Origin of the sequence: Psittacicella melopsittaci (assembly GCF_003585925.1) — a bacterium.
Classification (GTDB): Bacteria; Pseudomonadota; Gammaproteobacteria; order Enterobacterales; family Psittacicellaceae; genus Psittacicella; species Psittacicella melopsittaci.
In genome coordinates this window covers 1-57,671 of the sequence record NZ_NRJH01000018.1, presented here as the reverse complement: position 1 = coordinate 57,671, position 57,671 = coordinate 1, and the positions used below count along the sequence as shown (strand labels likewise).

The 57,671-nt window shown below is 34.8% G+C and carries 46 protein-coding genes and 1 pseudogene; 27 read left to right on the top strand and 20 right to left on the bottom strand.

Features of this window, described 5'->3' with window-relative positions; all coding sequences use genetic code 11:
• Nucleotides 1–27: 27 nt before the first annotated feature.
• From yajC to prmB, 5 genes and pseudogenes are all read right to left on the bottom strand, one after another.
• Nucleotides 28–411, bottom strand: a complete 384-nt coding sequence (gene yajC, locus CJP74_RS02365; protein ID WP_119496679.1) for a preprotein translocase subunit YajC — start codon at nt 409–411, stop codon at nt 28–30.
• A 33-nt stretch (nt 412–444) separates the two neighbouring features.
• On the bottom strand, nt 445–1,635 hold the full coding sequence (tgt, locus tag CJP74_RS02360) for a tRNA guanosine(34) transglycosylase Tgt (protein WP_119496678.1): 1,191 nt from the start codon (nt 1,633–1,635) through the stop codon (nt 445–447).
• A 130-nt stretch (nt 1,636–1,765) separates the two neighbouring features.
• On the bottom strand, nt 1,766–2,035 hold the full coding sequence (locus tag CJP74_RS08310; protein ID WP_345788749.1) for an S-adenosylmethionine:tRNA ribosyltransferase-isomerase: 270 nt from the start codon (nt 2,033–2,035) through the stop codon (nt 1,766–1,768).
• A 420-nt stretch (nt 2,036–2,455) separates the two neighbouring features.
• A pseudogene (locus CJP74_RS08305) lies at nt 2,456–3,397 on the bottom strand (S-adenosylmethionine:tRNA ribosyltransferase-isomerase); the annotation flags it as partial.
• A 108-nt stretch (nt 3,398–3,505) separates the two neighbouring features.
• Nucleotides 3,506–4,528 carry a 50S ribosomal protein L3 N(5)-glutamine methyltransferase gene (gene prmB, locus CJP74_RS02350; protein ID WP_119496676.1) on the bottom strand — a complete coding sequence of 341 codons (1,023 nt, stop codon included), beginning with the start codon at nt 4,526–4,528 and terminating at the stop codon, nt 3,506–3,508.
• A 152-nt stretch (nt 4,529–4,680) separates the two neighbouring features.
• Here prmB and CJP74_RS02345 point away from each other — a divergent pair, with 152 nt between their 5' ends.
• From CJP74_RS02345 to CJP74_RS02330, 4 genes are all read left to right on the top strand, one after another.
• Nucleotides 4,681–5,022: a histidine triad nucleotide-binding protein gene (locus CJP74_RS02345; protein ID WP_119496675.1), complete on the top strand. Its 342-nt coding sequence runs from the start codon at nt 4,681–4,683 to the stop codon at nt 5,020–5,022.
• A 109-nt stretch (nt 5,023–5,131) separates the two neighbouring features.
• Nucleotides 5,132–5,872: an energy transducer TonB gene (locus CJP74_RS02340; protein ID WP_119496674.1), complete on the top strand. Its 741-nt coding sequence runs from the start codon at nt 5,132–5,134 to the stop codon at nt 5,870–5,872.
• Between the two features lie 30 nt (nt 5,873–5,902).
• Nucleotides 5,903–6,670 carry a MotA/TolQ/ExbB proton channel family protein gene (locus CJP74_RS02335; RefSeq protein WP_119496673.1) on the top strand — a complete coding sequence of 256 codons (768 nt, stop codon included), beginning with the start codon at nt 5,903–5,905 and terminating at the stop codon, nt 6,668–6,670.
• Between the two features lie 17 nt (nt 6,671–6,687).
• The gene (locus tag CJP74_RS02330) at nt 6,688–7,104 is read left to right on the top strand and encodes an ExbD/TolR family protein (RefSeq protein ID WP_119496672.1); all 417 of its coding nucleotides are present in this window, start codon (nt 6,688–6,690) and stop codon (nt 7,102–7,104) included.
• Nucleotides 7,105–7,141: 37 nt separating this feature from the next.
• Here CJP74_RS02330 and topA read toward each other — a convergent pair whose 3' ends face one another.
• The gene (gene topA / locus CJP74_RS02325) at nt 7,142–9,832 is read right to left on the bottom strand and encodes a type I DNA topoisomerase (RefSeq protein WP_119496671.1); all 2,691 of its coding nucleotides are present in this window, start codon (nt 9,830–9,832) and stop codon (nt 7,142–7,144) included.
• 292 nt (nt 9,833–10,124) lie between these two features.
• Here topA and glnS point away from each other — a divergent pair, with 292 nt between their 5' ends.
• The 8 genes from glnS to tadA all read left to right on the top strand — a co-directional run bounded on the left by glnS (nt 10,125) and on the right by tadA (nt 22,844).
• Nucleotides 10,125–11,759 carry a glutamine--tRNA ligase gene (glnS, locus tag CJP74_RS02320; RefSeq protein ID WP_119496670.1) on the top strand — a complete coding sequence of 545 codons (1,635 nt, stop codon included), beginning with the start codon at nt 10,125–10,127 and terminating at the stop codon, nt 11,757–11,759.
• An 84-nt stretch (nt 11,760–11,843) separates the two neighbouring features.
• Entirely contained in the window at nt 11,844–15,845 is a 4,002-nt protein-coding gene (locus CJP74_RS02315; protein WP_119496669.1) for a hypothetical protein, read from the top strand.
• 195 nt (nt 15,846–16,040) lie between these two features.
• Complete coding sequence (locus CJP74_RS08075; protein WP_222986855.1) at nt 16,041–16,973, top strand: hypothetical protein; 933 nt, start codon at nt 16,041–16,043, stop codon at nt 16,971–16,973.
• 38 nt (nt 16,974–17,011) lie between these two features.
• On the top strand, nt 17,012–18,877 hold the full coding sequence (locus CJP74_RS02305) for a hypothetical protein (RefSeq protein WP_119496668.1): 1,866 nt from the start codon (nt 17,012–17,014) through the stop codon (nt 18,875–18,877).
• 74 nt (nt 18,878–18,951) lie between these two features.
• Nucleotides 18,952–19,782, top strand: coding sequence for an alpha/beta fold hydrolase (locus CJP74_RS02300; RefSeq protein ID WP_119496667.1), 831 nt, complete (start codon nt 18,952–18,954; stop codon nt 19,780–19,782).
• A gap of 16 nt (nt 19,783–19,798) precedes the next feature.
• Nucleotides 19,799–20,794 (top strand): glycosyltransferase family 8 protein, encoded by a 996-nt coding sequence (locus CJP74_RS02295; RefSeq protein WP_119496666.1) that lies wholly within the window; start codon nt 19,799–19,801, stop codon nt 20,792–20,794.
• Nucleotides 20,795–20,905: 111 nt separating this feature from the next.
• Nucleotides 20,906–22,240: a pseudouridine synthase gene (locus CJP74_RS02290; RefSeq protein WP_119496665.1), complete on the top strand. Its 1,335-nt coding sequence runs from the start codon at nt 20,906–20,908 to the stop codon at nt 22,238–22,240.
• Between the two features lie 76 nt (nt 22,241–22,316).
• Entirely contained in the window at nt 22,317–22,844 is a 528-nt protein-coding gene (tadA, locus tag CJP74_RS02285) for a tRNA adenosine(34) deaminase TadA (RefSeq protein WP_282432509.1), read from the top strand.
• A gap of 40 nt (nt 22,845–22,884) precedes the next feature.
• Here tadA and CJP74_RS02280 read toward each other — a convergent pair whose 3' ends face one another.
• Entirely contained in the window at nt 22,885–24,558 is a 1,674-nt protein-coding gene (locus tag CJP74_RS02280) for a cyclic peptide export ABC transporter (protein ID WP_119496664.1), read from the bottom strand.
• Between the two features lie 126 nt (nt 24,559–24,684).
• Nucleotides 24,685–24,900, bottom strand: a complete 216-nt coding sequence (locus CJP74_RS02275; protein WP_119496663.1) for a hypothetical protein — start codon at nt 24,898–24,900, stop codon at nt 24,685–24,687.
• Between the two features lie 736 nt (nt 24,901–25,636).
• Here CJP74_RS02275 and CJP74_RS02270 point away from each other — a divergent pair.
• The 3 genes from CJP74_RS02270 to grpE all read left to right on the top strand — a co-directional run bounded on the left by CJP74_RS02270 (nt 25,637) and on the right by grpE (nt 28,517).
• A complete protein-coding gene (locus CJP74_RS02270; protein WP_119496662.1) occupies nt 25,637–26,935 on the top strand; it encodes a GHMP family kinase ATP-binding protein in 1,299 nt (432 codons plus the stop codon).
• 176 nt (nt 26,936–27,111) lie between these two features.
• A complete protein-coding gene (locus tag CJP74_RS02265; RefSeq protein WP_119496661.1) occupies nt 27,112–27,576 on the top strand; it encodes a hypothetical protein in 465 nt (154 codons plus the stop codon).
• The gene (gene grpE / locus CJP74_RS02260) at nt 27,576–28,517 is read left to right on the top strand and encodes a nucleotide exchange factor GrpE (RefSeq protein WP_119496660.1); all 942 of its coding nucleotides are present in this window, start codon (nt 27,576–27,578) and stop codon (nt 28,515–28,517) included. Before CJP74_RS02265 ends, grpE begins: the two co-directional genes overlap by 1 nt.
• Before the next feature lie 161 nt (nt 28,518–28,678).
• Here the strand turns inward: grpE and CJP74_RS02255 are convergent, their stop codons facing one another.
• Together CJP74_RS02255 and CJP74_RS02250 are read right to left on the bottom strand one after the other, a co-directional pair.
• Entirely contained in the window at nt 28,679–29,746 is a 1,068-nt protein-coding gene (locus CJP74_RS02255; protein ID WP_119496659.1) for a rod shape-determining protein, read from the bottom strand.
• Between the two features lie 148 nt (nt 29,747–29,894).
• Entirely contained in the window at nt 29,895–33,089 is a 3,195-nt protein-coding gene (locus CJP74_RS02250; RefSeq protein WP_119496658.1) for an excinuclease ABC subunit UvrA, read from the bottom strand.
• Between the two features lie 364 nt (nt 33,090–33,453).
• Here CJP74_RS02250 and CJP74_RS02245 point away from each other — a divergent pair, with 364 nt between their 5' ends.
• The gene (locus CJP74_RS02245; RefSeq protein ID WP_119496657.1) at nt 33,454–34,161 is read left to right on the top strand and encodes a single-stranded DNA-binding protein; all 708 of its coding nucleotides are present in this window, start codon (nt 33,454–33,456) and stop codon (nt 34,159–34,161) included.
• 65 nt (nt 34,162–34,226) lie between these two features.
• Nucleotides 34,227–35,207, top strand: coding sequence for a single-stranded DNA-binding protein (locus CJP74_RS02240; protein WP_119496656.1), 981 nt, complete (start codon nt 34,227–34,229; stop codon nt 35,205–35,207).
• A 14-nt stretch (nt 35,208–35,221) separates the two neighbouring features.
• Here the strand turns inward: CJP74_RS02240 and CJP74_RS02235 are convergent, their stop codons facing one another.
• Nucleotides 35,222–35,563, bottom strand: coding sequence for a winged helix-turn-helix transcriptional regulator (locus tag CJP74_RS02235; protein WP_119496655.1), 342 nt, complete (start codon nt 35,561–35,563; stop codon nt 35,222–35,224).
• 108 nt (nt 35,564–35,671) lie between these two features.
• Between CJP74_RS02235 and CJP74_RS02230 the strand changes: the two genes are divergently transcribed.
• Nucleotides 35,672–36,535, top strand: coding sequence for an arginase family protein (locus tag CJP74_RS02230; protein WP_119496654.1), 864 nt, complete (start codon nt 35,672–35,674; stop codon nt 36,533–36,535).
• A gap of 28 nt (nt 36,536–36,563) precedes the next feature.
• On the opposite strand, the gene CJP74_RS02225 is transcribed toward CJP74_RS02230, so the two are convergent.
• Both CJP74_RS02225 and ubiA read right to left on the bottom strand, forming a co-directional pair.
• Complete coding sequence (locus tag CJP74_RS02225; RefSeq protein WP_119496653.1) at nt 36,564–36,914, bottom strand: DUF5389 family protein; 351 nt, start codon at nt 36,912–36,914, stop codon at nt 36,564–36,566.
• Nucleotides 36,915–36,917: 3 nt separating this feature from the next.
• The gene (ubiA, locus tag CJP74_RS02220; RefSeq protein WP_119496652.1) at nt 36,918–37,940 is read right to left on the bottom strand and encodes a 4-hydroxybenzoate octaprenyltransferase; all 1,023 of its coding nucleotides are present in this window, start codon (nt 37,938–37,940) and stop codon (nt 36,918–36,920) included.
• A gap of 303 nt (nt 37,941–38,243) precedes the next feature.
• Between ubiA and CJP74_RS02215 the strand changes: the two genes are divergently transcribed.
• The 6 genes from CJP74_RS02215 to gnd all read left to right on the top strand — a co-directional run bounded on the left by CJP74_RS02215 (nt 38,244) and on the right by gnd (nt 45,853).
• A complete protein-coding gene (locus CJP74_RS02215) occupies nt 38,244–39,176 on the top strand; it encodes a DeoR/GlpR family DNA-binding transcription regulator (protein WP_119496651.1) in 933 nt (310 codons plus the stop codon).
• Nucleotides 39,177–39,206: 30 nt separating this feature from the next.
• A complete protein-coding gene (gene glmS, locus CJP74_RS02210) occupies nt 39,207–41,123 on the top strand; it encodes a glutamine--fructose-6-phosphate transaminase (isomerizing) (protein WP_119496650.1) in 1,917 nt (638 codons plus the stop codon).
• Nucleotides 41,124–41,257: 134 nt separating this feature from the next.
• Entirely contained in the window at nt 41,258–41,800 is a 543-nt protein-coding gene (gene msrA, locus CJP74_RS02205; protein WP_119496649.1) for a peptide-methionine (S)-S-oxide reductase MsrA, read from the top strand.
• A gap of 140 nt (nt 41,801–41,940) precedes the next feature.
• The gene (gene zwf / locus CJP74_RS02200) at nt 41,941–43,479 is read left to right on the top strand and encodes a glucose-6-phosphate dehydrogenase (protein ID WP_427909963.1); all 1,539 of its coding nucleotides are present in this window, start codon (nt 41,941–41,943) and stop codon (nt 43,477–43,479) included.
• Nucleotide 43,480: 1 nt separating this feature from the next.
• The gene (gene pgl / locus CJP74_RS02195) at nt 43,481–44,353 is read left to right on the top strand and encodes a 6-phosphogluconolactonase (protein WP_119496647.1); all 873 of its coding nucleotides are present in this window, start codon (nt 43,481–43,483) and stop codon (nt 44,351–44,353) included.
• A gap of 30 nt (nt 44,354–44,383) precedes the next feature.
• Nucleotides 44,384–45,853, top strand: coding sequence for a decarboxylating NADP(+)-dependent phosphogluconate dehydrogenase (gene gnd / locus CJP74_RS02190; RefSeq protein WP_119496646.1), 1,470 nt, complete (start codon nt 44,384–44,386; stop codon nt 45,851–45,853).
• An 85-nt stretch (nt 45,854–45,938) separates the two neighbouring features.
• Here gnd and CJP74_RS02185 read toward each other — a convergent pair whose 3' ends face one another.
• The 7 genes from CJP74_RS02185 to mrdA form a co-directional block, all read right to left on the bottom strand.
• Entirely contained in the window at nt 45,939–47,423 is a 1,485-nt protein-coding gene (locus CJP74_RS02185) for a class I SAM-dependent methyltransferase (protein ID WP_222986851.1), read from the bottom strand.
• Between the two features lie 190 nt (nt 47,424–47,613).
• On the bottom strand, nt 47,614–48,960 hold the full coding sequence (locus tag CJP74_RS02180) for a replication-associated recombination protein A (RefSeq protein WP_119496644.1): 1,347 nt from the start codon (nt 48,958–48,960) through the stop codon (nt 47,614–47,616).
• Nucleotides 48,961–48,970: 10 nt separating this feature from the next.
• Complete coding sequence (locus tag CJP74_RS02175) at nt 48,971–49,447, bottom strand: methylated-DNA--[protein]-cysteine S-methyltransferase (protein ID WP_119496643.1); 477 nt, start codon at nt 49,445–49,447, stop codon at nt 48,971–48,973.
• A 59-nt stretch (nt 49,448–49,506) separates the two neighbouring features.
• Nucleotides 49,507–50,607 carry a tRNA (uridine(54)-C5)-methyltransferase TrmA gene (gene trmA, locus CJP74_RS02170; RefSeq protein ID WP_119496642.1) on the bottom strand — a complete coding sequence of 367 codons (1,101 nt, stop codon included), beginning with the start codon at nt 50,605–50,607 and terminating at the stop codon, nt 49,507–49,509.
• A gap of 39 nt (nt 50,608–50,646) precedes the next feature.
• On the bottom strand, nt 50,647–50,979 hold the full coding sequence (locus tag CJP74_RS02165) for a MaoP family protein (protein ID WP_119496641.1): 333 nt from the start codon (nt 50,977–50,979) through the stop codon (nt 50,647–50,649).
• 84 nt (nt 50,980–51,063) lie between these two features.
• Nucleotides 51,064–52,191, bottom strand: coding sequence for a rod shape-determining protein RodA (gene rodA, locus CJP74_RS02160; RefSeq protein WP_222986849.1), 1,128 nt, complete (start codon nt 52,189–52,191; stop codon nt 51,064–51,066).
• Between the two features lie 2 nt (nt 52,192–52,193).
• Complete coding sequence (gene mrdA, locus CJP74_RS02155) at nt 52,194–54,287, bottom strand: penicillin-binding protein 2 (RefSeq protein WP_119496639.1); 2,094 nt, start codon at nt 54,285–54,287, stop codon at nt 52,194–52,196.
• Between the two features lie 164 nt (nt 54,288–54,451).
• On the opposite strand from mrdA, the gene CJP74_RS02150 reads away from it, so the two are divergent.
• From CJP74_RS02150 to CJP74_RS02140, 3 genes are all read left to right on the top strand, one after another.
• Nucleotides 54,452–54,904, top strand: coding sequence for a hypothetical protein (locus CJP74_RS02150; protein WP_119496638.1), 453 nt, complete (start codon nt 54,452–54,454; stop codon nt 54,902–54,904).
• Nucleotides 54,905–55,118: 214 nt separating this feature from the next.
• Nucleotides 55,119–56,531 (top strand): glutamate--tRNA ligase, encoded by a 1,413-nt coding sequence (gltX, locus tag CJP74_RS02145; RefSeq protein WP_119496637.1) that lies wholly within the window; start codon nt 55,119–55,121, stop codon nt 56,529–56,531.
• 44 nt (nt 56,532–56,575) lie between these two features.
• Nucleotides 56,576–57,220 carry a CPBP family intramembrane glutamic endopeptidase gene (locus tag CJP74_RS02140; protein WP_222986847.1) on the top strand — a complete coding sequence of 215 codons (645 nt, stop codon included), beginning with the start codon at nt 56,576–56,578 and terminating at the stop codon, nt 57,218–57,220.
• Nucleotides 57,221–57,671 lie beyond the last annotated feature (451 nt).

Sequence of the window (57,671 nt, the reverse complement as noted above, 5' to 3'; positions counted from 1 at the left end):
TATAAAATTACCCCTACAACTGAATGATTATTTTTTCTCACCTTCTACAGCTTCGCTTTCGCCTTTAGAAGCTTTTTTAGAAGCTTTATTATCGTTAACGATAGATTCAATTGTACCGTTAGGTAATACTTGTACCACAAAACCACGTTTAGTTGTAATGATTACACCTTTAGCAATTTCAACTTGTACTAAGTCGTCTTCTACACGTAATTTAGTAATAGTACCTAATAAACCACCGTTTAATAATACTTCGCTACCAACTTCTAAAGATTCTAAAAGTTTTTTGTATTCTGCTTGACGTTTTTTGTTTGGTCTCCATTGGAAAAAGTAAATGAAAGCAAACATAATAACGATTAAAACAATTAAGAATACAGGGCTTTGTTGCTGTTGAGCATCTAAAAATAAGTTCATGAAAACTCCAATAGTTATAGTAGTAAAAAAAAATTATTCGATACGATCTGCTTTATCCACAAATGCGTAACGATTGTCAGAAAACTCTCCTAATGCTGGTACTTCTTGACCTAAGTCAGCATAGAATTTTTCTACAAATTCATCAAATTTTCCTGCATCGAGAGCATCACGCATACGTTGCATAAGTTTTTGATAGAAACGTAGATTGTGGAAAGTATTTAAACGCGCACCTAAGATTTCTCCACACTTATCTAAGTGATGTAAATAAGCTCGGGTGTAATTTTTACAAGTGTAACAGTCACAACCTTCTTCAATAGGAGAGAAATCTTCTTTGTATTTTGCATTACGAATACGTACGTTACCTGTAAAAGTAAATAAGTGACCATTACGGGCATTACGCGTTGGCATAACACAGTCAAACATATCTACGCCACGACGTACGCATTCAACTAAATCTTCTGGTTTACCTACACCCATCAGATAACGTGGTTTGTTATCTGGAATTAATGGGGTAATAAACTCTAGAGTTTTATGCATTTCTTCTTTAGGCTCACCTACAGCTAAACCACCTATAGCATAGCCATCAAAACCTATGTCAGTTAAGCCAGCCAGACTAGCTTTACGTAGGTCATTGTAAGTACCACCTTGGATAATACCAAATAACGCATTAGTATTACCTAACTCATCAAAACGATCACGACAACGTTTAGCCCAACGTAAAGATAAGTTCATTGAGTTTAAAGTATAGTCATAAGTAGAAGGATAAGGAGCACACTCATCAAAGATCATTACGATATCTGAATTAAGAGCATGTTGTACGTCCATTGAAATTTCAGGACTTAGGAAAACATTAGATCCATCTACAGGAGATCTAAAGTATACACCTTCTTCTTTGATTTTACGTATATCGCCTAAACTAAATACTTGGAAGCCACCTGAGTCAGTTAGAATAGGTTTGTTCCATTGCATAAAGTTGTGTAAGCCACCAGCTTTACGCATAATTTCCATTCCAGGTCTTAACCATAAGTGGAAAGTATTACCTAGAATAATTTCAGCGCCAATTTGCTCAACTTCTTCAGGAGTCATGGATTTAACTGTACCATAAGTACCTACAGGCATAAACGCAGGAGTTTGAATTGTAAACTCACTTCCGTCAGCTCTATGAATAGTTATTTCTCCACGTCGAGCATATCCTTGTTGCTTAAACTTTTTAAAAGATAACATAGGTTAATGTAGAAAATATTAGCTTCGAGCTTATTTAAAGTCTCGAATTTTATCTTAAGAGAAATTATTTACAGTGATGTTTTCACAAACTTAAATTATACCATTTTTTAGCCTTAATTTAGTAGAAATTTTATAAAAACTCTACATCATCATTGAGGCGTAAATTTGGCATAAAACAAGAGTCCCCATAACTATAAAAACGATATTTTTGGGCAATTGCATGGTGGTAGGCTTTAAGACAATAATCAAAACCTATAAAGCCAGCAACCAGCATAATTAAGGTTGATTTAGGTAAGTGGAAATTTGTCACTATATAATCAACTAAGTGAACTCTATGCCCAGGGTGAATAAAAATTTCAGTGTTACCTGTATAAGGCACAAGCGGAATTTGGCTTCCCATTTCTAACTTAGTGTTTAAGTAATGGTTAGTAAAGCTATAATCCTTTTGTTCTTGATCGCTAGCTAGAGTTTGGATAAACTCTAGAGTTTGTTGTTCTGCATTAGCAAACTTATCTGCTTGCTCGGCAAGTTTAAGCAGTAATTTCCAGCTTTGAGCTAAAAAGTGTTGCTTGTTTGCCTCGCCCAGTTTTAAGCTGGCAAAGAGTTGTTTGGTGCAAAGAAAATCGCTTAGATTAGCTAAAACAAGTTGCTCTTGATGACTCAGATTTAGTTTAAGCTGATTAGCGGCTAAAATCAGAGCATTAAGTTTTGCTTGCGGAACTTTATCGAGTAGATCACGATAAATTAATGCCTCACGTTTGGCAAGAAGGCTAGGGTCACCAAGTTGGTCGAGGTATTTATTAATGCTGTATTGCACCATGGTTTCTAGCGAACGTACTGAAGTAGTACCTACGGCAACAATTTTTCTCCCTTGAATTTTGGCAAGGTTAAGTTTTTCTGCTACTTCAGGAGAAATTTCAATCCACTCGGCATGCATTTGGTGTTCTTGTAAAGAGTCAACTTTTATTGGCATAAAAGTTCCTGCTCCTACATGCAGAGTTACTTCTAGAATTTCTACGCCTTTGGCTTTTAATTGCTCAATCAGAGCGTCAGTAAAGTGTAAGCCTGCAGTTGGAGCAGCTACCGCACCTGGAATTTTTGCATATACCGTTTGATAACGTTCATTATCTGACTCTTGATCTTGACGCTCCATATAAGGAGGCAGAGGCATATGCCCAATTTCTTGTAAAGAGTTAAGAATAGTTTCTTGATTTAGAGCTTGGAGGCAAAATAAACTATGCGAACGCCCAGTGCACATTACCACATGGGTATTAGTTTGAGCTAAAAGTTGTTGAATTTGGCTTTTAAATTGACTGATAGCCAATTCATTGCCTAACTCTTGAGCTTGATTAAGTTTTACTGCTAATTGCTCTACTTGAGCTAAAGCTTGAGGGCTAATTTGTGCTTGCCCCGCTTTATCTTCGCCGATAACAAGAATTTGTCCAGGTTTAGGGCTACGGTTTGCTCGTACATGAGCTAAAAATTCATGGCTTCCTGTAATACGTTCTACCAGAATTTCTATTTTTGCTCCCGAAGGCTTGCGTCCATAACAGCGAGCAGGAATAACTCGCGTATTATTACGTACTAGTACTGAGTTTGCAGGAATTAGTTCGACTATATCGGTAAACTTACGATCTTCAACTGATTTTAATAAATCACCTTTAAAATAAAGTAAACGCGAGTCTTCACGATTTGGCGTAGGAAAACGAGCAATTAACTCATCAGGTAAATTAAAGTCGTAATCTTTTACTTCATAATGCATAATTCTGTCCAAAAAAACACAGTTGAAAAAACTCAACTGTGTCCTTTAAATAATATATAGTTATTAGGAAATTTTTAAAGATAAAAATGATCTTACGGGATCAAATCTTTAGTTATCTTGGTTTTGTTTTAATTTAGCAAAGGCAGCAAATTCTTCGGCATACTCATCTAAATCTTTACGAGTTAGAGAGAATACACCGTGGCCACCATTTTTTAAATTAAGCCAATTAAATGGCACATTTGGTAAATGTTCTTCAAGGGCATAACGACTATTGCCTACTTCAACAACTAATACCCCATTGTCATTTAGATGTTTTGCTGATTCATTTAAAATGCGTGCGGTAATATCTAAACCGTCACTACCCGAACCTAAAGAAATACTAGGTTCATGTTTAAACTCTTCAGGCATGTTAGCTAAATCATCTGAGTCTACATATGGAGGATTAGAAACAATTAAATCGTATTTAATCCCTTCTGGTAAAGAAGTATATAAGTCAGACTCAATAAATGCCATACGATCAGAAAGCAAGTGATCGTTAGCTAACTCTAAGTTAATGTTAGCTACATCTATAGCGTCTGGAGAAATATCAATACCGTCAACTTGCGCATCTGGGAAGCGTTGCGCTAAAGCTAAAGCTAGAACTCCCGAACCTGTACATAAGTCAAGAATAGTTGCAGGAGAAGATTGCATGATATCCTTGAAGCCGTCTTCGATTAGCTCACCAATTGGAGAACGTGGAATAATTACACGCTCATCAACATAGTATTCGCGATTTAAGAAACGTGAAGTATTAATTAAGTAAGCTAAAGGAATACGCTCGTGTACACGAGCAAAAAGCAAGTCAAGAATACGATTTTTTTCTGACTCAGTTAAGCGTGCGCTTAATAAATAATCTTGATCGGTAGTGTATGGGAGAGACACAACATGGAAAACTAAAGTACGTGCTTCGTCCCATGCATTGTCATAACCATGACCAAAGAATACATCAGCCTGGTTTAAGTAGCTATAAGTCCAACGAATAAAATCGTTGATAGTTTCTAAGCTACAAATAGCATCTGTACGAAAATCATAATGCTCTAGAGATTGATGTTCTACAGCAGCCTGGTGATTTTCATAATGAGATTCTTTCATATTATATTAATCTTGAGTAATCTGTTAAAAAGGGAATTACAGTTAGTATAATTATAGCGGAAATTGAGAAAAAATAAAAACATTAATTATAACTCAATTACACTTGGTATATAATAGGGATAAGTTTAATAAACTTTTAAGGTATTTTATTTATGAGCGAATCAATTTTTACAAAAATTATTAATCGTCAAATCCCTGCTAATATTGTTTACGAGGATGACTTAGTAATTGCTTTTAGTGATATTAATCCCCAAGCAAAATACCACTTTTTAATTGTGCCTAAAAAAGAAATTGCTACCGTAAATGATGTAACTGAAGCCGATGAACCAGCTTTAGGTCGTTTATTTACCGTAGCTCGTCATCTAGCTCGTGAATATGGTATTGATACATCAGGTTACCGTTTAACGGTAAATACCAATAGCGACGCTGGACAAGAAGTATTTCACATTCACATGCACTTACTCGGGGGAAATAAATTAGGCTCGATGGTTTAATTTATTTTTCGCAAAAAGCTCTCAGATTTACTGGGAGTTTTTTTATTTTTTTGTGATATACTTATCTAAGTTTTTAATATTAATAATTCTCATTTAGATCAAATTCGATATGCTAAAACCTGAGTCAAATCGAGTTGGATTAAAAATTTTAGCTTTAATAGTGGTAATTCTTGCCCATGTGGGAATTGTTTTTGCTTTATTAGGTTCGAACACTAAATTAGTTACTCTCTCTTCGGACACCTACTTAGATCAAACAGCAGGTCAATTTACGCCAACAAGTCAAATTGAGTTTTTTGAGGTAGCAGATATCCCTGCACCTAAACCAGTTGAACAGCCTATAGCGGTTGAAAGTGAAGAAAAACCTGATGTAAATCCAGTAGAGCCTGAACCCAAGCCAGAGCCACCTAAACCCGAACCTAAACCTAAACCAACTCCGCAACCTAAGCCTACTCCTCAACGTCAAGCTCAACCTAAAACTGAGCAAAAACCTGCAACTCCTGCAAAAACAAACGAACAAGGAAGACAGGCGAGTGGTACCGAAGGTTCAGGAAAGGATGCCGTAACTAGTGCAAACCACTTAGGGGGATATTTAAATAATCCTAAACCTAATTACCCATTCCAATCACTCGAACGTGGTGAACAAGGAACTGTAGTTTTAAGTGTGGTAGTAGAAGCAAACGGAAAACCTTCGCGAGTAACAGTTAAAGTTTCTTCAGGTTATCCCCGTTTAGACCGTGCTGCCTTAAATACAGTAAGAGACTACTATACTTTTGTTCCTGCAACTAGAGGCGGAGTTCCTGTTCAATCTACATACGAGTTTGCCATAGAGTTTAATATCTCCAATAGATAAGCTAATTAATATTTAATCACTCTATAAATTATGTCTACACTATTTTCAAACATCTTATTTTTAACTGGGGGCGTTACAAACGAGGTAGTGTCTACTCCAGCAACTGAACAAGCAACCTCTTCACAAACAGATTTAGGAATTTTACATTTAATTCTTAATGAAGGGGATTTAGTTTTAAAATTAACCTTTTTAGTTTTAGTTCTTATGAGTATTTATAGTTGGACGGTTATTATTTATCGTGCCATTATGACTTACTTAGTAACTAAAAAAGGTAATAAGCATTTAAAACTATTAAATTCAAAAGAATATCCAACCTACGAATCAGCTTATGAGGCTATGGAAGGAAATTCACCAATTAAAGAATTAGTTGGTACAGCTTTAAAATCAAAAGAAGAATACAAACATGCCGAAGGTGCTATGGCAGCTTCAGTAAACTATTCAGAATACTTACAACGTAATATTCGTTATGGTTTAGAAAAAACTGCTAACTCTCAAGATGGTGGTTTATCTGTATTAGCAACCATAGGGGCTACAGCTCCATTTATTGGATTATTTGGTACAGTTTGGGGTATTTACCGTGCTTTAATTTCAATTACAGCAACAGGTAATGCTAATATTGCTACCATTGCAGGTCCAATTGGGGAAGTGTTAATAGCTACAGCCTTTGGTCTTTTTGTCGCTATTCCTGCCGTACTATGTTATAACGTATTTATTCGTCGTAATCGTTTATTTAGTCGCAAGTTAGATGGTTTTGCCCACGATTTATATAATTCTTTTGTGACTAAGTCTGATAAATAAAATTTGAGGGGATACAAATGGCTTTTGGTGGTTTTAATTCCCAAGATGAAGAAATGTCAGAAATTAATATAACCCCATTAGTGGATGTAATGCTAGTATTGCTCATAGTTTTTATGTTAGCTATGCCAGTATTTACTTCTTCGGTTAATATTAATTTACCTAAATCTTCACAACAACGCATGATTGAAGCTCCTGAAATAGTTTCTTTAGTAGTAGACCAACAAGGTACTTATTACTATAAAGATCAAGCTATGAGCAACGAAGAATTAAAAAATATTCTTAGTCAAGAGTTTCAGAAAAACCCTGATCTAGTGGTTACTATTCGTGCCGATCAAGATGCAAGCTATAAGTTTGTGATTAGCCTCTTAGATGTGGTTAGATCTGCAGGAATTAGCAAAATAGGTTTTGTTTCAGAACCTGAAAGAATTAACTAAGAAAAAAGTCCGTTCGCTAGGGAACGGACTTTTTTATTTAACTTTTTTTGCTAGAAGTTTTTGTTTTAGCTTTAGCTGTTGCTTTAGCTTTAGCTTTAGCTTTAGTTGTCTTTTTCGCTGTAGCTTTAGCTTTGCTTGCCGTAGCTTTTTCTTTGCTAGCTTCGGCAGCCAATGGCGTAGTTTCTACCCATTGATTATCTATATAGTCTAGACGCAGTTTAGTGTATTTTTCTGTTTCAGGATCTATCGAACCTATATATTGTACTTTTTCTTTAGTAGAATAACGTACTACAGTTTGATTACCAGCTTGATCTTGTGTTGGTGCCTCAGCAAGATAGTGTAATTCTTCTGGCAGACGATCACGATACTGAGCGAGAATAGACACTGGAGCTAACATGGTTTCACGACAACGTGGGAAGTTATTTGCCCCTAAGAAAATGCCCTTAGCTGAATTACGTAAAACAAAATATGAGGTTCCGTTTTTACATTTTACTTCAGGGAATTCAATAGCTTCTTGTTTTGGTGGAGCAACTTCTCCACTAGGTAATACCCGACGAGTGTTACCACAGTTATTACAAAGAAGATACTTACCAAAAGGACCAAATTTAAGTTGCATGGTTTCCCCACATTTATCACATGGGAAGTTAGCTAGAGTTTGACCTGCAACAAAATCACCTTTTTCTACTTTTGTATAATCACAAGTAGGAACATTAGAGCAAATGTAAATTTTGGTATTAGCGTCAATGAAAAACTCATCGAGTCTTGAGTTACATTTTGGACAGTATTTTACTTCTTGTTTAGCTGCTTCTTCGGCACCAAGAAGGTCTTCTGCTTTAAGTAAAGTTACTGAAGCTTTACACTTATCACCTTCTTTACTATCGTAACCAGCACAACTTAAGAAAGTACCTGTTTTAGAAAACTGCAGTGCCATTTTATGGTGTCGACAAGTTGGACATTCATAGTCAGTTGGCACTTGTTTTTTCTCAGGCATGCCTCCTTGTTCAGCAGGAAGCGAAGCTTGAATGAGCTTAAGTTGGAATTTTTTCCAGAACTCATCAAGTTCTTGCGTCCACTCTTTTTCTCCATTAGCTATGTCATCTAGAGACTTTTCCATTTGGGCTGTAAAGTCGTAATCCATAATGTCAGGGAAGCTTACTTCTAAGCTATCGGTTACGATTTCAGCAATTTTTTGCACCATGAACTTTTTGTTCTCGAGAGTTACATAGCCTCTTTCTTGGATAGTGGAAATAATGCTTGCATAAGTAGAAGGACGTCCAATTGAACGTTTTTCAAGTTCTTTAACCAAAGAAGCTTCGGTATAGCGATTAGGTGGCGAAGTAAAGTTTTGTTCGCACTTAACCTTATCTAAGCTCAGTTCTTGTCCTTTAGTAAAGCCAGCGGTAATGTCCACTAAAGTATCGGCATTACGACCAAAAGCTTTTTGGAAACCAGCAAATTTTAATAAACTTGCTGAGAATTTTAAGGCGTATTTATTATCTACATCAAGGTTAATGCTTGTGCTTTGGAACACTGCATTGGTCATGAGAGATGAGAGAAACTGCTGTTTAATAAGGTTATAAAGTTTAGCTCCGCGTGAGGTAGCTGGTAATTGTAAGTCAAGATTAGTTGGACGAATTGCTTCGTGCGCCTCTTGCGAATTTTCATTACCAGAAGAGTAGTGACGATCGCCGTCCCAATACTCTTGCCCAAAGTTTTCGGTAATATAACCTTTAGCCATTTTACGAGCTTCTTGCGAAATATTTACCGAGTCAGTACGCATATAAGTAATATACCCAGATTCATATAAAAACTGCGCAATACTCATAGTAGTACGTACATCATAACCAAGAACTGTTGAAGCACGTTGTTGCAGGGTTGAAGTAGTAAATGGTGCTCGAGGCGAAGTAGTGGTGTCTTTTACTTCAATCGATTTAATTAAGGCCTTACCATTTTTAATATTTTTAACGTGCTGTTTTGCTTCTTTTTCGTTAGCAATATAAAATGGTGTTTTATCTGTAGGTGCAGTTAAACGTTTATCTTCAATTGCATTTAAGGCAAAGGTAAAGTCACCTGATTTAGCTTCAATGGTCCAGAACTCAGTTGGAATAAATTTACGAATTTCTCTTTCGCGTTCTACAGTGAGGCGGGTAGCAACCGATTGTACACGTCCTGCCGAAAGACCACGACCTGCTTTTTTAATAAGTAAAGGAGAAATTAAAAAACCTACAATACGGTCTAAATAACGACGTGTTTGCTGAGCATGAACACGATTCATATTTAGCTCGATAGGATTAGCAAAGGCCTTTTTGATTGCTGATTTAGTAATTTCATTAAAAATTACACGCTTGTAGACTTTACCAGGGCCAATCACTTCTTGTAAATGCCAAGCAATTGCCTCTCCTTCACGGTCCAAATCGGTAGCGAGGTAAATAGTATCACAAGTTTTTGCTACTTGTTTTAAATCAGTAACAACTTTACGTTTTTCTTCCATAATTTGGAAGTCACCGTCCCAGTTTACTGGGTTAATGCCCATTTTTAAAACGGCATTTTCAAGTTTAGTTGTTTCTGGAAGTTTAGTTCCTTTTTTAACTACAGGAGCAAAACTAGAGTTTGAGGGTATGTCACGAATGTGTCCTACCGATGACAGTACGATATAGTCATCGCTAAGATATTTTTTAATGGTTTTGATTTTATTTGGAGATTCTACAATTACAAGAGCTTTAGCCATTGGGATGAGCCTCTTTGAAAGCTAGAAAGCTTAATATAAATAACAAAGTAATCTTGGTTTGGGATTTTTCTTTTTTTCAATATATCACATAAAAAAGAATATAGTAAAGCAAATTTTTATCCAAGAGATGAATTTTGTTAAAATATGATGTATGATAAACTAGGTTAAACGCTTATAAAACCCTTAGTGATATCAAGTGTTTAATGGTATAATAATATATGACTAAAAATTTTTACAACTTTTATGCACAAAAATTGCAATAAGTTGTGTTTTGAAAAAATTAAGGTTTATTATGTCGGTTGAACGTCCAACAAACTTTATTTATAACATTATTGAGGAAGATTTAGCCTCAGGTAAATACCAAACAACTTATACTCGTTTTCCCCCAGAGCCAAACGGTTACCTTCATATAGGTCACGTAAAATCTATTTGTTTAAATTTTGGCATTAAAGAAGACTTTAATGGTAAATGTAACCTTCGTTTTGATGATACTAACCCAGTAAAAGAAAAGGTTGATTTTGTAAAATCAATTGAAGAAGATGTACGTTGGTTAGGTTTTGAATGGGACGGTAAAGTTCGTTATGCCTCAGATTATTTTGACGCTCTTTATGAATATGCAATTGAACTAATTAAAAAAGGTTTAGCATATGTAGACGAATTAAGTCCAGATCAAATTCGTCAATATCGTGGTGACTTAACTACACCTGGAACAAATTCACCTTATCGCGATCGTTCGGTAGAAGAAAACTTACGTCTCTTTGAAAAAATGAGAGCTGGTGGGTTTGCCGAAGGTTCAGCAAGTTTACGTGCAAAAATCGATATGGCATCACCATTTATGGTAATGCGTGATCCAGTTTTATATCGTATTAAGTTTGCTAGTCACCACCAAACAGGTGACAAGTGGTGCATTTATCCAATGTACGATTTTACCCACTGTATTTCCGATGCTTTAGAAGGCATTACCCATTCTCTTTGTACTTTAGAATTCCAAGATAACCGCCGTTTATACGATTGGGTTCTAGAAAACATTACAATTGACGGTACTCCACATCAATATGAGTTTGCCCGTTTAAATTTAGAATATGTTTTAACTTCTAAACGTAAATTAACGCAATTAGTTGAAGAAAAAATTGTAAACGGTTGGGATGATCCACGTATGCCAACTGTAGCAGGTTTAAGACGTAGAGGTTATACTCCTGCTTCATTACGTGAATTCTGTCGTCGTATTGGTGTTTCTAAACAAGATAACCTTGTAGAATACCAAGCTTTAGAAGCTTGTATTCGTGATGATTTAAATGAAAAAGCTCCACGTGCTATGGCTGTTATCGAGCCAATTAAATTAGTAATTACAAATTACGAAGGTAGCGAGCAATTATCTATTTCAAATCATCCACAAAATGAAAGTTATGGCCATCGTGAAGTAGAGTTTGGACCAGAACTTTACATTGAACGTAACGACTTTGCAATCACAACCGAAGACAAAGGGTTTAAACGTTTATTACATGGTGGAGAAGTACGTTTACGTGGTTCATACGTTATCAAAGCTGAAAGTTACGAAACTGACAGTGAGGGTAATGTAACTACAGTTTATGCTACTTATGATCCTGATACTTTAGGTAAAAAGCCAGAAGGTCGTAAAGTTAAAGGTGTTATCCATTGGGTGAATGCTAAAACAGCTAAACCAGCTGAGTTCCGTCATTATGATCACTTATTTACAAGTAAAACTCCAGGAGCTCATGATGTACATGAGATCTTAAACCCAAATAGTTTAATTGTACTTAATGGTTTTATTGAACCTGCACTGGATAATGCAAAAGTTGGAGACTCTTTCCAATTCGAGCGTAATGGTTATTACTGTAAAGATGAAGACTCTACAGCAGACAAAGCTGTATTCAACTTAACCGTAGAACTAAAAGCGAGAATTTAAGACCTCCTCGATTAGATAATAGAAGAAAAAGGGATGGTTTTTGCCATCCCTTTTCTTTTTCTTGGCTAAGGTTTTGTAGGTGGTATGACTTCTGATAATGAAAATTTCAATCTGAAAAAGAATTTAGTACGTACAGTTACTAGTCTAGAAGATCTAGATTCTGAAGAGCAAAATTTTGTCAATGATTACCTTGAGAGCGTAGATAGTCCTGAAGCTTCTCTATTGTTGCAAGAAGGATTATTTAATCTATATCAAAAGAATCTGACATTTGCAGCTTCTATTCCAAATAAATTTAATTTAAAAGATAATAAAGAAGCTTATATTTCGCAAGCACAAATAAATCCTGATGCTTTTGTTCGTTTACATGCTAACTATTTATTGCCTTTAACTCAAGAACCAAGTCCTGAGTTATTAGATTTTTTAGAAGAGAATTTACATCTGCCAAAAAATCTTGTGCAAAAGCAAATTGAGACGCATAAGAATGAACTTTTAGTGCAAAATACTATTTTGCCAAGTTTATTAAAGAATATAGCTAATTTTCAACTTGAGTATAGTAGTCTAAATTTAAAAATGGCAGGCTTTGCTGATGCTAAAACAACTAATAGTCTTTTAGACACAAGTTTTGGTATCTATTTAAAACGCAAAGCTAAAGTAATTAAAGTTCCGGCAGAGCAAGCTTTACTTCCTGGGATTATTGAGCAATTAAGCAATTTACATGTTCCACGTGAAAAGGAGCAAGAAAAAGAAAAGCAAGAAAGAGAAGCTCTAGCTAAGTACTTCCCTTACTATGAGTATATTCCTTTTGCAAATTTTTCCCCACAGTTTAAAATCTTACCTGCTTCGACCTTTGTTACTACTTATTACAAAGAAAATAAGCATCAAGATAAATTACATAAACTTTTTTCTCAAGGATATAGACGTCACGAATTAGAAATTCATCCTTTAGACAAAGACGCAGATTTAGATAATTTATTTGCTGATTTTGCATATAAAGAAAATTTACTTATCGAGATTCCTGAAGATTACCCTTTAAGAGCGGGGAATTTAGAACTCCAAGAGTTGGAAATAACTTATAAACAGGCTTCTTTTAAATATGGTAAACCGACTCTGTTTACGCAAAATATAAATCTTTTAAGTTCGGCTTTTACCTATCGCCAAAGATATCCTTTTACTGCTTGGCAACAAATGCTTCCAGTTTTTGAAATGTTCAACAGCTGGTTTAGTGAAGCCTTAGTAAATGGGATGAGATACTACGCCTCACATGAGTTAAAGCATAAAATTAATGACTATCTAACTAATATTTATGCTTTATTAGACGCTGGTTATAGTGAGGCATATAATTTTGTTACAACTAATGATAGTCAATATATAGGTGACGTTCTTTTTGGTCGCCAAGCCGCTTATCGTATTTCTACTCCTGCTTTAATTGGTCAAGAGGATGTTTCTGGAAGTTTAATTTCTCAGTTGCAAACTGATGTGCATCGCTTTAATATTTATTTAAAATCTCATCTTGAATTTGATTTTGGCTATTCACCTGAAGAAATAGCTTTACTTACCTCTCAATTTAAGAATGATGGACGCCATATAGTTTTACGCGAGGAAATTAACTTACAAGATCACCTTTGGGTAAATGCTGATATTTTTAAAATTCATGCTAATTTAAATCAAGTATTTGGACCAAATATTTCTCAATTTAGTAGGGCTATTTTTAATGCCGATCTTCTCAAGCCAGATCTAACTGTTTATGAGCAAGAAGATGGGGAGACTTTACGCTATAATGAAGAGCAATATAGCCATCCTGAACTCTTTGATGCTTTATATTTATATAAACGCTTTGCTATAAATAGCTTAGGGGCTGTAAATTGGCATCGCGGTTTTAACTCTTATCAATTAAATAACGTAGATCTGTCTTATTTTAAAATTGATGAAATAGCAGATATAGTGCATAAGCACGAACAAGAGTTTAAAGAATATCTTGGGGCTCGTAACCATGATTTATTAGCTTCAACAAGTAATGAGATTAAAGTTTCACAGGATAGTGAGGCTTATGCTGGAGAAGCTATATACTTTGCCTTAAGTTCTTATGCAGGGCGAGGAAAGTATATAATTGATAAGGACACTGTAGAGTATGAGAAGTATTTAGATTATGAAGAGTATGAAGAGGATGAGGACCTTATGCTTCCTTTCCCTTACTCAGATTATTACCAGATATTGCTGGGAGAAAATGCTAAGTTAGGTACTACTTATCTTGAGTCTGCAATTAACTTTGATCCAAATCGCATGCTTAAGATCTATACTCTAGATAAAAACTGTGATATAAGTGGACAATGGATCGTAGAGAAAGTGTTATATGAGGAGAAAGGTTATACAACAGCTATAAATGATCTAGAATCTAATTATTCTTTTGTAAATAATCTTTTCTTTAATGGTCTAGAATATACTTATTCAGGATTTAATTTTGATGTACAACGCCAGTTAAATATCTTAAATAACGATGTTACACGCGAGCAAAGTCTAGATCAGTATATTTTCAAAAGCAAAGAAAACAGTATTCTAAGCTCTAAATTTATGGCAAGTCGTTTTGGTAACTATTTGCCAACAAGTATAGCTAAAAATACGAATTTGCCTTATGATAAGCTATATGAGAGTTTACGTCGTATTACCAAACGAGGTATTATTATCCAAAATCAACTTGCTCGTTTACCTCAAGCTTTAGTTTATAATTTTGGCGATAGCTTTTCTTTGACTGATAATGAACGTCTTTCTCAGTTACCGCGAGAACAAAGATTTGTTTCTTTAAATCTAATGCTTAATGCTAAAGGTAAAGAATTAGAAAAATGGTTAGTAGATCAAGACCTAAGTCTGTATAATCTTGAAAAGGTACATAAAGTACAAATGCAAGTTGACTTTTATAATCAAATACCTGAACAAGTAGAAGCTAATCATTATTATCTGGTTAAAGATAACTATAACGATAGTTTTAGTATTATCTATTTTGCCCAAGAAGCAGACAAAATAGGAGACCATGAAGTTAACTATTTTGTGCAACATAAGTTTGATTTAAATCACAATCTTAATGTCTCGCAATATAGTAATTTAGTAGGACAAGAAAAATATCCTGCTAAGGTTACCAGAGAGCAGATTTTACAAAGTAAATTTGGAGCTGAATTTGCTAGTTTAGATTCTGATTTACAAAAACTAGTCGAGCAAAAATTTAGTAGTATTCCTGGCTTATTTGCTACCCTAGCGCAATATGGAGAGGCAGATTACTCTTTAACTAGTGCGGGGGTTAACTTAAACTGGTATACTCAACCCATAAGTTATGACTTTACACAAGGGTTAACTGCAAGTATGGTGCATCCTGTTGCAGGTAGAGGTTACTATGTTGCTCGTAATCCAGTTACTAGTGAATTAGAAATAACCAGTCCTCTTCTTGATGTAGATCAACAGCAAGAGTTTACTTTAACATGGGACAACCTGTTTTCTAGTGGTTTAGAACCAGAGTTTGCCTCTAAAATAACTAATACAATAGCGTTTGCTAATTTAGATGACTTTTTTGCTACTTATCAAGTAATTGGTTCTATTGATCAAGTTGCGATAATTCCTAAATCCTTTGAAGAATCTATTCTGAGAACGCGTTCAGATATGAATTTATCTTTTGATAAGTATGACTTTACTTTACTAGGTAAACAAGCATTATTCACTCATCTTTATGAAAATGATTTAGCAACCTATAGTAACTCACAACGTCAAATTAAGTTAGCAACTTTATTTGAAAATCTTGAGTATAATCTGGATTCCGACTATCCATTTGCAACTGAAGAAGAATACTTAAGTGAAGTAATACCACCAAATGCTTTACCAGAAATAAAAGCTGGAATTAAAAATTTACAACAAGAGGTTGATAAAGAAGTAAGGGGGGAGGAGTTCCAACCTGCCTTAAATTCAGAGCCACCTCTTGAAAGAATTAGTGGTCAATCTCCTAAGGTTGTCTTTACAAAAGAAGGTTATTCTTATCCAAAAAATGATGAATACAAGGAAAGGAAATACCCAAGATTAAATGAAGAAGATATTGATGAATATTAGATTTATTCTATGTCTTCAGCTCTTTATGAATTAGGTGATTTAGATAAATCAGAGGATTAAAATGAATTTGCTAATTTGATGATTTATCTAAATTTAGTTTTTTATTTTTGATAGATTAGATGATTTGAGTAAATCATATGATTTTGACAAAAAAATATTTAACATGCCCTTTTAACTTTCAAGGAAGTAATGACTATGTCAAAAAAGGAAAAAAAAGATAATAACAATCAAAAAGACCATAACCAATTAGGAGAAGATGATGCTCTTCTTAGTGCCTTAGGGGACCCTCAAAATTTAATCGAAATGTTATTATCTGCTATTCCAGAAGATAATAAAGAAAGAGCAGGGAGTTCTTCTGGAGATTATAATGAAAGTCTAGTAGGCGGAATAGATGAGTTATTCCAAATGTCAGTTGAATGTTTAATGCTTCAACAAAGTGTTGTTGAGAAATATAAAAAGTACGAGAAACTTGCTGCTCTAGGTGTTTCCGCTACCACTATAAATGCTTTAGCCGATGAGTATAATGCTGAACTTAAAAAACTACGAGATCTAGAGGAGCGAATAGAAAACGCACGTAAAGCGGCAAAAGAAAGGGCAGAGAATTCTTCTGAAGATGATAATGCAAGGGCTGAGAGTTATTTTGAAGATGATAATGCATGGGCAGAGAGTTCTCCTGAAGATGATGCTGCGACTCTAAAAGAGAAAAGTGTTAAGTTATTCGAAATGATAAAGAAAACTCATAGGCTTGAAAGAAGTATTGAAGATAAATATGATGAGTTTCTGACACTAGCTTCTCTAAGTTTTGTTAGACCTGAGACTCGTAATGCTAAATACGATGAGTATAAAGCTGAACTTGAACAACTAGAAGAGCTAAAGCTGCAAATAGCAAACGCTCCTAAAGATGTAGTAGATAGATTATTAGTTTGGATCGATTCCTCAGAGGATGACGACGATTTCATTATCGACGATGAAGATTTAGCTTTCATCGATGACGATGACGACGATTTCGACGACGATGACGATTTCGACGATGACGAGGGTTACGGCGACGACTTCGATGACGACGATTTCGACGATGACGACGATTTCGACGATGACGACGATTTCGACGATGACGAAGAAGAGTAAGAAAATATTGATCCCCCCTCAAAAAAGGAGTAGTGGTTTTGCTACCTAAGCAAGATATTGTAAGTGAAAGCTCTGTAGATTCTCTAAAAGATGTATATGATCAAAAAGTGCAAGAAAATTATCAGCAGAATCTTGCTTTGCTTAATGATACTAAATACATCTATAGTGGAGATATGGAGGCTTTATGGCTCAAGAGCAGAAGGGATATTTTAGATATAAAGAAATCTCAGATAGCAAATAGAGTTTTTCGTGATAGTTACTTCTTTGATAGGTATGATCATACAACTATTGTAAGTTTACCTCAAGGTAAGTTAAATTTTCGTCTTCAAGGTAAACTTTATAATTTGTATGAGTTCCAGTATTTAGACGACATATACTTTTTACCTATATTCAGTGTAAAGTTCTATGATCTGTTAGAAGCTATTGAAGATAGAGAAGTAATATTAGCAGGTGACCAAGTGCATCGGACACTTCACAAACGCTATACAGTTCCAGGTATTTCTCATCTTTATAACTACTATATTTCCCCTCAAGGGCTAGAAGATAAGTATACTTGGCAAGAGGAAGAGTCCAATCCTGATGAGCTTAAAAAAGCAAAAAAGGCGTTTATTCGTAAACATTTAACCTTACCTGAGCTTGATCAAGAAATATCATCCTTTGCTTATAGTGAGCATGTAGCATCTCTTGATGGTTCTTTTGAGAGTTTGTATCAATCCATTCGTTTGGCGGATGTAGGGGCAAAAGTAAATAAACAAAGATATTACTTAAAAGAAGCTTATGGAACAAGAAGATATCTGGGGAATGATCCTCAACTTACTGCTCCAATAGCTGTTGAACTAAACCCTTATGAACTCAAACTAAAAGAAAAAGATACTAAGGCTAACGAAAGTATCTATCTTTCTCTTTTTGATCAAGGTCTCTATACCTTAAGTAATAAGCTAAATATTTTCTATGACTTATTCTTCAAACATGAATTAAGTCAAAAGGATAGGGAAAATCTAGCCCAAGGATTTGAGGTTTTAAATGCTATTAAAGCCCCAAATTTTAGCTCTGATTTTCTTCCTTTTGCAAGTAAGGTTCAAGAGTTTAAATACCCGCAGGTTTATACCATTTTACAAGGAGAAAAGCCTCGTGAGGAAAAAGAGGCACTTACGCCTCAAGCTAAACTTGAATATGTTTATTATATTTCTCAAACTTATGATTCTTCGCTACAACATAAGTTATTTGAAACTAAGTATAATTATCAGGCCTATCATCATTACCCAGCCTTATTTGGTTTAGACGATAGCTTTAATTATGACTTCTCATTGTTAAAATACAATATTCATATTTTTGAAAATTACAATCTAGACTTTGAAGATTTAGTAGATCTTAAAGCCTATGACTTAAATCTCTATGAGCAAATAACAGAGGAGCAAGAGGTTTATTCTGACTTTAGAAGTGGTAAACTAGTTGAAACTTCGCAAATTTCTCATCTTGGTTTTAGTGAAAAGCAAATGGATAAAATGCGTTATCAGCATATAGTTGAGCATCTGCACGCTATGCAAAAACAACGTAAATATCATAACGCTCCTTTACGAGCAACCATTTTAGATGACTATGAGAATGAGTTTGCTGAGTTATGGTTAGAAAGTGAATGTAAAGATCAATTAACCTTTGCAGAGCTACCAAAAATTGAAGTACCACTTTATCGAGCAATTAAAGCTAAAAATAGTAAGGTTGCTCAACTTAAAGAGGAAAAAACTATTCCTGTGCGTTCGGCATATATAACCGAATACTATAACCCTTTCTTTTTATTGCCTGAGGATATAGATGAATATCTAAGCAATGAATATAAGTTTATTCCTTACGATATTATTAATTATCCTGAAGAGGATCTTGAATTTTATATTAAGAAAGATTAACCGTTGTTTAGAGGGTTAATTAGCCTTGGCTAATTAACCCGCTAAAAGCGATTAATCTGAGACAAGGACTTATAATGACTATTGAACGTAATCTTGATTTATTAAATCATCAATACACTTATAATGAAGAATTAAAAGATCGTCCAACGTTAGTGCTTATCCATGGATTAATGGGAGATTTAAATAATCTTGGTATGATTGGGCGTCACTTTGCGGATAGATTTAACATTTTACGCGTAGATTTAGTTAATCACGGTCATAGTTTTTACCGTAATCAAATGGAATATCCTGAAATGGCTAATGATGTATTAAAAGTAGTAGATCATTACGGGATTAAGGATATTATTCCGGTAGGTCACTCTATGGGTGGTAAAGTAGCTATGCGCATTGCTTTTGATTATGCCTCGCGTTGTCGTGCTCTTGTTGTTTTAGATATGGCACCTGTTATTTATGGTAAACGTGGGCATGATGATGTTTTCTATGCAATTAACCAAGTTATTGCCCATAATTGTCAAGAAAGAGATGAGTGTCGTGAGATTCTTAAAGCAAATTTAGATAACCAAGGTGTTATTAATTTCTTATTAAAAAGCTTTACTAATGAAGAGCCGCATAAGTTTCTTTTCAATGCCCCAGTGTTAGAAAAAGAATACAATCATATTGGGATTTGGGAAGAGCATGTCTATAATGGACCTTCAGCATTTATTTATGGTGGTGACTCTCCATATGTAGATGATGAACGTCAACAAGCTATTCCACGTCAATTCCCGAAAGCAAAATTATACTGTGTTGAAGGGGCTACACACTGGCTCCATGCTGAACAACCACGTACAATTTTCCAATATATGGAAAATTTCTTTGAAAATAATGGCATATTACCTGGACAAGACTATGTGGTAATTAGCTAGGATTAGTAGAGGTAGTATGGCAAGAAGTATTGTAATAAGTGCCGATTATCGTGTTAGTCAATACCTTGAAGTACTTTTGAAGAGTATTTTCCTAGCGTCTAACGGCAAAGAAGAAGTAGTTATTTATATCCTAAATTATGACTACCCTACGGATTTAATTCTCCACTATATAAGACAGTGTCAATTACATTTAAGACACTGCCAAATTAAGGTACTTACGCCTACAGCAGAACAAAAGCAACTTCTAAATAATTTAAGTATAGATTCATCACACTTAAGTAAATCTATTTATTACAAATTATTTCTTGTAGACCTTTTACCTAATGAAGATAGTGTTCTCTTTTTAGATCCAGAAACTTTAGTCATTAAAGATTTAGCTCCGCTATTAAATTACCCTATGGCAGATAATGTAAGTATTTACGCTTGCCCAGATTATCTATTAAGCCATGAACTGAAGCAAAGCCAAGAGAGTCAAAGTTATTTGTCTCGCTTTGTCCGTGAGTTGCAAGGGCAACCGCATGATTTTAAAGTCTTTAGCACTCATGTAATGCTGTTAAATTTAAAACGCATGCGTCAGTTAAAAGTAAACCAAACTTACATTAATTATTTAGCCTCTAACCAAGTGTGCTATATGCCTCATGTAAGTTTATTCCTTAACTTATTCCATCAATTTGACTGGCAAGCTTTACCAGATGTTTATAACTACCAAGTTGATTACATAAGTAAGGAATTACATTTACGTAATGGTGAAGTGCCAAAGTATGCTCAGCTTACGCCTCCACCTGCGTATAACCTTCCCTATATAGTTTCTTATACAGGGATTAATAAGCCGTTAAACTCAAATAAACAGCTTCCTTTTCGACGCTTGTTTATGGAGTTATACATTGAAAGCATTAGCGAAATCTTATTAAACCGTAATGTTTTTGATGTAAACAAGCTCATTAAATCATATAGTTATTTGCATTTACTACGTATAGATGATAATGGTTTTTATCAACCTATTTGGCATTAGATATGCTATTAAAACCATTTGAAATTTAGTATAATATGCTTGTATTTTTTGTATATTAAAAACGGTGTTTATTTGTAGAGATACAACTAGATCCAAGAACTGGAAAAAATTATGTCATTAACTGAAAAAGTTTTAAAATTAATAAAAGCTACTAAAGAGAAAAAAGCTTTAGATATTCTCAAAGCTAAAGAAAAACAGCATAAAAAAGATACGGCTCGCAAAGATTTTTATCGTCGTTCAATTTTAAACCGCGATAAAGAAATTTTTGAAGCTGATGAACTCGATGAGTCTTATTTAGAAGGCTTAAGAAAATCACGCAATGATGTAGCTGATATTAGTAAAAAAGGTGTAATAAAACTAAAAACGGTTAAAAAACAAGATAAAGGTGTACGTCCAGAAAGACTTCACAAAGTAATTGCTCGTACGGGTATGTGTTCAAACCGTAAAGCAGAACAATTAATTCGTGATGGCTTAGTATCAGTAAATGGTGAAAAAGCAATTGTTGGACAACAAATTGATCTAAACGATAGTTCAATTAAAATTAGGGTAGAAGGTCGTGTAATTAATCACCGTGCGGCTTTAAAAGAACCATGCCAAATTTTAATCTATCATAAAGCAGAAGGGGAAATTTCTTCACGCTTTGATCCTGAAGGTCGTAAAACTGTATTTGATCGTTTACCACGTTTAAACGTAGGTAGATGGGTACAGGTTGGACGTCTAGATGCTAATACTTCAGGTTTATTACTTTTTACCAATGATGGTGAACTAGCACACCGCTTAATGCACCCTTCATTTAATATTGAACGTAAATACTTATGTCGTGTTTACGGTGAAGTAACTGATGAGATGTTAAAACGCATTACCGAAGGGGTAGAGCTAGATGACGGTATTGCTAAGTTTGATGAAATTCATGCTATAGGTGAAGTAGATCCTAACTTAGATCAAGGTTCAAAATCACAACGTAAAGCTAACCAATGGTTTGAAGTATCAATTACCGAAGGTCGTAAGCACGAAGTACGTCGTATTTGGGAAAGCCAAGACGTTATGGTTTCGCGCTTAATTCGTGTAGAATACGCGGGTATTCGTTTAAATCGTGATCTAAGCATTCCTGCTTCTGGTTATTTAGAAGCGGATTTAAATGAAATTAACCTTGTGCGTGGCCTAGTTGGTTTACCACCAGAAACTGAAGGGTTCCGTCCTTCGGATTTAAGTGGGCAATCTAAATCTGAGTTAAAACGTCAAAAAGCCAAACATTTACGTACTATTCGTCGTGCAATTTTCAAAGATAATCAACACCGTGCAGGCAAAGAGCAACGTGTGTATGATGAAAGAAATAAAGAGCAACGTGATAAACGTAAACAATTAGCAGAGAAAATTTCACAAAACAATAAGAAAAAATTCTCTAACAACCGCAAAAACGACTTTGTAGAAAAATTCTATAAATAATATGACTTTTTCTTCTATTTATTCAGATGAAATACTTCGCGATTTAGAGCCTTTTTATCAACTAACACCAGTATTTTTGCCAGAAACCAAGCAAGAAGATAAAGATTTATTTTTTATGGAATTGTGTTTGGATTTAGTAAAAATAGCCCAACGTATTGGCGAAGTTCCTATAGCTTCGATAGTAGTGCTAGATGATAAAATAGTTGGGATTGGCATCAACATGCCAATTAACTTAAAAGATCCAACGGCTCATGCTGAAGTATTGGCAATTAGAGATGCAGGGCACCGGATAGGGAATTATCGTTTAATTAACTCAACGATTTATGCAACTTTAGAACCTTGTACCATGTGTGCTGGCTCAATAATTCATGCCCGTTGTAAACGCGTAGTCTTTGGGGCTGGGGATCCTAAAACTGGGGCAATTGGCGGAAGATTTAATTTATTCCGTGATTTTCCTATGAACCATATTCCGCAAGTAACCAAAGGAGTTCGTGAAGAAAAAGTACGCGAAGAGCTCTTAAAATATTTTAAAAAAAGACGTGAGGTACAAAAATCTCAAAAACGTCTTTTACGGGCTGCAACACAATTATATTCAGAGAAATAAAAAAAGAGACATCTGTATGAAAACAGATGTCTTTTTTTTATTAAAGATTTTCTACTGCCAAGTGGGCTTCGGTTAGTCTTTCTTGGGCATTTAAAATTCTTAATTCCCCTTTGTTAATTAAGAAGATATTATCTGCCATATCAAAGTAAGCATCATCGTGGCTTATAGCAAAAATTGTTACCCCACGTTTTTGAATTAATGGGAGAATTTGATGATAGAAAGTATAACGGAAAGCAGGATCTTGATCTGCTGCCCATTCATCTAAAATCATAAATGAACGCTGTTCGGCAATGGCTACTAGTAAAGCCAAACGCTTTCTTTGACCTGTTGATAGAGAAGTAGTAGAAAGACTTTGATCGATAATTTCTACTTTTTCTCTAATTTGTAAGAGGTCTAACCATTGCTCAATAAGAGCATTAGTTTCTGGCGTATCATCGGCAGGAATTTCATTAAAAAGATAAAAATCACTAAACACAGATGAAATCATGCCACGGTAAGAGTGGAATAATTCTGGCGTTAAAGGAGTATTATCAACGTAGATTTTTCCTGAAGTAGGTTCAACTAAACCTGAAAGTAATAAAGCTAAAGTAGATTTACCCGAACCATTTTTGCCAATTAAAAAAGTAACTTCACCGCGTTTTAAGGTAAAGTTTAGTGGTTTTAAAGCAAATTGGCTCGTTTGCTTGCTGCCTTCAACTTCATTTTGTTGTTTTGGATAAGTATAGGTTACATTTTCAAAGCGAATAGTTTGCCAGTTAGGATTTAAAGCATCTTGCCCTGAGAACTCAGGCGTAAAAGGAGCAAAATCTAACTGTTGGATTTTTTGCGTAGAAACAAAACCTATAGTGATATCTGAAATTGAAGCTACAGCCTGACTAATAAAATTACGCACAAAGAGAATAGTTACAGCAAAGGTAATGGTAGTTTCAATGGTAGCTAAAGCAAAAGCATAAGCAAGATAGAAAATTAAGCCTACGAGAATTAACACCATTACATCAAAATAGTTATTGCCCAGATAATGGAAAAAATCTGTACGAACAATTAGAGCTCGTGAGTTTTCAGCATGAGGAGTTAATCTTTGTTCGTAGAATTTATGTGCGCGTTTATTATTTAGTTTAAGTTCGCGATGTCCATCAAGCACTGCTTGGTAGTCTGCCGAAAGAAAATCTTTGGTAGCACGATACTTTTTAAAGCTACGTACAACAGTACGAACAATAAAGTGCATGCCTAAGAGCATTATCGCAAAGCAAATTACGGTAACCCCAAGTAAAGGTGCCGATAGGTGAGCAAGGTAAAAGCCCGTACATATAGCTAACACTGCCCCCTGAATTACATCAGGAAGGTTCATAAAAATACGTGAAATGTTATCTATGTCCGTATTTAAACTCGCCAGAATTTTTGCTTTACCTTGGTTACGAATTTGTTGGTAACTTGAATCAATAATTTGTTTAATTAATTGTCGACGTAAGAGAAAAACAATTTTATGTCCTAGAGCTGCCAAGCAAATTTGTGCCAAGGTTTGGATAAAAAGAAAGGCAATTAAGGTAAAAACAAAAGCTATAAAGGTAGTAAACCCAAAGCTATCGGCATTTAAAAGTTTGGTATTAATAAAATTTAAGATGGCAATACTTGCTAAACCATTTAATATAGATAAGAAAATAATTACAGCAATACGCCACTTAAATCTTTTGGCATAATGTAATATTAACGGCATATATAGTCTGTTTAAAATAAAATATGTCTTATTTTATCACAGCTCCAAATCTAGTCTGAAGACTTAGGCATAAAAAAAGATCCCAGTTCAGCAAGAACTTAGGATCCTTTTTTTGCGCTTTTAAAATTAAGCTTCAATACGAGAGCTTGTACGACGTGTAAAGTTGCTATTACGGCTGCGATAGAGTTTAACTTTACTATCACGTAAAACCATAATAGTTCTAGTTTGTTTAACTTTATGGTCATTTTGTAAAGAACGTTTACGGTTTAAACGTACCACGCGACGTTTAAAACTGATTAGTCTACGTAAGCCTCTGTATGCTTTTTTTCTAATTTTACGCATGTGCACCTCCTTGACCACTTTCCTCAAGTAACCACTACTGTAGAAAATGGTGGAATCAATAAGCTAAAAATATCAATATAAATATAATGTTTAGCCCGTATACTAGTCTTTTATACGCATTATAATTATCTACGTAATAAATAAATTAGTTCTACTTCTCCCGAGAAAATGCTAATAAATAATTAAAGTGTGTAATATATTGCTTTAACTAAAAAATGCAAAGTAAAACTAATATTACTTATCAATAATGTAAACTTATATTTACATTGAACCCCAAAGTATGGTCTAACATTTGTGTTTTGCGTTTGATAAATAAGTAGTTAAACTCATACTAAAAATTATAGATAGGAAACGCCGATCTATAATTTGTTATTCATTTAATAAGTAAAATATTATCTTAAATTAAGAAGTGCTTAATTAGTAAGATAATTTTTTCACTAAAATGTGGTAGTTTGTCAGGTTTTAATTTTTCTTGCCACATTTTAATACATTTTATAACAAATAAAATACAAAGTCAATAGCCTTTTATTTAGGGAAAAATAAAAAAGATAAAAATGCCAATTTTTAATTGCTTACTAAATATGCCGCTATATTTAGTCAGCAAAAAATAGCAAATTTTCTTATAATATCAAAGGTGACTTTAATTGGTTACCTGCATAATTCACTTACAATCAGAAAAGTACTTTAATTGTCATTGCCTTACAATTAATACTTTGTCTATTTCTTTGACTTAAATATGAAAGAATCTTACGTTTTAAATTCTCCGGCAAAAATAAATCTATTTCTTAATGTAGATGCCAAGTTAAATACAGGCTACCATGCCATTAGCACTTATTTTAAAATTCTTCCTCAAATTGCTGATTATTTAATTGTAACTTGGGAGCAAGTTGCCGATCCGCAAGATATGCCTTCTGATCCTTTAGAGGCAGGACGTATCTTTTTAAATAATTTAGAAATCCATGGCTTTGAAGGCATAGTAGCAAAAGAGGGTAACCTCATTTATAAATCTCTGGCTCATCTAGCTATGAGTACCGAGCTCTTAAGTACAGCCTCAGCCGAACAAATTAAAAACTTTGCCAGTTATAAACTTGTAGTTAAAGTAGATAAACGTGTTCCTGTCCAAGGTGGTCTTGGTGGCGGCTCATCGAATGGGGCAGTTATTTTACAAACTGTTGCTAAAAAGTTCTTCCCTCTTTTAACGCCAAGCAATTTAATTGCTATAGCTCAACGTGTGGGAGCTGACTGTGCTGTATTTGTGCATGGTAAATCTTCTTTAGCTTATCGCATTGGTGATTTATTTTTTACTCCGCAAGCCGAAGAATTTTATCAAGTATTTTCGACTTTATACCACTACCTAGAAGGAATTAAAGAAATAGATTTAACCGATCCGCTTTCGTTCTATGACTATGGTAGTCGCGAATTAAAAGTTTACCCAAATATAGCTTATTTACAAGAGCTAGTTTTAGTTCTGGTAGATTTAGCCCAACAGCTCATTGATGCGGTAAATAAAAACCCAAATATTATCCCAAATCAAGCCTTAGACTTTATAAGTTTAGCTCGTCATATTGAGCATAAATACCATGCTTGGTTAAATGGTTACTTTTTAGTATTTACTTCAGATTATAAAGTAGATACTGGAAATGCCTTTAAGAGTTTAGGTAACTTACCTCAGTTACAAATGGAAGAAAATCCAAGAAAATTCAAGCAAACCTTTTTACAAAGTTGGAAAAATACTTTAAAACAGCTTGAATTAGATCCAGAGGCACCGCAACACAGCCTTAACTCTTTTGCCAATAACTTTTTTGCTAATAGTCCTTTATTAGATGATTTAAAGCACAAGTTTAATGGCAACCTACAACTAACTGGAACTGGGGCAACTTGTTTTGTTTATGTTCCACGTTTAGAGACAATTTTAAACTGGCACTTACGTAAATTTAAAGAGTTTTGTAAAGAAAATCCTCTTGCAGCTCAGTTTAATTTACAAATGCACAAAATTGACTTAGTAAATTCTAACTTAGAAATTTGGTCTGCATAGCTTTACCCTACTACTTAGATAGAGGTTGTTGAGCGAATAGACGTAGATTCTCTAAATATTTTTAAGAATAAGCGTTCTAACCTTGATTTATTAACTATAAGTGGTATACTAATAGGGTAAAAATCTAAATAGCTTATAAGCAATTTTTTTGCTTATAGATCACACTAAGGAAACATATGACAGATAAAAATGTAGGTCAAGAAGCTTGCCCTGAGTTAAAAGACTTAAAAGCTTTGGCTGACTTTTTTGCTAAAAAAGAAGTTACTCCTGATTTTGCGGAAAAAATTGAAGCTTATCTCGTTACGGCTAATAAAGTAAATGAAGGCTTAAAAGAGTATACGGAAAATAGTGAAAAGCTACGTGAAATTTCAGACCACTTTAATAGATTACAAAATCGCATTAAAGGAGTTGAAAGCGATCGTAAATTTAAAGTTAGTGTTGCCCAAGAAAAATTTTATCTTGAAAGTTTAAAACCTAACTTAGAAAAACTATCAAGTAAATTAGCTGAATTTGCACCAAAATTTGCTGATGATGAAAACCTTAAAGCTAACTTTGAGGGTATAGAGCTTATTCTAAAAGCTTTTGAAAATAACCTAATTTCTTTAGGTTTACATGTAAAAGAAGAAAAAGGAGAAGAATAATGTCTCAAAAACATCATTACGACGATGCAAAAGCACAAGCAGCTAAAGCAGAAGAAAAAGCAACCCAAGCTGAAGTTGAAGCTGAAAAAGCAGAAGCACAAGCTGATTTAGCTCATGAAAAAGCTGAGCAAGCTCAAGCGCAAGCAGAACAAGCACAAGAACAAGCTGAGCAAGCTCAAGAACAAGCTCAAGAAGCAGAAGCTCAAGCTGAACAAGCTGATGCTCAAGCTGCTCAAGCAGAGCAAGAAGCAGCACAAGCAGAAGCTCAAGCTGATCTTGCCCACGAAGAAGTTAAAGCTTTAGTTCTAGCTGAAGAAATTGACCACTTAGGGACTGTTTCAAGCCAAGCTTTATCTTTCTTAGAAGAATTACTTAAACGTTTAGCTCAAGAGCAAGTAAGTCCTGAAGAACTTCAAGAAGTTGCTGATTCTTTAGCTACTTTAAGTGCAAAAGAATATGAGTTAGCGCAAAACAATCTAACGGTAGAAAATGACTTACAAATTCAACGTATTGCAAGTCGAACACCATTAGTTGAAGAAGAAAGCCGTCGTTTAGAACGTGCTTTACGTGATACTGAAAATGCAGTAAACTTTGCTAACGAAAAAGTAATTAAAAATGCAATTAAGCCATTATTCCAAAACTTAGATATGGCTGCAAACCGTCTGCCTAAAGATACAGGCAATGCTGAGTTTGATGCATTTATTGCTTACTTAAAAGAATTCGATAAAGAATTTAAAAAAGATCTAGAAAAACATGGGGTTAAAATTTACGGTGCTGTTGGGGATAAATTTGATCCTAACTTACATGATGCCGTAGCTCAATACCCTTACCAAACTCCTGAGCAAGCTGGTACAGTAGCTCACGTTGTTTCTCAAGGATACGAACTAAATGGTCGTATCGTATCTCCTGCTTCAGTTGTGGCTTTCCAAGCTGAAGAATAATAAGCAGTCTCAACCCCTGAATTTGACTTCAAATTCGGGGGTTTTTCTATATCTAAACCTAAATTATAGTATGGACAAAAATGATATATAAGCTAGCCAAGGAATAGGCTAGTTTTTTTTAAACAAAAAAAAACGTAGATGTTACCCTACGTTTTTCTAAATTAGTTTTGTGGAATTTCATCCGTTGTGAATGAATCATAACCGTCACGGATAATTTTTTCTAGAGCTTTACCGCCTCCACGTGCTACACATGTTAGAGGTTCATCGGCAATATAACAACCAATTCCTGTTTTTTCTGAAATAAGTTTGTCAATATTACGTAATAAAGCACCACCCCCCGAAAGGGTAATACCGTGTTTATAGATATCAGCAGCTAATTCAGGTTTAGTTTTTTGAATTGTAGACTGAACAGCGCGAACAATTTTATCAAGAGGATCTGCAATAGCTTCAACTACATCATTAGAAGAAATAGTTGCTTCACGTGGAAGATCTTCGTTAATATTAAATCCTTGAATTACAATCGTTTGGTTTTCTTCTTCACTTAGGTAAATAGCAGAACCAACTTCATGTTTAATACGTTCAGCTGTGTGTTCCCCGATTTTTAAACCAAATTTGGTTCTAATGTGAGAAATAATAGCTTCATCTATTTGATCACCACCCACACGTTCTGAAACAGCACATTCAATACCGTCTAATGAAAGTACGGCAACTTCTGTTGTACCACCACCGATATCAACAATAAATGAACCCTTAGGAGAACTTACTGGTAGTCCTGCTCCTAAAGCTGCTGCCATAGGTTCTTCAATTAAGTAAACTTCACGTGCCCCAGCTCCTAGAGCTGCCTCTTTAATAGCACGACGTTCTACTTGAGTTGATTGCGCTGGAACGCAAACTAAAACTCGTGGACTTGGGCGAAAAAAGTATGTTGGTTTGTGGATTTTCTTAATGAAAAACTGTAACATTTTTTCCGTTAAAAGATAGTTAGAAATAACTCCATCTTTTAAAGGACGCGAAGCAAAAAGATTTTTTGGTGTTTTACCTAACATTGCTTTGGCATTGTGACCAACGTCAGCAATATCTAATAGTGCACCATTTGCGTCACGACGTACTGCTACAACCGAAGGTTCATCTAAAACAATACCTTTATCTCTAACATAGATTAGGGTGTTTGCTGTACCTAAGTCGATAGCAATGTCATTTGAAAACATTCCAAAGATTTTCTTAAACATTGATTTTCCAGTTTTTATGCCTTGTTTTGTAACAAGGTAAAATAGTTAATACTTACTAAAGAGAAATTTGTATTGTGTATAAAGTGATTATAAAAAACAAATCTTGTTTATTATAACAAATTACACTTTTTACTGCATTAATAATCAATTATTTTTCTTGCTCTTTAGCGATAAACTTGTGGAGTTTGAGGTTATAGTTATAGATTTCTTGCATCATATCACTAACATATTCGTTCCCTGGATTCTCAACGAGCTGAACAAGTTGATTGATAGTTCCAGAAAAGACTACCTTACCTCCATTATCAGCAGCTCCAGGACCAAACTCAACTAAATAGTCACAGTTAGCAACAAGATCTACATTATGCTCAATAAGAACTATTGTATGGCCTTCATTTCTTAATTCAACTAAAAAGTCGAGTAAAGATTGAATATCATCAAAGTGGAGACCTGTGGTTGGTTCATCAATAATAATTAAATACTCTTGATCTTTAGGATTAGTTTTATTGATCTTAGTGCCACTAATTTCTCGAATGAGATAAAGTCTTTGTAATTCCCCACCTGAAATATCTTCGAGCTTTTGCCCTAAGCTTAAATGCCCGAGACGGAAACGTTTTAAATAAGCCAAGCGTAGAATTATATGTTTGAGTCCTATTGACGGAAAGGACTTGTGATATTTAAGCAAGAACTCATAAGCCTGATCTATAGTCAGCTTGTAAAAATCAGCAATATTGTATCTCATCTGACTATGTGGGTCATAAGATAAATATACCGAAAGAACATAAGGTGCAAAGCCTGCTCCATTACATTCAGGGCAGGTTATATTTTCGCTAATATCCTTTTCGAGTTGGACTTGAATATATTTTTTACCATTACATTCCGAGCAAAGATTTTTTCTTTTTCCTGTTTTAATAACAAAGTCTGCTTCTTCGAGAATAATTGATTTACCGAGCACTGAGTTTTGTTGGCGGAAAGTTAATTTAGCACTATCGGCAAAAATCTTAGCTAGATCTGTATCTATATTGAAGTAAGAACTAATACTTCTACTGAGATTAACTTCATGCAGATTTTGTTTGGTATAGATAATACGCGAGAATTTATGCCCTGGATTAACTTTTTGTTCAGGTGTTAAAGAAGAGCCGATGCCCCCAAGAATATTTTTTATTTTATATTGCTTTTTAAATTCTTCAACTTTAACCCCAGGCTTTAAGGCAGCTTGAGTTGCTAAATAAAGAACTCGATAAGCAAAGAAAGACTTCCCTGATCCCGATACTCCCGTTATTACGTTAATCGCATTACGCATAAAGGCAACGGTTTGGTTTTTAAAGTACCCTTGGTTAACGCCCACATAAACAAACTTTTCCCGTTTAATTTCTTTGTAAGCGGGAGAGAATAAAGTCTCGAGGGAGATATCTAAACTTTTGGCATAGACTTTGGCTGTATCAAGATTATTGGCAATATTTTGGCTAAAGTTAGTGTTAATCAGAATATTTTTTAAGCCTTCTTGATCGAGCGAAAGTTTATCTTGTTCTAAAGCTTGGTTATAGTTTTTATTATTTATATCTGCAAAAACTTGCGAAATTGGCGTTTGATATTGCAGATATTTAACTAGAGGAATATCTGCTTCGAGTAGTTGCTGTTGTTCGCCAGCAAAGGTAATATTTCCCGCATGAAGAACTATAACGTAATCAGCTTGGGTAATAAAATCGCGATCATGTTCAACAACTATAACCGAGTTGCCTCGATCAACCACCGCCCGTAATTTATTAATTAGTACCTGGTTGCTTGCAGGCGGTAAACCTATTGAAGGTTCATCGAGGATATAAGTAACTCCAGTTGTTTGATGGGTTAAGATTTTACTTAATTGAATATGTTGGATTTCTCCGCCCGAAAGAGTATAGATTTTACGAACCAGATTTAAATATCCAAGTTTTAAGTCAATCAGATGTTCCAAGTTAGTTAAGATCTCTTGAATTAAAGAGACTTTAAAAACTTGCATATCTACAGCATTACTAATTTTTTCACTAGGAGAAATTTTTCCTTTTTCTTTCTTTAAATATCTTTGGAAAAAACTATATACCTTATCAAGAGGTTCGGTGAATAACTCTTTGTAAGTTTTGTTTTCGAGTTTGGCTGCTAGAATATACTTAGCTAGACCTATACCTTTACATTTAGGGCAGTATTCATTTAAAGCATCATTACTTGCACTATTTAAACCCGAGCCTTTACAAGTAGGGCATTTATTTTTACCAAAGGTAGAAAAGGCGTTAAGATCATGCGCATCAAAAACTAGCTTTTTCTGTTTATTCTCTACCACACTTTGTAAAGGATAATCGGTAAGTAGCTCTTGGGTTGGTAGGTAAATCCCTACTGAAGGTGGATAGAGTATGCGCAGTTTATTACTGTTAGTTGCAGTATACTCAACTCTTTGCTCATCTTTTAAGTTTTTTAGCCCTAATTTATGCAAATCTGTTTGTTGGGCAGCATGCTTATTAAAGTAATCCTTAAACGCTTGCTCTTCATATTGCAAGGCATTATCATAAGCATGATCAAAATTTATGGCAAAGTTTTCTGGCAGATTTTGTGGATCTCTAAACTCGGAAAAACAAACATCAAAAGTTTCAATACAAAAAGTTAAATCCTCGATATCGTCTTGGAGATCATAATAGTCAAAAACATGCTTTTTATTAACAACAACTGTATCTTGGTCATAGTTAAAGTTACTGTTAATTGCCTTGAAAATTAACTTATTGCGGGCAATAATTTGATCTTGAGTTAAATTATCTGGAGCAGGGAAATCAAGGTCTTCTAAACCAGGAAGCATAGGTAAATGAATAGGGAAGGTTACTTGATAACGGTATTTATACCCCTGTCCACGACGTTGTAAAGCGTTTTCTAAAGTTTGTTTATCTGGCGAAGGAAGGTTAGTAATAAGTTTATAAATTTTTCCCTTATCATAAGCTTCGGAAATATTATCATCGGCAAAGGCAGAAAAGCGAGAAAATAACACGTTAATTGGCGTTTCTACATCGATAAACTGAGCTAAATTTAAGCGACGACTTTTATGCTCAAAGCGTTGGCTTAAATATTGCACAGGAGTAATTCCTGTTACTTTTAACGCTTGATGGTCAGAAAAATACTGCAGGTTGTTAAATAGGCTTCTATTTAAGCCAAGATTTAGCATACGTGCAGCTTGGTTAGTTAAAACGTTATGAATTAAAGTAGATTTACCACTACCTGAGGCACCTGTAATAACGACAAATTTATTTAAAGGAATTTCAAGATGCTTAATATTGAGATTATGAATATAAGCATTTTGAATATCTATATTACGTGGAAAACTCATCTTTTATAAGACTCCATGGAATTTTATTACTTCTATATTATAGTCTTTTTAAGAGGCAAATTTGATTTTTTGTTAAATTTTCCCATGAAATTAATGGATTTGTAAGTTGTTGAAAAATAAAGTGAATCAACTTAGAAAAAACAGCTTGGCAAATTATGACTTGTGATATAATCAGAAATAAGAATATTAATTTATTCTTTTATTTAAGGTCTTCATTAATTTACGTTGAACGCTTGTTTAAATGTTTACTTTAAATTACGAAAGAAATTATAAATAACGGAAAAAAATTTAAAAACGGAATATTTAAAACCAGTGCACGGAATAATGAAATTATTATTTACATTTAATTAAGCGAGGTGCTTTTATGGCATTATATATTAATCGCGTTACCCTTTTAGGTAACCTAGGACAAGATCCTACTGTATTAACGGGACCAAATTACACTTTATATACTTTTTCAGTGGCAACACAAAGATCATACCGTGACTCAAATACTGGAGAGTGGATCAATAATACTGACTGGGTACGTTGTTCTTTATTTATTAACCCACAAAGTCCACAAAACCTAGTAAATACGGTACAAAGATTACACAAAGGTGCTTTTGTGTTTGTTGAAGGTTCTTTACGTACGCGTAAATATACTGAGCAACAAACAAATACCGAACGCACAATCCTAGACGTTCAAGTAGATACTTTAAATATTGTAGAGCGTCCTACTTCTGGTAACCAAGCAGGTTATGGCTTTGCAGGACAAGGCAATAACAACTTTGCTGGTCAAGGCTTTGGTCAAGGTAACAATGGCTTTGCTGGTCAAGGTAATGGCTTTAACAACCAGAATAATTATGCTAATAACCAAGCAGGTGGCAATAACTTTAGTAGTAAAGGTTTTAACCAAAATGCTAATGCCAACTGGGGTGGTAATAAAGAGCAAGAAGCTGTTTCATCTTGGAACAACCAAGCTTCACCTTATGAGTCTAAACCAGAAACAGCAACAACTTTACAAAAACCAGCTGGAAAAACTCCAAGCCCAAGTTCTTCATCTGAAGTAGATGATGATAGTATCCCATTCTAAGAGTTTTAAAGCTCTTGTTAGAACTTCTAGCAAGAGCTTATCCTATAATTAAAAGAGAACATTTTATGGCCTTATATGTAAATAAAGTTTTTCTCGTTGGGAATGTGGGGCGTGATCCTGAGTTTTTCCAATCCAAGTATGGTGAATTTGCAGCCTTTTCTCTTGCTACGAGTACTTTTTGGTTAGATCGTACTACTAATCAGTGGCAAACCAATACAGACTGGCATAGAGTTGTTTGTTACAACGAAAGATCAGTTAGAGTTATTCATACTTTAGAAAAAGGCTCATTAGTGTTTGTAGAAGGAAGTATTCGTTCGCGCAAATATCTTGATAAACAAACTAACACCGAACGAACTTCGATTGAGATTCAAGCCGAGACGGTGCAGGCAATTATTCGTCCGCCAAAAAGTGAATATGGACAAAATAACTTCCAGAACTTCAACAACGGTAATGACTGGAATGCTCAGTATCAACAATATAACAACGGCTATAATTCCCAACCTCAGTTTGCTAATAATGCCCCGCCAGGTTATGGCAATATGAATCAAGGGCAGTATAATAATTCTGAGCAATATTTTGCTAACCAAGCTCGAGCAAATAATTATAACAACCAAAACCCTTATAACAACCAAGGTGGTTTTAATAATCAGGGTGGCTTTAATCAGCAAGGTTTTAATAACCAAGGTAGTTATAATCAGCAAGGGGCAAACAACCAAGGTGGCTTTGCTCAGCAAAATGCAAATAACCAAGGTGGCTTTGCTCAGCAAAATACAAATAACCAAGGTGGCTTTGCTCAGCAAAATACAAATAACCATGGTAGCTTTAATCAACAAAGTGCTAATAACCAAAGTGGCTTTAATAATCAAGAAAAGCCAAGTGATTTACAAGTAAATCCAACCTCCTCTCCTTATGAAGCTAGTAAAGAAGAGAGCGAAGGTTTTGGTAATAGTAGCTTTAATAAAGCAAACCTTGCTGAAACAAAATCTACGCCAGAAAATAAAGTCGTAGAAAGTACTTCTATTAGCGAAGATGAATTACCATTTTAAAAAAAGAGAGCTGTTTAGCTCTCTTTTTTACGTTGGTAACCCCAAGCACACATTTGCTCCATTATAGGATATAAAGATTTCCCCTTTTCAGTTAAGCTATATTCAACTTTAGGAGGAACTTGTTTATATTCTTTACGAACCACCAAGCCATCTTTTTCCATAGCTTTTAATTCTTTACTTAAGGTTCTATAGGTTATATTATCGATTTTGCGTTGTAACTCATTGAAGCGTATAGTTTCTATTTCATAGAGAAAATAGAGAATTACTAAACGCCATTTCCCACTGAGCATACTTAAAGTATAACCAAAGGGGGTATCGGATAACTTACTATAATTTTCTACGTAGCATATACTCATAACTATCCACTTGTATATTACTATCCAAAAGGACCGTACTATTAATTACGATTGTATTTTATTATACTATAACTAATATTTTCAATCGTTACATTAAGGATTAAAACTATGACTAAAACATTAAGATTAACTTTCCCGGAATGGCAAGGGGGGATAAATCCAATCTATTATCTGGGCTCGCAAATTTTACGTGCTATTGCCCCAGTTAATGCTAAGCATTTAGATGTAGAAGTTCCTGTTCGCACAGATTTTACACAAGAACAAGCAATAGAAAATGGCGTATATGCAGGAAAAGTTCTTGCTGAGCAACAGAGTAGTGCTAAAAGCATTCTAAAAATCCACCAACCAGAAAAGGTTATAGTGTTTGGCGGAGACTGCTCGGTATCTCAAGCTCCTTTTGATTATCTACACGGTAAGTATAAAGAGCAACTAGGGATCCTTTGGGTAGATACGCATCCAGATATTTCAACTCCTAATCAATTTCCTAATGAACATGCCATGGTATTAGGTAATCTTCTTGGTGAAGGTGCTCCTGAGTTAGCTGCTCTAGTAGAAAATCCATTTCAAAAAAAACAAGTGTTTTATGCAGGCTTAGTAGTAAATGAAAAAATGTCAGCTTATGAAAAAGACTATTTAGCTAAACATCAACTGGCATATTTAACACCGCAAGAGTTAGAAGAACGTGCAAATGAAATTGTAGACTGGATAGAGAAAAATAATTTTAAATATCTTGCAGTCCACTTTGATTTAGACGTTTTAACTTCACAAGACTTTTACTCTCTTTTATATAATAAACCTTATCAAGGCGAAGTTCCTTTTACTACTGGAGAGTTAAAACTCCAGCAAGTATTAACTTTACTTAAACTAGTAGAAAAACACAGCCAAGTAGTAGGCTTAACTTTTGCTGAGTATACGCCTTGGGATATGCATAATTTACAAAAATTTATGCAAGATCTAGAAATTTTCTCATAAAAAAAGTCCCCCAAATCGGGGGATTTTTTTATTGGACAAGAAAAATAACAAAGCCTAGGCAAAGAATTAGTTCAATAATAATTGCCGAAACTATTACTCTAAAACCTAGCTTTTGGTTATGATTCCAAATGCGGCTAAAGAGCCATACAAGAATAAATAAAGGTAAAGGGTATACCCAAATAACTATATCTATTACTTGAACCAGAAGTTCTTGTCCTGGTGGTGCTTCATTTAACGAAGCAGAAAGAAGCATTAATAAAGGATAGAAGAAAATAGGAAAACAGAACACTAGGTTTAACACGTGAAGCATGTTTATTTTAGGTAAGCGCTCTTGGTATTCTCTAGTTAATTCTGGTTGAGTATTTTGTTGTTCAGACATAACTTATGGATTGCTTGGATTATCCTGGTTTTCAGGTGGATTGTCCTGATCTGCAGGTGGATTGTCCTGAGTTGCAGGTGGATTGTCCTGAGTTGCAGGAGTTACATTTACTGGTGCACTAGTTACAGGTACTGAATTATTAATAGTTTCTTGATACTTGTGAGCTTGCATGCCGATTAAGCCTAAAGCTAAAGCCCACAGGGTAATCCAACCTATAGAAATATTTTGCATAAAGGCTTTAAAGCCAGTTGCACCGTCGAGAGAATTTACATTGAAGTAATGGTAGATAAACCAGAGAAGATTTATCCCTAAACCAACGTAAAATAAATAGCTAAAGTGATTCTTCCAACCTAAAAGAGCCAGTAAAGCTAAGTAAGCAAAGTTTAAAAGGAACACTATTTTATTTACATGGCGACCAAAAGTAATTGCCGAGGAGTGAATTTTACCTTCACGTAAATCATCATCCATATCAGCAATAGCATACTGGGTGTCATAGGCTATTGTCCATGCCACATTAGCAAAGAATAAAAGCAGAGCATCTATATTTGCTAAAGGGTTAATGCCATAATTAGCATAAACCATTGGAATAGGCATAGAGAAGGCTAAACCTAAAAATAGTTGTGGTACAGCAAAAAATCTTTTTGATAAAGGATAAATTATCATTAAGATTAGGCATAATGCAGCCCACACATAAGTAATTGGTGGTAAAAAGTAGAGAAGAACTAAACCAACAATAGCAAGAATCACAAAAAGAACTAGGGCACTAAATACCGAAATTTCTTTGTTAGCTAGAGGTCTATTTTTTGTTCGTTCTACTTGTCCATCAATATTACGGTCAGCTATATCATTAAGAATGCACCCTGCAGCCCTAGTAATAGCTACACCTAAAGTAAAAATGATTACGCTTTTTAAATCGGGCATACCTTGGGTAGCCATAAGTAAAGCCATGAGCGTAGGAAAAATTAAGAGTAAAATCCCTACAGGCTTATCAAAACGCATTAATCTAATATATGGATTGTCTTTCATAAATAAGATTAGAAATTATAGTTAGCCCTTAGATTATATCATTAAATGCCATTGGGGTTGGCTTCTTCTTTGTTAATTACAGTTAAAAGGCAAGATCATCCTTGCTCCATGGAGTAAAATGATCGCAAATGATCATTTTGTCTTACTTTGGTTATAAAAAACTGCAAAAAGGTTCATAAAAAGATCAAAAAAGTGAGCAAAAGCTAAAAAATTGTATATAATAGATCATACAAAATCAAAATATAAATCTAAAGTTACTGGTTTAAAAGTTATTAAGCAAGAGGAAGCATTTAAGGGTGCAGTATGAATAAAAAATCAATACGACAGCAATTAATTCTCAAAAATGTAAACGAACGTTCATTTATTACTGTAGATGAACTATGTAAGATGTTAAATGTTTCAAAAATTACTGTAAGACGCGATCTTGCTGATATGGAAGCAAGAGGTTTATTAGTGCGTAAAGTAGGTGGAGCAATTTCAAATAGTAAAGCCTATTATGCTCTTGATGAAGATTTATCATCGCCTCGTGCTAATGACTTTGATTTATTAGAACCAAATAAAGCAACTTTAGAAGAAATTTTAAAAATTAACGGTATTTTAACTTTAAACGAACAAGAGTTAGAAGAAGAAAGCGAAGAATTAGTAGCTCCTCCGCGTACAGCTGAGGAATTGCGTGATATTTCGAAAAGATGTAAAGTCGCAATTGCTAAACAAGCAGCGAGTTTAATTCACCCCAATCATCGTATTGGTATAGATTCAGGTTCGACAACCGCTGAAATAGTTAACTTTTTAGGTAAAACTGAACGTGTACTAGTAATGACCAATAGTCTCAGTATAGGTTATGCTATTTCTAAACTTCCTGAACCTCGCAGACCAAGTTTAATTTTAACGGGGGGCTTATTTGATTCTCAATCTGATTCCCTTTATACCAAACACATGGTTCCTGTATTAAAAGAATACAGCTTGGATCTGTGTTTTGTGGGGGCAGATGGCTTTAATGAACGTGGTACTACAACTAAATTTGAGGCACCTTCATTTACTAGAGCCATGTCACAAATTTCTCGCTTTACAATTGTTTTAATTGAATCATCAAAAATCACAAACAGACAGCCAAATGATGAACTCAGTTGGCAAAATATAGACTTGGTAATTACCGACTCATTAATCCCAATGAAAGTAAGAAAGAGTTTAATGAAAATGGTTGATGTAATTGCCGCTCAAGTAGATGACATATAATTTAAATAGGATACAAGGTTAAAAGAAAATATGTGCGGAATAGTTGCTGCAGTTTCTGAGAATAATATAGTAGAATTACTCATTGAAGGGCTAAAACGCCTAGAGTACCGTGGTTATGACTCAGCGGGAATTGCTGTTGTAGATGCAAAGCAAGAGTTAGTGCGCGTTCGTTGCCTAGGGAAGGTACAAGAGTTAGAAAATGAAGTAGAACGTAAACACCATAATCTAGTAGCAAATACGGGGATAGCTCACACACGTTGGGCAACACATGGTTCTCCTTCTGAAATAAATGCTCACCCGCATGTTTCAGGTTCAATTGTTGTAGTGCACAATGGGATTATTGAAAACCACGAGGTTTTACGTACTTTCTTAAAAGCTCAAGGTTATGAGTTCAAATCGCAAACAGATACCGAAGTTGTAGCTCATTTAGTAAACTTTTTTAAATATAACCCAAATCGTTTAGCAAAAGAATTTGGTGCCCATGCTCTAGCAAAATTAGAAAACGCATTTGCTGAGCAATTACAAGCTTCAGAGTTAGATTTACTCACGGCAGTAAAAATGACTGTATGTGTTATTGAAGGAGCTTATGGTTTAGCAATTATGGATGTGAATCATCCAGAAGCAATTGTAGGAGCTAGATTAGGTTCACCTTTAGTAGTTGGTTATGGTGAAAATGGTAACTACTTAGCTTCAGACCAACTTGCTTTAATCGATAAAACACGTCGCTTTACTTTCTTAGAAGAAGGGGATGTAGTTTTACTCGAAAAAGATAAAGTACAAATTTACTTTGACGGTAAAGAAGTAGAACGTGAAATTGTTAATTCAACTATGCAAGTAGGGCAAATTGACAAAGGTGATTTCGACTCTTTTATGTTAAAAGAGATTTTTGAACAACCACAAGCAATTATTGACTCTATTGAAGGACGTATAGTTGCTGATCATGTTTTAACTAATGCTATAGGTCCAAAAGCTCAAGAACTATTAGAAAAAGTAGAACATGTACAAATTATAGCCTGTGGTACTTCTTACCATTCAGGCTTAGTAGCAAAATATTGGCTCGAAGACTTTGCTGGTATTAGTTGTGATGTAGAAATAGCTTCAGAGTATCGTTATCGTAAAACGGTAACAAGACCTAACTCTTTAATTATTACTATGTCTCAGTCTGGTGAAACTGCTGATACTTTAGCAGCTTTACGTAAAGCTAAAGCAAGTGGTTTCTTAGGTTCTATGACCATTTGTAATGTACCTTCTTCGTCTATAGTACGTGAGTCTGATTTAAGTTATATTACCCGTTGTGGTATTGAAATCGGTGTAGCTTCAACCAAAGCCTTTACTGCGCAACTTGTACTACTACTTATGTTTACTTCAGCTTTAGCTCGCGTTAAAGGTACTTTAACTCCTGAGTTAAGTAAACGTATTGTTGAAGGTATTGCTACTTTACCTCGTCATATCGAAAACTATTTACAAAATCACGAGCAAGTACGTGAGTTAGCACAAAAATTAGTTAACAAAGAAAGCTGCATCTATTTAGGTCGTGATACTATGTATCCAATTGCTAAAGAAGGTGACTTAAAACTAAAAGAGTTGTCTTATGTGCACTCAGAAGCTTTTGCAGGTGGTGAATTAAAACATGGTCCTCTAGCTCTAGTTGATCATAATATGCCAGTAATTGCTTTAGCTCCAAGTGATTCTTTAGTAGATAAAATGAAATCAAACATCGAGGAAGTTCTAAGCCGTGGTGGGCAAACTTTTGTTTTCTCAGATGATGCAAATCTTTTAACGCCACGTGAAAATTTAGAAATTATTCCTATGCCAAAAATTGAGCCTATAGTTGCACCAATTTTATATGTGGTTCCACTGCAATTATTAGCTTACTATCTGGCAAAAGCTAAAGGATGTGATGTTGATAAACCACGTAATTTAGCTAAATCTGTAACCGTAGAATAAATTTAATGCGACTAGTTCAGCTAGTCGCTTTTTTTACCTTAAAAAAGTTGATTTTTATTTGTACGTAAATATTGCAAAAAATATATAAATTAATGTACAATAATAATTGTTAAGTTTTTCTAAGTGAGGTAAAAATGACAGTAAAACAAATTTATTTAGCTGGTGGTTGCTTTTGGGGTACCGAAAAATTCTTAAGTCTTCTGGTTGGGGTAGAAAGCACAGAAGTAGGTTATGCAAATGGTAATCGTGAACAAGTGACCTATCAAGAAGTATGCACAGGTACTACCGAGCATGCTGAGGCTGTAAAAGTAACTTATGATCCTGAGGTTTTACCTCTAAAAGAGTTACTTGAAACTTTTTTACAAACGATTGACCCGACGATTAAAAACCAACAAGGAAATGATAAAGGTACCCAATACCGTACAGGTATTTACTCTTTACCAGAAGACTATGAAGAGCAAAAAGAAGTGGTAGCCCAAGTATTACAAGAAGAACAAAAAAAATACTCAAGTCCTGTTCTTGTAGAAAATCTTACTTTAGCTAACTTTTGCTCGGCAGAAGAATATCATCAAAAATATCTGGAGAAAAATCCAACTGGATATTGCCATTTAAATTTTGCCGACTTAGCACAAGTGTTAAGTACCCAAAATAAAAAATCAGAACAAAGAGTTAAATAGACATCTCAAGCCTAAGCCCCCGCTTAGGCTTTTATTTTTAGCAAAATCAAGGGATTTGGAGTATAATATGCCATGTGATTATCAAATGAATCATTTATTATTCTAGTTAAAGGAATGTACAAGAAAAACAAATTATGATGATGAAAACTGAAGATAGTATTATTGTTATTTTTGGTGCGACTGGTGATTTAACGCAACGTAAATTACTGCCTTCTTTATTTGGCTTATATTGCAATGATTTAACGCCAAAGAAATTTAAAATTATGGCAATTGGTCGTAAACCAATAGAAACTGCTGATTTCCAAGAGAAATGTCGTGCTTCAATTGAGAAGGTTAAAAATGATTTCTTAAAAGAATCGCAAAAAAATGATACTCAATTAAGTGAAAAACTAATTAACGAGTTTGTTGATAAAATTTTCTATACTAAAGCAAATGCTGATGATGCAAATGACTATACCCAGTTAAAAGAAGTAATTGAAAATACAGCAGCTCAATTAGAAATTCCAGCTAATGTAGTTTTCTATATGTCTACTCCACCAAGTGCTTACACTACTATTGCTCAACACTTAAGCTCAGTAGGTTTAGCAAGCGAAGAAAAAGGTTGGAGAAGATTAATTATAGAAAAACCTTTTGGTTATGATGTAGAAACAGCAAACAACTTAAACAACGAACTACATAAATACTTCAGAGAAGAGCAACTTTACCGTATTGATCACTATTTAGGTAAAGAAACGGTACAAAACATTTTAGTATTCCGTTTTGCTAATGCTCTTTTTGAGCCAATTTGGAATCGTAACTACATTAGCTATGTAGAAATTACCGCAGCCGAGCAACTCGGGGTTGAAGGTAGAGCAGCCTATTATGATCAATCAGGAGCTTTACGTGACATGCTACAAAACCACTTATTAAACGTGTTCTCTTTTGTGGCAATGGAAGCACCAGCTCGCATAGATGCTGATTCAATTCGTGACGAACAAGTTAAAGTTATTCGTAGTCTAGAGCCGATTAAATTAGAAACGATTGAAGATCAAGTGCTTTTAGCTCAGTACGGAACTAACCCTAATGATCCTGGCCAAAAAGCTTATAAAGAGGAAGAGGGAGTAGATCCTAACTCAAAAACTGAGACTTATGTTCAAGCTAAGATTGAAATAGATAACTGGCGTTGGTCAGGAGTTCCTTTCTTTGTGCGTACAGGTAAACGTATGAAAGATCGTATTGCTGAAATTTGCATTCACTTTAAACGTTCTCCACACCAAGACTTTAAAGATCGAGCTCCAGAAAATAACCTAGTAATTCGTATTCAGCCAAATGAATCTATTCAAATGAACTTTGGTATGAAACGTCCAGGTTCAGGATTTAACATTTCTGAAGTACCTATGGATTTCAAATACACTGATTTAAATCGTAGCGAAAAGAATATGTTAATTCTTGATGCTTATCAACGTCTGCTTTTAGATGCTATCCGTGGTGATGCAACTCTATTTACTCGTTCAGACTTTGTTCTTGAATGTTGGAAATATGTGCAACCGATTATTGATTATAAAAAAGGTAACCCAAAAATTCATACCTATGAATCTGGAAGTTGGGGACCTGATGCTTCGGTAGATCTTTTACAAAAATCAGGCTTTAAATGGCACTTTGATTGTGTAGCTGAACGTGAAGAAAAACTAAAAAGTTAATATGACAAAAACTCTTTTTCAAGAAGGTGATTATTCTATAGTTGAAGCAGCTGGAGATGATTTATTATCTCCTGTTGCGAATAAACTATTAGCTTTAAGCCAAGCTCAATCACCAAAACATATTTCTTTATTTGGTGGCTCTACAGTATTTAAACTATTTGCTTACCTAGAAAAATCTGGCTTAGATAAACAAATTAATTGGGATAATTTACACCTATGGTGGAATGATGAGCGTTTAGTTGACCATGGTTCACCAGAGAGTAATTACGGGGAATTAAACCGTCAATACTTAAGTAAATTACCAATAAAAGAAGAAAATATTCATCCAATTCAGGGCTTAACTCGAGACAAATTAGAGTTTACCTATGTTGAGGCTGAGTGCAAACGCATGATTAGCCTTGTTCATGAACTAGTACCTGCTAATGCACAAGGTATTCCTAGTTTTGATTTAATTATCTTAGGTATAGGTGATGATGGTCATACTGCTTCTCTATTCCCAGCAGTATTTGAGATAGAAGATACGGAATTATATGTTCCAGCTTTTCATCCTTTAACCATGCAACCGCGTATTTCGCAGTCTTTAACTCTAATTAACGCAGCCAAAGAAATTTGTTTTATTGCCACAGGCGAAAATAAAGCTCGCGTTTTAAGTCAAACAGTTGAAGCTATAGCTGGAGTTTTAATCTTACAAAGCTTAATTCGTAAAGAAGGCAAGGCTTTTGATATTTACAACTTTAGCAAAGAAAAATTTGGTAATAGTGAAGTTCTAGTTCATGTTGGTCTAACTACGCATACAACTATGTATTTAGATCCAGCAGCAGCTAAAGAAATTAATGTAGCTGAATTAGAAAAGATGCAAACCAGTATAAAATAATAATTTTAAAAACAAAAAAAGAGGAAGAATATGTCTTTAAATTATGACATTGGTGTTGTAGGTTTAGCAGTAATGGGGCAAAACCTCATCTTAAATATGAATGACCACGGCTTTAAAGTAGTTGCTTATAACCGTAGTCAAGATAAAGTTAATGACTTTATTAATGGTCCTGCTAAAGGTACAAACATTGTTGGTGCTCAATCTTTAGAAGATATGGTATCTAAATTAGCTTCACCACGTAAAGTATTTTTAATGGTACGTGCTGGTGAAGTAGTAGATAATTTTATCGCACAATTATTACCTCTTCTAGATGAAGGCGATATTATTATTGATGGTGGTAACTCAAACTATGTTGATACTACTCGTAGAGCTAAATACCTAGAAGAAAAAGGTATTCTTTACGTAGGTTCAGGGGTATCAGGTGGTGAAGAAGGTGCACGTCGTGGTCCATCAATTATGCCAGGTGGTAATCCTGCAGCTTGGGAATCAGTTAAACCTATTTTACAAGCTATTTCTGCGAAAACTCCAGACGGTCAACCATGTTGTGACTGGGTAGGTAAAGAAGGGGCTGGTCACTTTGTGAAAATGGTACACAATGGTATCGAATATGGTGACATGCAATTAATTAGTGAAGCTTACCACTTCTTATCTGAGTATGTTGACGTTACTTACGATCAACTTGCGGATATTTTCTCAGCGTGGAATAAAACTGAATTAGATTCTTACCTAGTAGAAATTACGGCAGATATCTTAAGATTTAAAGATGAAGATGGTTCTCCATTAGTAACAAAAATCTTAGATACAGCTGGACAAAAAGGTACAGGTAAATGGACAGGTATTAACGCTCTAGACTTTGGTGTACCTTTAACATTAATTACTGAATCTGTATTTATGCGTTGTGTTTCAGCATTAAAACAACAACGTTTAGAAGCTGCTCAAGTATTTGGTAACATTCACCCACCAGTAGAGAAAAAATTAAGCTATGCTGAAGCTGGTGAATTAATTGAGCATGTACGTAAAGCTTTATTAGCATCAAAAATTATTTCTTATGCTCAAGGCTTTATGTTAATGAAAACTGCTTCAGATGAGTTCAACTGGGATATTAACCTAGGTAACACAGCTCTATTATGGAGAGAAGGTTGTATTATTCGTTCTAAATTCTTACAAGATATTAAAAACGCATATGACAAAAACCCTAACCTTAACTTCTTAGGTTTAGATGACTACTTCCGTAATATCTTAATCTCTTGCTTACCAAGCTGGAGAAAAGTATGTACTTTATCTATTGAACACGGTATTCCAGTACCATGTATGTCAGCTGGTTTACAATTCTTAGATAGCTATACTTTAGGTAAATTACCAGCTAACTTATTACAAGCACAACGTGACTACTTTGGTGCTCACACTTACCAACGTGTTGACCGTCCATTAGATCAAGTGTTCCACACTAACTGGACAGGTACAGGTGGTGACGTTTCTGCTTCAAAATACGATGTTTAATTTATTTTAAACCATAAAAAAATAGGATCTTAGATAGATCCTATTTTTTTTATGTCTGGATTTTAGTTGAAATAATCAACCTGCTTTAATCCTTGCTTTTTGCTTTGCGTTTACTTTTTGGATTACGCTTTTTATCAGTTTTCATATTGCTTAACTGATCTAAGGTTTTTTTCGCTTGTTCAGCTAAACTAGGGCAGTATAAAAAGCTTCTTAAACGATATTCACTGTCTCCTGGTACATCAAAGTTTAAGTCAGATACCATGCGGTCACGGTATTGTTTATAAACTTCGTACTCAATTGGACGAGCTACTAAAGTATCTGTGCCAAGTAAACGACTAAAAGCACAAACAACCGAGTGGTATTTGCCTCTTTCGCCAAAAAATGATTCTTGACGGAGGTTTATATAGTTAACCATACGACGACAAAGAAGGAGGTTGTCATAGGTTACGGCATTTTGTTCTTCGGTAATAGTAAGTTCTTTTAAGACCTTAAGGTGGTCTTTACTTGCAAAGCCATTTAAAGTTTGCACATTGTTAGCTTCAACTTGGGCTACATAATAAAGATCAAAACGATGTGACGGAGATTTAACCGCATCGGCAGTTTCTTTATTACCTAAAAATGGTGCCCCTTTAGGACGTTTTACTACTACACGCGAAGTATTTAAACTTAAAGCACTATGGAAAAGTTCATCTGTATCTTGATCTTGCCCAACTATTGCTTGAATAGCTTGCATGTTTTTATTTACTTTAGCGCTCGAAGCCTTATGTGGATACATAGGATCAAGGTACACGCTCGTAAATTTTAAATTTTTACAAATGCTTTTGCCTAGAGAAGAGGTAATACTCACAGGGAAGCGTAAGTTTAACGGTACAGGGTGTGAATAGCCTTCTTGGAGGCGACGTAAACCATCAGCTAAAAGTAAGCCAATAACAGGATTACGTTCAAACATTAAAACACTAGCCCCTGCATTGACAAGCAAGAAACTGTCTTGACCAAAACCTGCGGTCGCATCAAGAATATATTGTTGAGTAGCAGGTAATTTTTTACTAATTGAAGAACGTACAACTAGTTCTGAACGCACATTATTAATGTTTTCAGCACGTTTTGCAGTTTCGCCGTGGAGAAAATCTACATAAACGGGATTTTTTGTTGTCGTAAGCTCGCCTTTTTTGCTTTTATAGGCAATAGCTAGGTTGCCTTGGTAGTAAACTAAGGCTAAATCTGCATCAAGATCGTTTTTTACTTTATTAAAATTAACTTCGATCTCACTAGGTACTGCATAGTTAAAATTTTCAATAAACCCGAAAAGGTTAAGTTCAGCAGTAGTAGGCTCAGGGAAAACATTACCTTGCGGTAATCCCTTACTGTTAACAAAGTTTTCTAAACGACGACTATATTTGTTAAATTCTTCGAGAAGAGTGCGATATAGTTCGTAAAGATCCTTTACTTCAGTATCTCGTTCTAGTAGTTTAATGCTTTTAAAGAAATCACTTTTACTGATATCTTGTTCTAACTTTAAACTAGGCGTAAAAAAGCTAAGGTCTAGATTAAGAGTATTTGTTCCTAACACAAGGATTCTCCAAATACATTAGATATGTATATTGTTAAATAAAAATAAGAGTACAAAAGTGTGCACAAAAAAACGTTGGTATATGTATATTTTTAGACAAACAAAAATCAAAAAACTCCTAAAATTATCGGACATCTTTGTTTTTGTTTCCTTTATTATACTAGTTTTTTTGCCGTAAATTGTTGAAAAATCAATCTTTACGATGTTCTTCTTTCCATTGTTTTATGTACTCTAAGCGTTGCTTAATACGAGCTTCATTCCCCTGAGTTGTAGGGTAATAATAAACATGATCCTGAATACTTTCCGGACGCGTAGACATGCTCGTTAGTTTGTCCTGATTATCATGAGCATACTCATATCCTTTACCATAGCCCAGATCTTTCATAAGGTTGGTAGGAGCATTGCGAATATGTAAAGGAACAGGCTCATTATAGGTTTTACGTATATCTTCTTTTACTGCTTTACAAGCCATATAGGCTGCATTGGACTTAGTGGTCACGGCTAGATAAATCACACACTGAGTAAGGTGAACATTACACTCAGGCATGCCAATTAAACGACAAGCTTCCATAACGTTAACTGCTAAATTTAAAGCGCTATTATCCGCTAGCCCTACATCTTCACTAGCAAAGCGTACTAAACGGCGAGCAATATATAAAGGATCTTCCCCAGCTTCGAGCATGCGTCCTAACCAATAAATTGAAGAATCTACATCGCTATTGCGCATAGATTTATGTAAAGCTGAAATGAGATTATAGTGTTCTTCACCATCTTTATCATAGTAAGCAATTTTACGTCCTAATAATTCTTCGAGCAAAGAAGGAGGTATAGTAACTTCATTACCTTGTTTATTGCCATTTAAAACGAGCATTTCTAGGGTGTTCAGAGCATTACGAGCGTCACCATGCGAGAAAACGGCAATTTTATTTAGGGTTGTAGAGTCGATATTAATTACTAGGTCAGGAAAGGCGTTGCTTGATTTTAAAGTCTTTTCTAGTAAAGCAACTATATCTTCTTGACCAAGAGGTTTTAGGACAAAAACTTTAGTACGCGATAAAAGAGCCGAGTTTACTTCAAAAGAAGGGTTTTCGGTTGTTGCCCCAATTAGGATAATACTTCCTTTTTCCACATAGGGTAAAAAGGCATCTTGTTGAGCTTTATTAAAACGATGAATTTCATCGATAAAGACAATAGTGCGTTTGCCATGCTGACGATCTATTTCTGCTTGATTCATAAGATTACGAATTTCTTTAATGCCATGCATTACCGCAGAAAAGTTAACAAAATGCGAGCGAGTTTGTTTGGCAATAATTTGAGCTAGAGTAGTTTTACCCACCCCTGGAGGTCCCCAAAAAATTAACGAAGATACTTGATCCTTGTTAATCATTTCTCGCAAGAATTTACCTTCTCCAATTAAATGTTCTTGCCCAACTATATCATCTAGCGTTTGTGGACGAATGCGACTGGCTAGGGGAGCATTAAAGTCAGAGTCGTTTGCAGTAAGTTCTTGATCTGTAAAAAGTAATATTTGTTCCATACTTTTCTCACTATTTTGTATGTAGTTTTTCCAGCTCAAGCAAGTAAGCTTTTTTCTCTACCCCAAAAGCATAGCCTCCAATTTTTCCGTTAGCGTTAATAACGCGATGACAAGGAAAAACAAGAGGAAGAGGATTTTGGGTATTAGCATTGCCAACGGCACGACAAGCATTAGGTTTGCCTAGGCTCTGGGCAATTTGCTTGTATGAGCGTACTTGACCATAAGGAATTTTTTGCAACTCTTGCCAAACTTGCTTAGCAAAATCTGTGCCTCTCAGTTCATAAGCAAAAGTAAAGGTTTTGCGTTTGCCTGCCAAGTATTCTTCGATCTGTTGATAAACTTGATCGGTTAGAGGTGTTTTTCTTCCTTGGTTTGAGCAATGCTCTTCTAATGTAAGAGCGACAACCAGATGCTCATCATAGTAAATTTTAAGATAACCTAATTGGCAAGAATATACAGCAAAATTAAGTTCTTCTTTGGCAATCATAGGTAACTCTCAGATTTAAAAAAGAGAGTTAAACCTAATTAACCCTCTGTTAAAGTAAACTACTTGCTTTTTCTTAATAGCGCTACACTTTCAACATGTGGTGTTTGCGGAAATTGATCAAATAAAGCTAAATGCTCTATGTTATAGCCATGTTTTTGGCTTAAATATTGTAAGTTAGGCATTAAAGTATGCGGATTACAACTAACATAAATTATTTGCTCATATTTACTAATCATATCACAAGAGGCATTATCTAACCCAGAGCGAGGTGGATCAACAAATACAGTCTCAAAGTCGTAGCTATCTAAATCTATATGCTCAAGACGTCTAAATGGACGTACTTTTTGCATAGCTTGAACAAATTCTTCGGCAGAAATACGCCCTACTTGAACGTTTTCTATGTGGTTTTGGGCAAGGTTTTTACTCACAAAATCTACTGCCTGCTTATTAACTTCTGTAGCTAGAACTCTACGTCCTGTTTTAGCTAGTACCATGGTAAAGTTACCTACACCACAATAAAGCTCAAGAATATCTTTATCGCTATGAGAGTTTTTAGCAACATATTCGAGCATAAGCTGGTTAATTTCGGCATTAGGTTGCGCAAAGCTGTTTTCTGCTTGGTAGAGATAAATATCATTACCTAGCACCGAAAACTTTTCTTGAATGTAATTCTTGCCGACAAGAATTTTACTTTTACGAGCACGCAGAATTACATTAATCTCTCCCTCAGTAAAGTTCTTACTAAGTAAAAAGTTTTGTAACTCTTTAGCTTTTTCTAAATCGCTTCCTTCTTGCTCTAAAGGACGGTGGAACAATAGACTTACTATTGCATGACCTGTGGTCGTAGTCATATATTCCACTTGGAAAAGTTTGTAGGAAAAAGTGTAATTGTTATTACAAAACTCTTCTACAGCCACCATTAATTGATTAATTAAAGGGGTAGCTATAGCAAATTCTCCATTACAAAAAACACGTTCTTTAGTTTGAGCATCATGGGTGTAGTGGCGTACTTTATTGTTATCATGGTAGATAGCAAATTCAGCTCGCATACGGTAACCCGATTGTTTACCTGAAAAAACGTCAAGTTTTTCAGGATTATATTGCGGAATAAACTCTTGAATTAAATTTTTAAAAGCTAAAATTTTATTTTCTAACAACATATACAAAGAAAAGGTGGGCAAATCCCACCTCTAGATTAATTATTCGATTCCTTCATCAAAAATAACATTATTTCCATCAGCAAGGATGTATACACGTTTAACTTCAGTGATTAATCTTTGATATTTTAACCAAGTTTTTTCAATGAAAGATAATTCGCCAGCAAAGTCTTCAGGATTTGCAACTACATCCACAAAGTGTTTTTCTAAATCAGTTTGTGGTTGTGCTTTACCTGTTGCTAGAGCAGAAAGACGTGTACCAAAATCTTCTAATACTTCTGACTCATGAATAGTGTAATCCCCTGAACGGCTAAAACCATGTGGGTAATTTTTATCGTCATAGTATTTTTTTTCGCGGATAAAACCTGTTTCCATTTTATTCACCTATCAATAAATTATATGCGCTAAAAGTATACAACATTTTGCATGAAATTTCTGCATTTACTGCAGAAAAAATTTTTAATACTTATTTGTCACAGATTGTTTAAAGCTATTTTTTTCTCGTTGCGTTTGGTTATAAAAGCCCATAACTAAACCAAAGGTTACACAAAGGCTAACAAAAGAGGTACCACCATAGCTCACAAAAGGTAAAGGAACGCCAACTACAGGCAGGAGTCCAGATACCATACCAACATTTACAACGACATAAATGCTGAGAATAAATCCTTGTGAGGCACATAGGAGTTGGGCAACCTTGTTAGTGGCAATAGTTGCTAACCAGAACATACGAAGAATAAGAAAGAAAAACAAACTGAATAAAACTGTAACGCCAACTAAACCTAATTCTTCAGAGAGTACCGAGAAAATAAAATCGGTATGTGCTTCTGGTAAAAAGTTAAGTTGAACTTGCGTTCCTTGCAAAATTCCTTTGCCCGTTATTCCCCCAGAGCCTATGGCTATTTTTGATTGATTAACATGGTAACCAGCTCCAAGGGGATCGGCGTCGGGATTTAAAATAGTTAGCACTCGCACTTTTTGGTAATCATGCATGCCATATTCCCAGAATATAGGAGCTATAACTATTAAAGCGATAATCCCTACAATAATTATACGCCAAGACAGACCTGCAAGAAAAATTACTACTAGCCCAGATAGAGCAACTAGAATAGTTGTCCCTAAGTCAGGTTGTAGAATAACTAGACCACTTGGGATAGCTACGGCTAAACTAGAAATAATTAAGCGTCGCCAATTCATAGGACCTTCTTGCTGCCCTAAAAAGCAACTTAAGTAGACAGGAACTGCCAACTTAGCTAACTCTGAAGGTTGGAATCTTATTCCGATATTGAGCCAGCGCGTTGCCCCTTTACTAGTTATACCAAAAATTAAAGTGAGAACTAGGAGTAAGCAAGTAAAAGCAAGAAAGGGTAAGGCAAAACTTTGCACTATGGAGTATTTTATATTGGCAACAATAAAAATAACGCCTAACCCTAAAAGAACTTGAACTATTTTACGATCCATATAGCCAATACTACCGCTAGTGGCAGAATATACCATTAAAGTACCATATCCTGCCAAAGCTATAATTATGGCTAGGGTAATAAAATCTAAGTTCGAGAAAAAACTAAAGAACTTTTTGAGTAATGACATATTTATTCCTGCTTCTCAACTTGACATGCTTGTCCTGGTTGAGAGAGCTGTTGTAATTGATACACATCATTAAGATTTACTTGAACGCCTAGAGCTTCAAGATCGGCAATAGCATAGTTTTGTACTTGACTACAGCTTAGCTCTTTATTAAGGTGAGGTAAGCGAGTATTTATGTAATAGTCAAGTACTTGGCGAGCTATAGGACCTGCTACTCTACCCCCGCCTCCTCCATTTTCAACCACCATGGCTACAGAGACTTCGGGATTGTCATAAGGGGCAAAGGCTATATACAGAGCATGGTCATGGAGAGCCTTATTAAGATCTTGAGCACGGTAGTTACCCCCATTTAAACTAAATACTTGGGCAGTACCTGATTTACCCCCCGAAGAGTAATTGGTTCCTGCAAAGGCTGCTAGACCTGAACCGCCGCGTTCATGGTTAACCCCATACATCCCCTTAAGTACGTCATTCCAGTAACTGGCACGTGCGTCAGTAAAAATATAGGAAGAGTTAGTTAAAGTTGGGAAAATGCTCGTCGAGTGATCTGCATTATTTTTTACTTGATCAAGCACTAAATAAGGCGAAGTTACTTTGCCTCGATTAAGGAAAATATTTAAAGCATGCACTAATTGAATTGGCGTTGCCGAAAAATATCCTTGTCCAATTCCTACAGGTGGAGTATCCCCTAAAACCCAAGGACGTTTAAAGCGTTGCATTTTCCACGCCTCGGTTGGGTAGTTTGCCGAAGACTCTTCTCCTATATCTATACCAGTTTTACTACCAAAACCAAATTGGGTCATATAGCTTGCCATGCGATCTATTCCCATACGATAGGCGAGGTCATAGAAGTAGGTATCTACAGACTCAACTATGGCTTTATGTAAGTCTACGCGACCATGTCCAGTTCTTAACCAGTCACGATATCTTTGGTTAGTTCTTGGTAAAATCCAGTAGCCTGGATCCCAAATGGTAGTATTAGAAGTAATAAAACCACTTTCTAGACCTGTAAAAGCAAAAAACGGTTTAATTGTTGACCCAGGTGGGTATACCCCCATGGTTGCACGATTGTATAAAGGCTTATCATGGTCATAGAGAAGCTCATTATAATTAGTTGAACTAATTCCCCCTACAAAAAGGTTAGCATCATAAACAGGCATACTAACTAGAGCCAGAATTTCTGAAGTGCGAGGGTCGGAAACAACAATTGCTCCTTTTTGCTCTTTTAAGAGGCTTTGAGCGTAAATTTGTAAAGGTAAATCTATAGACAAGCGCAGGTTATTGCCGCTTATAGGCTCTTTGGTGTCTATGGTTTTAAGAATATTCCCTGTAGAATTAACCTCAACTGAATCATAGCCTACAGTGCCTAGGAGCTGGGTTTCATAGGATTTTTCAATTCCTATTTTACCAATTTGCGTCGAACCTGTATAGTTTGCTCGCGCTTGTTCATCAAGAGAACGAATATATTCATTGTCACGGCTATTAATCGAGCCTACATAACCGAGAATATGCGGTAAAGCAGTACCAAAGGGATAATAGCGCGTATAAATAGGCTCGATACTTATATCATCAAGGCGGTATTTATTAACCATGATTTTAGCTATCTCTTCTTGACTGAGATTGCTTTTTAATAAAGTAGGAGCTCGGAATAAGTTATTACGTTTGTTAGTTAAAAATTTACTATAATCATCCTCGGTTAAAGGGATAATTTGTTGTAGCTTTTCAAAGTCTTGTCGTGCTTTACGGTTACTTACAGGAAGAATATAAACCCCATATTCTTGTTTATTGAGGGCTAGACCTATCCCATTGCGGTCAGTAATAATTCCTCGTGCCGGTGGCTTAGGAATAATTTTAATATAGTTATTATTAGAAGATAATTCATATTTTTTATTTTCATAAACTTGAAGAACAAAAATATGAAAATAAACCGCACCAAGTAAAGCCGTAATTACAAAGAAAATCAGCCATGATCTAAATAAAAATGATCTTTTGCTTAGCTTTAAAAGATAAGAGGCAGGAAGATTCTTTGCTTTTTTGTCACGTTTTTTAAAAGAAAACTTGTTATTTGATTTTAAGAATGAAGCGTCACGCTTTTTCATTGGTTATAATTTTTACGTTTCAAGGCTAATATATTATTTATGGCTTGGATTTTCGATTAGTCAAGTGTTATATTATAATAAAAATGACTAGGCTAATAAAGTTTATTATTTTTAATAAAGTTGTTATAATCAACATGAACAAATAATAATCTAAAGGAATTTTAATGTCAGAAAAAGAAAATTACACTAAACATGGAGAGAATGTAACTCTGCATGAAGAAAATATTAACGTTTCAGGAACTGCCGATGTAACTGCACAACAAACAGCTAAGATTAATAAATCTAATATCCAGGCTGGTAAAGGTGTGAATATTAAAGGCGGTAGTGTTAATATTCAAGGTAGTTCAATTATTTCTGGTGGTAATGTAGTTATTTCAGGGCAAAATGTTGTGCTCAATGGTGCTACTATTACTAGTGACAATAATTTAGAAATTAATTCCCAAACCACTGAAGTAAGTAACGAAGTTAGTTTAACTGCTGCTAAGGCTAAACTAAAAGGGGAAAACTTAAACATTACTGATAATTCTAGCTTAAATATTAAAGCTAAAGAATATCAAGAAGAAGTAGAAAATAAAAACCTTGGCAAAAACTCAGAGTTCAAGGTAGACAAAGATTAAGCCAAAATAAAAAAAGTAGAGTTAGAGTGAAATCAACTCTACTTTTTTATTTGCAAAGCTTTAGCTCGTTTAAAAATAGTTAAGTTTTTCGTTTTAGCAGTGGTATAATTTACAACTGTAGGTTGAATAATCTTCTACTTAATATTTAGGTGAGGTTTTAAATATTAACTAGCAGAATTATTTCTTTTCAGCAATTTTATTGAATCATTTTTTTATGAAAATTAAAACTCGTTTTGCTCCAAGTCCAACAGGCTTTTTACACATAGGTGGTGCTCGTACCTCTTTATATTCATGGTTATATTCTCGTCATAACCAAGGTGAATTTGTTTTACGTGTTGAAGATACAGATTTTGAACGTAACTCAGAAGAGGCGACGCAAGCTATTATTGAAGCCATGGAATGGTTAGGTATGGGATATGATGAAGGTCCTTACTTCCAATCTAAACGTATGGATCGTTACGCTCAAGTAATTGATAAAATGTTAGAAGAAGGTACAGCATATCGCTGTTACTGCTCTAAAGAACAATTACAAGCAGATAGAGAAAGACAAGAAGCAAATAAAGAAAAACCTAAATATGTAGGTCGTTGTCGTCACTTAAGTGCTGCAGAGCAAGACCCAACAAAACCTCACTGTATTCGTTTTAAAAACCCAGAAACAGGTGTGGTTACCTTTGATGATGCTATTCGTGGTCCTATTTCATTTAATAATGAAGAGTTAGATGACTTTATTATAGCTCGTACCGATGGTACTCCAACTTATAACTTCTGTGTGGTTGTGGACGATTACGATATGGGGATTACCCATGTAATTCGTGGTGAAGACCATATTAATAATACACCACGTCAAATTAATGTACTCGAAGCTATTGGCGCACAAATTCCAACCTATGCTCACGTATCTATGATCAATGGTCCAGACGGGAAAAAACTTTCTAAACGTCACGGAGCAGTTAATGTAATGCAATTTAAAGCAGATGGTTACTTACCAGAAGCAATTATTAATTATATTGCCCGTTTAGGTTGGGGTCATGGTGACCAAGAAATTTTCTCACGTGAAGAATTAGTTAAGTACTTTGACATTCACAGTGTAAGTAAAAACCCTTCTTCATTTGACTATGCAAAATTAAATTGGTTAAATCAGCATTATATGCGCGAGCTTTCAGCTCAAGATCTAGCTTTTAAAGTACAAGACTTTGCGAACTATGATGTTAATAGTAAAGCAACGGCTCCTTTTGCTCAAGTAGTTACGCTATTTGTTGAGCGTTGCCACACTTTAAAAGAAATTGCAGATCAAGCTGCTTATATTTATACTCCAGTTGAGCAAATCGATCAAGCTGCAGGAGCAAAACACTTAAAAGATGCTAATGTTCTTGCTGTGTTAAAAGAAAAACTAGCTACAGTTAGCGAACAAGAGTTTACCGCTGCATTTGTCCACCAAGTAATGCAAGATACAGCTGCAGAGTTAGGTTTAGGTATGGGTAAAGTAGGTATGCCTTTACGTGTAGCTGTAACAGGTCAAGGTCAATCTCCTTCAATTGATGCTATTGCTGCTTTTGTTGGTCAAGGCGAAGTATTAGCTCGTTTAGATCAAGCAATTGAGTGGATTAAAAATTATCAAGTAGCCTAGTAATGAAGTTTAAGCTCTTTACTTTAGATTATGTAGCAATGAGCATGGGGCGAAAAGTACTTACGCAAATTTTATTATTTATTGTAATAGGGCTTTTGCTTATTTGCTCAAATCTAGGATATATTCCTTTAATGCTCTATAAAGAGCCTTGGGCTCTTATATATCCCTTGCTAAGTTATGCCTTAGCAATTGGGGCTGTAGTGTATCTCCTTTTTTACTTTCTCCCTAGCATGGATACTATGCCAGAAAAAGAGTATGGTTTTAGATTCCAAGCTTCGCGTACTCTAATAGGTTTTGCCGTTATTATAGCTGCTAACCTTTTAGTTATGCTTATAACAGGGGTAGATAGTACCGAAAACCAAAGTATTATCGAAACGCAGTTTAAGACCTTTGGACCAGGCTTTGCCATTCTGGTAATTTTTGGTGCTCCAATTCTTGAAGAACTTATCTTTCGTAAATACTTAATGTCGTATTTATTTAGAGGACATCAGGTTGGTATATTTTGTTCAGCATTATTTTTTGCCATTATCCATCAAGTGGCCAATATCGAACAGCTTTTAACATATCTAGCCCCTGGACTAGTTTTAGGTTACCTCTTTTATAAATACCAATCTTTGTCTATAAATATTAGCCTGCACATATTAGTTAATTTAATTGCGAGCATTTTATTTTTTACGACAAAATTTTAAGCGAAAAAAAGACTCCATAAATAGGGGTCTTTTTTTATTTTTAGCCAAATTTATGGGCAAAAGTTCGCTAATTTCGAGGGTAATAACCTAGTAAAGTGTAGGGGAATAGCGTTTTTTAGCGATTTTTTGGGTATTTTTTCAACAAAAGAAAAGATCTCACATTTGCAAACTTTTAGAGATAAATAAATAATCTGCTCTAAGAATTTACCCAGAAAAAGGGTTTAATTATTAAGTAGTTAGAGTTTTATTTAAGCGAAAGTTAACATAAAAATAACAAAAGCGGGAGCTAAATTTAAGCCTGTTGCAAAAGAAAAGATAAATTTAGTTTAAAAAAAAATATAAAAAAAAAGTTGCTAAAAGTAGAGACATTTTTATATAAAAAGGATAAAATAAAAATATAAATTGAATGGTTAAAATTGTATTATTAATACTAATTAGGACTATCTTCAAC

What these genes read in the sequence shown, in the direction of transcription:
- grpE (WP_119496660.1), top strand. Translation starts at nt 27,576, where the DNA reads ATGTCTCAAAAACATCATTACGACGATGCAAAAGCACAAGCAGCTAAA.
- CJP74_RS02150 (WP_119496638.1), top strand. Translation starts at nt 54,452, where the DNA reads ATGTCAGAAAAAGAAAATTACACTAAACATGGAGAGAATGTAACTCTG.
- CJP74_RS08310 (WP_345788749.1), bottom strand. Translation starts at nt 2,035, where the DNA reads ATGGGAAGCCAAATTCCGCTTGTGCCTTATACAGGTAACACTGAAATT.
- CJP74_RS02340 (WP_119496674.1), top strand. Translation starts at nt 5,132, where the DNA reads ATGCTAAAACCTGAGTCAAATCGAGTTGGATTAAAAATTTTAGCTTTA.
- CJP74_RS02240 (WP_119496656.1), top strand. Translation starts at nt 34,227, where the DNA reads ATGGCCTTATATGTAAATAAAGTTTTTCTCGTTGGGAATGTGGGGCGT.
- CJP74_RS02165 (WP_119496641.1), bottom strand. Translation starts at nt 50,979, where the DNA reads ATGGAAACAGGTTTTATCCGCGAAAAAAAATACTATGACGATAAAAAT.
- CJP74_RS02330 (WP_119496672.1), top strand. Translation starts at nt 6,688, where the DNA reads ATGGCTTTTGGTGGTTTTAATTCCCAAGATGAAGAAATGTCAGAAATT.
- CJP74_RS02215 (WP_119496651.1), top strand. Translation starts at nt 38,244, where the DNA reads ATGAATAAAAAATCAATACGACAGCAATTAATTCTCAAAAATGTAAAC.
- CJP74_RS02265 (WP_119496661.1), top strand. Translation starts at nt 27,112, where the DNA reads ATGACAGATAAAAATGTAGGTCAAGAAGCTTGCCCTGAGTTAAAAGAC.
- CJP74_RS02140 (WP_222986847.1), top strand. Translation starts at nt 56,576, where the DNA reads ATGGGGCGAAAAGTACTTACGCAAATTTTATTATTTATTGTAATAGGG.
- CJP74_RS08075 (WP_222986855.1), top strand. Translation starts at nt 16,041, where the DNA reads ATGTCAAAAAAGGAAAAAAAAGATAATAACAATCAAAAAGACCATAAC.
- CJP74_RS02280 (WP_119496664.1), bottom strand. Translation starts at nt 24,558, where the DNA reads ATGCCGTTAATATTACATTATGCCAAAAGATTTAAGTGGCGTATTGCT.
- CJP74_RS02315 (WP_119496669.1), top strand. Translation starts at nt 11,844, where the DNA reads ATGACTTCTGATAATGAAAATTTCAATCTGAAAAAGAATTTAGTACGT.
- gltX (WP_119496637.1), top strand. Translation starts at nt 55,119, where the DNA reads ATGAAAATTAAAACTCGTTTTGCTCCAAGTCCAACAGGCTTTTTACAC.
- yajC (WP_119496679.1), bottom strand. Translation starts at nt 411, where the DNA reads ATGAACTTATTTTTAGATGCTCAACAGCAACAAAGCCCTGTATTCTTA.
- gnd (WP_119496646.1), top strand. Translation starts at nt 44,384, where the DNA reads ATGTCTTTAAATTATGACATTGGTGTTGTAGGTTTAGCAGTAATGGGG.
- msrA (WP_119496649.1), top strand. Translation starts at nt 41,258, where the DNA reads ATGACAGTAAAACAAATTTATTTAGCTGGTGGTTGCTTTTGGGGTACC.
- prmB (WP_119496676.1), bottom strand. Translation starts at nt 4,528, where the DNA reads ATGAAAGAATCTCATTATGAAAATCACCAGGCTGCTGTAGAACATCAA.
- CJP74_RS02255 (WP_119496659.1), bottom strand. Translation starts at nt 29,746, where the DNA reads ATGTTTAAGAAAATCTTTGGAATGTTTTCAAATGACATTGCTATCGAC.
- CJP74_RS02275 (WP_119496663.1), bottom strand. Translation starts at nt 24,900, where the DNA reads ATGCGTAAAATTAGAAAAAAAGCATACAGAGGCTTACGTAGACTAATC.
- mrdA (WP_119496639.1), bottom strand. Translation starts at nt 54,287, where the DNA reads ATGAAAAAGCGTGACGCTTCATTCTTAAAATCAAATAACAAGTTTTCT.
- CJP74_RS02230 (WP_119496654.1), top strand. Translation starts at nt 35,672, where the DNA reads ATGACTAAAACATTAAGATTAACTTTCCCGGAATGGCAAGGGGGGATA.
- CJP74_RS02175 (WP_119496643.1), bottom strand. Translation starts at nt 49,447, where the DNA reads ATGATTGCCAAAGAAGAACTTAATTTTGCTGTATATTCTTGCCAATTA.
- CJP74_RS02225 (WP_119496653.1), bottom strand. Translation starts at nt 36,914, where the DNA reads ATGTCTGAACAACAAAATACTCAACCAGAATTAACTAGAGAATACCAA.
- CJP74_RS02290 (WP_119496665.1), top strand. Translation starts at nt 20,906, where the DNA reads ATGTCATTAACTGAAAAAGTTTTAAAATTAATAAAAGCTACTAAAGAG.
- topA (WP_119496671.1), bottom strand. Translation starts at nt 9,832, where the DNA reads ATGGCTAAAGCTCTTGTAATTGTAGAATCTCCAAATAAAATCAAAACC.
- CJP74_RS02335 (WP_119496673.1), top strand. Translation starts at nt 5,903, where the DNA reads ATGTCTACACTATTTTCAAACATCTTATTTTTAACTGGGGGCGTTACA.
- CJP74_RS02345 (WP_119496675.1), top strand. Translation starts at nt 4,681, where the DNA reads ATGAGCGAATCAATTTTTACAAAAATTATTAATCGTCAAATCCCTGCT.
- CJP74_RS02180 (WP_119496644.1), bottom strand. Translation starts at nt 48,960, where the DNA reads ATGGAACAAATATTACTTTTTACAGATCAAGAACTTACTGCAAACGAC.
- CJP74_RS02300 (WP_119496667.1), top strand. Translation starts at nt 18,952, where the DNA reads ATGACTATTGAACGTAATCTTGATTTATTAAATCATCAATACACTTAT.
- tgt (WP_119496678.1), bottom strand. Translation starts at nt 1,635, where the DNA reads ATGTTATCTTTTAAAAAGTTTAAGCAACAAGGATATGCTCGACGTGGA.
- CJP74_RS02245 (WP_119496657.1), top strand. Translation starts at nt 33,454, where the DNA reads ATGGCATTATATATTAATCGCGTTACCCTTTTAGGTAACCTAGGACAA.
- glmS (WP_119496650.1), top strand. Translation starts at nt 39,207, where the DNA reads ATGTGCGGAATAGTTGCTGCAGTTTCTGAGAATAATATAGTAGAATTA.
- pgl (WP_119496647.1), top strand. Translation starts at nt 43,481, where the DNA reads ATGACAAAAACTCTTTTTCAAGAAGGTGATTATTCTATAGTTGAAGCA.
- CJP74_RS02250 (WP_119496658.1), bottom strand. Translation starts at nt 33,089, where the DNA reads ATGAGTTTTCCACGTAATATAGATATTCAAAATGCTTATATTCATAAT.
- CJP74_RS02235 (WP_119496655.1), bottom strand. Translation starts at nt 35,563, where the DNA reads ATGAGTATATGCTACGTAGAAAATTATAGTAAGTTATCCGATACCCCC.
- CJP74_RS02270 (WP_119496662.1), top strand. Translation starts at nt 25,637, where the DNA reads ATGAAAGAATCTTACGTTTTAAATTCTCCGGCAAAAATAAATCTATTT.
- rodA (WP_222986849.1), bottom strand. Translation starts at nt 52,191, where the DNA reads ATGTCATTACTCAAAAAGTTCTTTAGTTTTTTCTCGAACTTAGATTTT.
- ubiA (WP_119496652.1), bottom strand. Translation starts at nt 37,940, where the DNA reads ATGAAAGACAATCCATATATTAGATTAATGCGTTTTGATAAGCCTGTA.
- zwf (WP_427909963.1), top strand. Translation starts at nt 41,941, where the DNA reads ATGAAAACTGAAGATAGTATTATTGTTATTTTTGGTGCGACTGGTGAT.
- CJP74_RS02295 (WP_119496666.1), top strand. Translation starts at nt 19,799, where the DNA reads ATGGCAAGAAGTATTGTAATAAGTGCCGATTATCGTGTTAGTCAATAC.
- trmA (WP_119496642.1), bottom strand. Translation starts at nt 50,607, where the DNA reads ATGTTGTTAGAAAATAAAATTTTAGCTTTTAAAAATTTAATTCAAGAG.
- glnS (WP_119496670.1), top strand. Translation starts at nt 10,125, where the DNA reads ATGTCGGTTGAACGTCCAACAAACTTTATTTATAACATTATTGAGGAA.